Source organism: Actinomadura sp. 6N118 (assembly GCF_044326415.1).
Taxonomy (GTDB): domain Bacteria; phylum Actinomycetota; class Actinomycetes; order Streptosporangiales; family Streptosporangiaceae; genus Spirillospora.
In genome coordinates this window covers 453,417-508,520 of record NZ_JBIRAZ010000002.1, presented here as the reverse complement: position 1 = coordinate 508,520, position 55,104 = coordinate 453,417, and the positions used below count along the sequence as shown (strand labels likewise).

The following is a 55,104-nucleotide window of genomic DNA, read 5'->3' as shown; positions in this document are numbered from 1 at the left end:
GGGCAACCCTGCCCAGTTCCCGGGTGTGAACAAGACCGCGACGTTCTCCGAGGGTGTCTTCGTCGGTTACCGGCACTACGACGCCAAGGGGATCGCGCCGCGCTTCCCGTTCGGGCACGGCCTTTCCTACACCGGCTTCCGCTACAGCAACCTCTCCGTGAGCCCTACCGGCGTACAGGTCACCGTGACCAACACCGGCTCGCGCTCTGGCATCGCCGTACCGCAGCTCTACCTCGGCTTGCCGTCCCCTGGCGTGGACGTCCCACAGCCGCCTCGGCAGCTCAAGGGCTATCACAAGCTCTCCTTGGCGCCTGGCGCGAGCGCACGTGTCACTTTCCCGCTGACCTCGCGTTCCCTGGCCTATTGGAACGACTCGGCGAACGCGTGGAAGGTCGCCCCGGGCTGCTACAAGGCCATGGTCGGCAACTCCTCACGCGACATAGCGCTGACAAGCAGATTCGCCCAGGGGGGAGCTAGCTGCTAGGGAAGATCGGAGATACCCTCACGGCTGTCGGCTGCACGCGGTACAAATGACCCAATCAGGCAATCCATAACTCGTCCCCGCCGAGCCGGAGCCCCCAGTGCCGCAAGATTCCCTTCAAGGGCGGACGCTTCCGCGTCCGTCCCACCCCGACCGGCCGCTGGGGCCGGACGATCCGCGTCGCGTCGGCGACTACGAGCTGCTCGGCCGCCTCGGTGAGGGCGGCCAGGGCGTGGTCTATCTGGGCCGCGCCGAGGACGGCGACCTGGTGACCGTCAAGCTGCTGCGCGGCGGCACGGCCGCCGGCCAGCGGGCGCGCAGCCGGTTCGCCAAGGAGGCCGAGGCCGCCCTGCAGGTGGCCAACCGGCACACGGCCCGGATGCTGGACGCCGACGTGACCGGCGACCGCCCCTACATCGTCAGCGAGTTCGTCGAGGGCCCGTCGCTGCAGCACGTCGTCGAGGAGGACGGCCCCCTGCCGGAGCCGCAGCTCCGGCGGCTGGCGCTGCGCACGGCGGGTGCGCTGGCGGCCATCCACCGGGCGGGCGTCGTGCACCGGCGACTTCAAGCCCGGCAACGTGATGCTCGGGCCCGACGGCGCCAAGGTCATCGACTTCGGCATCGCCCGGATCCCCGACGCGACGCCGATCACCACCGGCCCGGTCGGCACGCCCGCGTACATGGCGCCCGAGCAGATCGAGGACGAGCCCGTCGGGCCGCCGGCGGACGTCTTCTCCTGGGGCGCCACGATGGTGTTCGCCGCCACCGGACGGCCTCCGTTCGGCACGGGGGCGAGCGCGGCGGTCATGCGCCGGGTCACCACGCGCCAGCCCGATCTGGGTGATCTGGATGGCCCGCTCCGTGATCTGGTCGCCCGCTGCCTCGACAAGAACCCTGCCGCCCGGCCTAAGGCCGGGCAGCTCGTCCGGGCGCTGCGCGACAACGAGATGCCCAAGCCCAAGCCGAAGCCCAAGCGCATTCCCGCCTATCGCTGGCGGATGATGGTGGCCCTGGCAGCCGTGATGGCGGCGGGATTCCTCATCGGGATCGTGGGGCTCTAGCCGTTCACCAGTGCGGCGGGCGCTCCTCCAGCAGGCGGTCGTCGTCGCTCCCGCCGCCGCCGCGCCACTCACCCCAGCCGGTGTCGGTGTCGTCAGACGTCTGGTCCGGCAGGATCTCCAGGTCTTCGTCGGCCAGATCGACCGGCCGGTCGTCGTCGGGTCCCAAGGTCATGCACCCATTCTGGTGCATGCCGCGACCTGGTTTCGGCGAACCCCTGCCGTCCGCCGGGTGAACGGATCAGTCCACGGGCGGGAGACGCCGCGCGAACTCGGCCGCCGCGGCGCCGGGGTCGGCGGCCTCGGTCAGCGCGCGGACGACCACGACGCGGCGCGCCCCGGTGGCCAGGACCTGGTCGAGGTTGCCGAGGTCGATCCCGCCGATCGCGAACCAGGGCCGCCCCTCCCGCTGAGCCGCCACGTACTCCAGCAGCTTGGGCCCCGGTGCCTCGCGGCCGGGCTTGGTCGGGGTCGGCCATACCGGCCCGGCACAGAAGTAGTCGACGCCCGGCTCCGTGGCGGCGGCCGTGGCCTGCTCATCGGAGTGGGTGGAACGGCCGATCAGGATGTCCTCGCCCACCATGGCGCGGGCCGCCGGGACGGGCAGGTCGTCCTGGCCTAGGTGCAGCACGTCGGCGTGCACGGTATGCGCGATGTCAGCGCGGTCGTTGACGGCCAGCAGGGCGCCGTGCCGTTCGCAAGCGGCCCGGAACACCCGCAAGTATCCGATCTCCTGCCGCGCCTCCATGCCCTTCTGGCGGAGCTGGACGATGTCCACGCCGTTCGCGAGGACGGCGTCGAGGAACTCCGGCAGATCCCCCTGCCGCTCCCGGGCGTCCATGCAGAGGTAGAGGCGCGCGCGGCTCAGCCGGGCTCGCAATGCGACCGCGCGATCGGAGAGCAGGTGCCTGGACACGGTGCGGGCCGGTTCCTTTCCGGGACGTGGACGCGGGGCCACGCGGACGTCTCCCGCGTGACCCCGCAATCTTGTCACGTCAGACTTCTTCCATGTTTTTAGGACATTTCGGGCGAACGGCGGTCGCGTCCTCGCCAGAGCCCGTCAGAACGCGAGCGCCTGAGCGCGTCTGCGCACCTCGGTGCCCCGGTTCTCGCTGAGCGCCTCGACCGGGGTGCCCGGCAGCGTGTCGTCCGCGGTGAACAACCACCGCAGCGTCGCCACGTCGTCGAAGCCGGCGTCGGAGAGCAACGTCAGCGTGCCGGACAGACCCTTGATGACCTGGCCGTCCTTGATGAACGCCGCGGGGATCGCAGGGCTCCCCTCCCGCCTCACGGCCAGGAGCCTGCGTTCGCTGAGGAGCTGCTTGGTGCGGTTGACCTTGATGCCGAGGCGATCGGTCGCCTCCACGAGGGTGAGCCACTCGCCCACGAGGGCATCGGTCTGGGGATCGAGAGCGTTGTCGACGGTTGCGTGCATCTGCGTCACGCCACCTGCCTACCACGCACGCCGATCCGTCAAACCATCAGACTTTCACCGCCTGGCGAACGGGCACGTCGGGGTCGGCGACGGCCCCGGAGTCGACCGGCGTCCCGGCCGCGATGATCCGCCGGGCCTGTACCAGGTCACGCGGCCTGTCCACGGTCAGGATCGCGTCCAGGCGGTCGCCGGTGAGCCAGCACACGGCCCACTTGTCCGCCGCCGGATCACCTCGGAAGACCATGCGTTCGGCCACCGGGTGGTACCCCGCGTACTGCACCATCTTGCCGAACTGCTCAGACCAGAAGTACGGCGCCGCGTCGTAGCCCGCCTCCTGCCCGAGCAAGCTCGCGGCGGCGACTTCGGGGGCGTTGAGGGCCGTGTCCCAGTGCTCGACGAGCAGTCTCCGGCCGTACCGTCGCGACCACCAGGCGGCACAGTCGCCGACCGCGACGATCTCGGGACGGGCGGTGCGCAGGGACGCGTCCGTGACGACCCCGCCCTCGATCTCCAGCCCGGAACCCGCCAGCCAGCCCACCTCGGGCCGGACGCCGACGCCCACGACGACCTCGTCGGCCGCCACATGATCGCCGTCGGCCAGGAGGAGCCCTCCGTGCTCGATGGCCGCCACCTTGACGCCGGTGCGGAGGTCGATCCCCGCCTCGGCGTACCAGCGCGCGGTCAGGCCGCCCACCTCCGGGCCGACCGCGTTCGCCAGCGGCGTGTCCGCGGCCTCTACCACGGTGACCTCGCAGCCCTTCTTCGCGGCGGTGGTCGCGACCTCGGCGCCGATCCAGCCCGCACCGACGATGACGACGCGGGCGCCCGGGGTCAGTCCGGCGCGCAGGCGGCGGGAGTCGTCGAGGGTGCGCAGCACATGCTGGGGTCCGTCGCCGGGCAAGGTGATCGGGGTCGCGCCGGTGGCGATGACGAGCCCGTCGAACGGCAGGTCGCCCGCGGTGGTCTCCACGGTCCCGCCGCGTCCGGCGTCCAGCCGCAGCGCCGTGGCCCGCTCGCCGAGCAGCAACTCGCAGCGGAGCCCGTCCCAGTCGGCGTCGACGGTGGTGTCGTCGACGTCCCCGGCGAGGACGGCCTTCGACAGTGGAGGCCGGTCGTACGGCTTGTGCCGTTCGGCTGAGATGAGGGTCAGCTCGCCCTCGTACCCCTTGCTCCGCAGGGCCTCCACGGCCCGAACGCCTGCCAGCCCGCCGCCTGCGACGATCACCCTGTCCATGAAGGCAAACCTTAGTCGGCGCACCACGAGGGCAAATGGACGGGTGTCCAGACATATGCGTACATGCAGGAAGACGTACCCTGGAAGGGATCGCGGGAGTCCGGTTCGACCGGGCTGAGAGGGTGGCTGAGGCCGGTGGCGAGACACCGGCCGCATGGGCCGCCGACCGCCAGGACCTGATCCGGATCATGCCGGCGAAGGGAGCGCGAATGGATGTTGTGATCATTGGTGCCGGGGTCATCGGCCTGGCCACCGCGTGGCGTGCCGCCGCCCGCGGCGCCGCCGTCACCCTGGTCGACCCCGACCCGGCGAGCGGATCCTCCTCCGTCGCCGCCGGGATGCTGACACCCGTCAGCGAGCTCACCTACGGCGAGGAACCGCTGCTGCGCCTCGGGCTGGCCTCCAGGGAACGGTACGCGGCGTTCGTCGCCGAACTGGAGGAGCAGACGGGCCACGACACCGGCTATCGCACCGACGGCATCCTCGAGGTGGCCTTCGACTCCGACGATCTCGGCTACCTCGACGATCTGCGGCGTTTCCAGGAGTCGCTCGGCATCCCCATCGAAGCGCTCACCGGCCGCGAGTGCCGCAAGGCCGAGCCGATGCTCGCGCCGGGCGTGCGCGGCGGGCTGCTGGCGCCCGCAGACGGCTCGATCGACCCGCGGCGTCTCACTCCGGCCCTGCGCGCCGCAGGCGAGAAGCTGGGCGTACGGCTCGTACGGCAGCGCGCCACCAGTGTCCTCGTCGAGAACGACACGGCCGTAGGCGTGCGCCTGGAGGACGGCTCGGAGGTCCGGGCCGCCAAGGTGCTGCTGGCCGCCGGGCCGTGGTCGGGCGACATCGAGGGCCTGCCCGCCGGGATCGTTCCAGCCGTACGGCCGGTCAAGGGGCAGGTGATCCGGCTCCGCACCCGCGTGCCGTTCCTGCGGCGTTCCACCCGCGGCCTGGTCAAGGGCTCGTCGATCTACCTCGTGCCGCGCGCGGACGGGGAGATCGTGATCGGCGCCACCCAGGAGGAGATGGGCTTCGACACCCGCGTCACCGCCGGCGGCCTGTGGGAGCTGCTCCGCGACGCCCGCGAGCTGCTGCCCGGCATCACCGAGCTGGAGTTCGCCGAGGTCACCGCCGGCCTGCGGCCCGGCTCGCCGGACAACGCCCCGGTGATGGGCCCGACCGCGCTGCCCGGCTTCTTCGTCGGCACCGGTCACTTCCGCAACGGAATCCTGCTCACCCCGGTCAGCGCCGACATCCTCACCGAAGTGCTGCTGGACGGCACGGTGCCGGACGTCGGCACGCCGTTCACTCCGGATCGTTTCGAGGTGGTCCCATCGTGAAGGTCATCGTCAACGGCGAGGCGCGCGAGCTGCCGGAGGGCGCAAGCGTCGCCGAGGTGGTCGCCACCGTCACCACGGCCGCGTCCGGGGTGGCCGCGGCGCTCAACGACGAGGTCGTCCGCCGGTCCGAGTGGGACGCGACGACGGTACGGGACGCGGATCGGCTTGAGGTGCTGACCGCCGTGCAGGGAGGTTGACATGAGCGGAACCGCAGTGAACGAGAGCGACCGGTTGGTCATCGGGGGCGCGGAGTTCGGCTCCCGCCTGATCATGGGGACCGGCGGGGCGCCGAGCATGCACGTGCTCCGGGAGGCGCTCACGGCGTCCGGCACGGAGCTCACCACGGTCGCGATGCGCCGGGTCGACCCGGCGGCGCGCGGGTCGGTGCTGGACGTGCTGCGCGAGTGCGGCATCACGGTGCTGCCCAACACCGCCGGATGCTTCACGGCGGGCGAGGCCGTGCTCACCGCCAAGCTGGCCCGCGAGGCGCTGGAGACCGATCTGGTCAAGCTGGAGGTCATCGCGGACGAGCACACCCTCCTCCCCGACCCGATCGAGCTGGTCGAGGCCGCCGAGCAGCTGGTCGACGACGGCTTCGTGGTCATGGCCTACACCAACGACGACCCGGTGCTCGCCCGCCGGCTGGAGCAGCTGGGCTGCGCCGCGGTCATGCCGCTGGGCTCGCCGATCGGGTCCGGCCTCGGCATCCGCAACCCGCACAACATCGAGCTGATCGTGGAACGGGCGAACGTGCCGATCATTCTGGACGCCGGGCTCGGCACCGCCAGCGACGCCGCCCTGGCGATGGAGCTCGGCTGCGACGCCGTCCTCCTCGCCACCGCCGTCACCCGGGCCAAGTCTCCCGTCATGATGGCCGCCGCCATGCGGCACGCCGTCGAGGGCGGCCGCCTCGCCCGGCTGGCGGGCCGCATCCCCAAGCGCCGCTACGCCCAGGCGTCGTCGCCCTGGGAGGGGATGAGCCGTCCAGAGTGAAGCAACGCTAATGGCCAATTTGAAGAAATAATCATTAGACCTGAACGGTCGCGCCCCACAAAACTGATCTCACCAGCACCGCAACCACCGGGCACCCTTCGGTGTTCGTGGAAGTGTCCCCAACTTAAGGTGCAGCGCATGGATCAGTTGAAGGCGGCCTCGCCGCGTGCGGAACGCCTGGCCATCGCGGCCGCTACCGTCACTGTGGTTCTGTGGGCCTCGGCCTTCGTCTCCATCCGCAGCGCCGGGCAGGACTACAGCCCAGGGGCTCTCGCCCTCGGGCGCCTCCTGTCCGGCTCGATCGCGCTGGGCGCCATCTGCCTGGTGCGGCGGGAGGGCTGGCCATCGCGCGCCGCCTGGCCCGGGATCCTCGCCTCCGGGCTCCTCTGGTTCGGCCTCTACATGGTCGCGCTGAACTGGGGCGAGCAGCAGGTGGACGCGGGCACCGCGGCCCTCCTGGTCAACGTCGGCCCGATCCTGATCGCGCTCCTGGGCGGCTGGCTGCTCAAGGAGGGCTTCCCGCCGCGGTTGCTGGCCGGCATGGCGGTCTCGTTCGCCGGCGCCGCCGTCGTGGGCGTCTCGATGTCCGACGGCGGGCGCTCCTCGCTCCTCGGCGTCGGGCTGTGCCTCCTCGCCGCCGTGACGTACGCGGCGGGGGTCGTCAGCCAGAAGCCCGCCCTCCGGCATGGCTCGGCGCTGCAGGTCACCGCGTTCGGCTGCGCCGTCGGCACGATCGCCTGCCTGCCGTTCTCCGGCCAGTTGATCTCCGAGGTGCCCGACGCCTCGCTGACCGCCACCCTGAACGTCATCTACCTGGGCGTTTTCCCGACCGCCCTGGCGTTCACCACCTGGGCCTACGCCCTGGCCCGGACCTCCGCAGGGAAAATGGGTGCCACGACCTACGCCGCCCCCGCCCTGGTGGTCCTCATGTCGTGGTTGTTCCTCGGCGAGGTCCCCGGCTGGCTGACCCTCCTGGGCGGCCTGCTCTGCCTGGCGGGCGTCGCCGTCTCACGCGGCGGCAAGAAGCCGACCGCAGCCCCCTCACCCGCCGTCGAGCCCGAGCCCGCAGCGGAGCACGAGCCCGCCATGGAGCCTGAGCCTTCCGCCGGGCCCGCACTGGGGCACGCTCAGGGCTCGATGACGCGCGCGACGAAGTAGACCGCGCCGGTCTGCTGGTGCCGGACGATGACGAGGAACGGACGGTCTACCAGGAACGGCACCGGCGTGCTGAGGTCGAGCGACATCGGCATCATGACGACAGCCGTCGCGGCGGCGCCCTCGAAACCCCGTTCGTCGACCGTCAGGACGGCCTTGTGCACCACCTGGTCGATCCAGATGCGCATCTCCTCGGTGATCGCGGAGAAGTCCGCCTCGCGTGTGAACGCCTCGTTCACGCCAAGGGCTTGGAGCGGCTCGTTGAGGATGGCTGCGCCCTCAATCCGGAACCTGGGCAAAGCCAGGTCGAGCTTGGCTTCCCCGCGATCGGCGTACAAGGAGCCGAGCACGTCCGCGGTCAGGGCGCGTTCCGCAGCGGCCAGATCGCCGTCCGGCAGCAGCACGTCGACCATGGCGTCGCCTTCGGTGGGCAGAGTCGCCATCCGCCAACCATGGCCCTCCGTGTAGCCGAAATGCTCCGACTGCCGCATCATCGGCACCTGACGGGTCCCGGAGGGGGCATGGAACGATGCGGGCTTGGTGATCGTGCGCTCGAACACGTTCAGCCAGGCCACCTTCATATAGAGCGCGTTGACGATGACGGCCGCCACATCCCGGTGGATCGTCCCGTCGGCGAGAAGATCCTTGATCAGCCCCCTCGTCGTCCGTTCCACGTCACGGTTGATCTCCTGCCGCGCCCCGTCGGGATCACCCGCGAAGTCGGCCGTGTGCAGCGCGCCGCCCGGCCATGAGAGCACGGTCTTCTGAAACTCCTCGCTGAAAGCGAGCCCGCCCTGCATCCACAGGTCGTTAGCGACGGCCATCTCCGCCCCGTCCCCGCCAGGCGGCCCGTCGATCCGGGCAGAGCGCGCCAGCACCGCCGCGACCTCGCCCAGGTCACCGTTCGGCGCGATGGCCGATGCCAGCTCGTCGTACGTCCGCCCCCGCGCGCCTGCGGACGCGATGCCGAGCGCCGCCGCCACCGAATATGGCGACCACGCGAAGTTCCGTCCGGCCGGCAACTCACGGAGTAGGGACAGCGTGAATTCAAGGTGAGGGACGTCCATACGGCCGACCCTAGGCGAGGCCGCAGGGGAATCCAGTCCCCTGGCGTGATTCATGCTCATACTCCCGAGTGATGAGAACACCGTGATTCCGCCCTTAAACTCGCTCTGATGGACGCGACGGTTGCAGACCCACTCGTCGGGCAGGTGCTCGACGGGCGCTACCGCATTGAGTCCCGGATCGCCCGTGGCGGCATGGCCACGGTCTATGTGGCCCGAGACATCCGGCTCGACCGTGAGATCGCCCTGAAGGTGATGCACTCCCATCTGGCGGCTGACGACGACTTCGTCAGGCGTTTCATCGGGGAGGCCAAGGCGGCCGCGGCGTTGTCGCACCCCAACGTGGTCGCGGTCTATGACCAGCGGACCGACGGCGAGCACGTGTTCCTGGTGATGGAGTACGTGCCCGGCCGGACCTTGCGCGACCTGCTGGACGAGCGCGGACGGCTCGGACCGCGCGAGGCGCTGGAGATCTTGCAGCCCGTGCTGGCCGCGCTGGGCGCCGCGCACCGCAGCGGGCTGGTGCACCGCGACGTCAAGCCCGAGAACGTGCTGATCACCGACGACGGCCAGATCAAGGTCGCCGACTTCGGGCTGGCGCGGGCCGAGTCCGCCAGCAAGATGACCCAGACCGGCCTCATCATCGGAACGGTCGGCTACTTGTCGCCCGAGCAGGTGCTCAAGGGCAGCGCCGACGTGCGTTCGGACGTGTACGCGGCCGGTGTGCTGCTGTTCGAGCTGATCACCGGCTTCCTGCCGCACCAGGGCGACTCGCCCCTCGCGGTGGCCTACAAGCACGTGAACGAGAGCGTGCCCGCGCCGTCCACGGTCGTGCCTGGGCTGACGCCGGAGATCGACCTGCTGGTCACCCGGTCCACCTCGCACGATCCCGCCCGGCGCCCCCAGGACGCCAACCAGTTCCTGGCCGCCACAGCCGAGGTCCACGGCGGGCTGCGGCGTGACTTCGACGAGCGCGTCGCGGCGGCCTCCCACTCCCAGACGGCCGTGTTCGAGGCGGGGCCGGCGGTCTCCGGGCACACCGCCGTCTACGGCGCCGAGCCGACCGTGCCCCCCGGCTACACGGCGTCCCCCGGCTACGAGGCCTATCCGCCCCAGCGCACCGCCGGCGACCGTGCGATCGGCGCCATCACCGGCAAGTACGTGCTCATCGCGATCGGCGCTGTCGCGGCCGTGATCCTCGGCTGGGCCGTCTGGTACCAGGTCTCCGGCCAGTACGACCACGTCCCCGACAAGATCGTCGGGATGGAGCTGAACGCCGCCAAGCAGCAGCTCCAGGACGACGGGCTGCAGGTGCAGATCGCCTCGGCGGTCTACTCCGACCGGGTCAAGAAGGGCCAGGTCGTCAAGTCCGATCCGCCGGCCGGCGCGCGCGTCTCCAGCGGCTCGCTGGTCACGCTCACCCCGTCCAGGGGCCGCACCCCCAAGGAAGTTCCGGACGTGGAGGGCAAATCCCTCAACGAGGCCCGGGACATCCTTCAGGACAAGGGCTTCACTCCCGGCGACGTCTTGAAGGAGTCGAGCACCTCCGTCGAAAAGGACGACGTCGTCCGCACCGACCCGGCGGCGGGCGAACGGCAGTCCCCCGACCAGCCGGTCAACATCGTGGTGAGCACCGGCATGTCCATGCCGCCGCTGGTCGGGCGCAACGCCGAAGAAGCCGAGAACCAGCTGCGCTCGATGGGCCTGGACGTCAACGTCGACAAGCAGGAGGACGGCGACAAGCCGCCCAACACGGTCCTCAGCCAGAAACCGGATCCCGGCACCGGCGTCTCCAGAGGCGACTCGGTGACGATCGTCGTCAACAAGAAGGACTGCCTCTTCGGCGACTTCTTCTGCCGGGACGGCGACGGGGGCGACGGGGAGAGGATCCCCGTCCCGAACGTGACGGGCCGCACGGTCGACGATGCCCGCCAGGCCCTGGAGAACTCGGGCTTCCGGGTCAACGTCGTCGGGATCACGGGCAACATCGTCAGGATCCAGACGCCCAACGGCGGCGAGGCCCCCCGCAACTCGACCGTCACCCTCGTCCGCGGCCCCTGACCAGCCCTCCCGCCACTAGGCTGGGAGGCCTATGACCTCTACGAAGAGCCCTGTGGGAGGGCATATCCCCGTCGCCGGCGGGATGGCCACCAAGGGACTGAAATACGCCGCCGAGATCGGCGCCGAGGCCGTCCAGGTGTTCGTGTCCAACCCGCGCGGCTGGGCGCAGGCGGCAGGCAAGCCCGATGAGGACGCCAAGATGCTCGAGAGCGGCGTCCCCACCTACGTGCACGCCCCCTACCTGGTCAACTTCGGCTCCCCCAACCCGGAAACGCTCGAAAAGTCGATCGCGTCGGTCCGGCACTCCCTCCAGCGCGGCGCCGCCATCGGCGCACTCGGCGTCGTGGTGCACACGGGCTCGGCCGTCACCCAGCCGTTCGACGACGCGATGCGGCAGGTGCGCGAGCACGTGCTGCCCCTGCTCGACGAGCTGCCGGACGACGGCCCCGATCTCCTCCTGGAACCGATGGCGGGCCAGGGCGCGATGCTCTGCGCGACCGTCGACCAGCTGGGGCCGTTCTTCGAACAGCTGGACGGTCACCCCAAGCTCGGCGTCTGCCTCGACACATGCCACGCCTACTGCGCCGGGCATGACCTGGCCGCCCCCGACGGCGTCCAGAAGACCCTCGGCCTGCTCGTGGAGACGGTCGGCACGGGCCGCCTCAAGCTCGTCCACGCCAACGACTCCAAGGACCCGTGCGGCTCGTTCAAGGACAGGCACGAGAACATCGGCGCCGGCCAGATCGGCGAGCAGGCGTTCGCCGATCTCTTCCGCCACCCGGAGGTCGCGGGCGTCCCCTTCATCATCGAGACCCCGGGCCGCGCCGCCGAGCCCCACCGCAAAGATGTGGAAACCCTGAAACGCCTCCGCGACGACGCGTAACCGTCTCAGCGCAACAACCCCGACCTGCACGCGAGCGCGCTAACGGGTCGTGAAGCGAGCCGAAGGCGAAGCTTCACGAGAGATCGCGAAGCGATGTCGCGCTCGCCGCTTTTGCGGTTCGGGTGCGAGCCGCCAGGCGAGCACCCGAGGCCGTAAAAGCAATAAATGCAGCTCGGGCGCTGCTGAACAACCCCCCGACTGTTCAGCAGCGCCCGAGCCGACCGCCATCGGATCCCACCCCCCCGGTACGGGATCCGACAGCTCCTGATCCGGCGTTCGACGTGCGTTCGCCGGATCTCCAGTGTCGTTCTGGCCGGGGTCTCGCGGGCCGTCTCCGGTCCCGCCCGCTTCCCCGTTGCGGTACTGAGAACACTAGAGGGGTCGTGCTGCCGATCGTGGGCTGGACGGGCGCACCCTCGATGAGCGGTGGGTAGTCATCGTTGTACGTAGAGTAGTCGCGCGATGAGCGGTCGGTTGAGAGCGTCCAACGGTTCCGTTCGCGTGTTGGGAACGATCCACGGGGAGCACCTGCCCGTTCACGGACGCGGAACGGTGCACTTCAGCGGATGAAAATCTCTTCGGGAAGGTGCAGGCGCGCGATCGCGCGGTCGGCGCGGCGCGGGATGTGACGCGGTGTGAGCAGCGACACGGTGATCGTCACCGCGACGCCGATCGGCACGATCGCCATCGCCGGCTGGGCGAGCACCGCGGCCGTCCAGCCGGACCACGGGCCGCCGAGGATCCAGGCGACGCCCGCCGCCACGGCGAGCCCGCCGCCGACCACCAGGCCGGCGCCCGCGCCGACCGGCGTCAGGCGGCGCCACCAGATGCCGAGCACCAGCAACGGGCACAGGGAACACGCGGAGACGGTCAGCGCGAGCGTCACCAGGCTTGCCGCGCCGAGCGGCCCGATCCGGGTCACGAGGGTGAGCGGTACCGCCAGGGCGAGGAGCGCGCCCACCCGGAACGCGGAGACGCCGCCGCGCCACAGGCATTGCGAGAACGTGCCCGCGATCGCCACCACGATCCCGCAGGACGTCGAGATGAACGCGGCGAACGCCCCTGCCGCCACGAGGGCGGTGAGCAAGGCCCCCACGGCGCCCGGTGCGAGCCTTTGCGGCAACATCAGGATCGTCGCGTCGGTGTCCCCGGTCATGAGGAGTTCCGGGGTGTAGAGGCGCCCCAGCGCGCCGTACAGCGCCGGGAAGACATAGAAGAGCGACAGGAGCACGGGGACGACCGCGGCGGTGCGGCGGGCGGCACGGCCGCAGCGGTCGGTGTAGAAGCGCATCAGGATGTGCGGCAGGCCCATCGTGCCCAGCAGCACACCGAGGAGCGCCGAGTAGGTCGCGAACAGCGGATGGCCCTCGCTGCGCCCGAACGGCATCGCCCAGGTGTGCCCGTCCTGCAGGGGCAGGCGTTCGGCATGCGGAACGGGTGCTCCCGCCCGGAAGACAACCGTGCTCCCCTCCCCCAAGATGTGCCGTCCGGCGGGGAGCGGGACTTCGGCCCCGTCGTAGTGCGTCCCGTCCAGCTCACCGCGTACGGTCACGACGGTGTCGCTCGTGACCACGCGAACGGCCACCTCGGCCTGTACCCGCACGGTCGTGGCACGGTCGAACGCGGGCAGCCGATCCGCGGTCGGGTCGTCACCGCCGTCCAGGTGCCAGAGCGACAGGAGCGCCACTGCGGGTACCGCCACCGCGACCAGCTTCACCCAGTACTGAACACCCTGCACGACGGTGATGCTGCGCATCCCGCCTGACAGGACGATGGCCAGGACCACCGCCACCACGACGGCCCAGCCGACCCAGACCGGCGCCCCGGTCAGCACGCGCAGCGTGACGCCCGCTCCCTGGAACTGCGGGAGCAGGTAGAACCAGCCGATGAAGCACACGCACACGCTGACGATGTGCCGTACGGCCCGTGAGCCGAGACGCCACTCGGCGAAGTCGGAGATCGTGTAGGCGCCGGACCGCCGCAGCGGGGCCGTCACGAACGCCTGCAGCAGCACGTAACCCGCAGCCGCCCCGATCGGCAGCCACAGCACGTCGGCGCCGTAGGCCAGCACCATCCCGGCCGTTCCCAGGAAGGCCGCAGCCGAGATGTACTCGCTGCTGATCGCCGACGCGTTCCAGGTCGGCGTGACGCCGCGGGAGGCGACGAGGAAGTCCGAGGTGGTGGGGGTGCGGCGCCGCCCGTACGAGCCGAGGACCGCGACCATGCCCAGGACGGCGACCAGCGCGGTGAGCGCGGCCGCCACGGCCATCACGATCATGACCGGTCCACCAGCCTGGCGAAGTCCCGCTCGATCCGCTCGGCCTGGCGCAGGTGCCGGGCGGCGGCGGCGATCCAGATCGGCTGGATGCACAGCGCGAGACCCAGCCACGAGACCGGGATGCCGTACACCCGCGACCGGCTCAGCGCAGGCAGGAGGACGAGCAGCAGCGGCAACCCGATGATCACCACCGCGACGACCGTGAGGGTGGCCAGCGCGGCGCGCAGCTGGGCTCGGATGAGCGTGCGCACGTACACGGCGCCGAGCTCGGTCTGCTCGTCGAGGTCGTGAGCGAGGCTCCAGCTCCGTTCGCTGACGGTGCCTCCGAGCCGGCGCGCCCGGTGTGTGCGCGGGCTCGCCACCACGACCCGCCGCTGGTCAGACATCCTCGGCCCGTTCCCGAGTCGCCATGCCCTCCGCGCTCCGCTCCTCTGCGCCCCGCTCCTCTGCGCCCCGCTCCTCCGCGCTCCGGCTGTCAAGCACGCCCCGGGCCGCGCGGACGGCGCGGGTGTGGCGGGTGTCGCGGATGTCGCTGTTGTCGTGGGCGTCGCTGTTGTCGTCGGGCTCGGTGTGGCGGAAACGGCGGACGAGGAGGTCGCGCACCTCGCGGGTGTGGCGCCGGCTCACCGGGAGCAGTTCCGCGCCGACCTGCACGGCCGCCCGCCCGCCGTCGAAACGCAGCTCGCTGATGTGGGCGGACGCGACGAGCGTGCTGCGGTGGATGCGGATGAACCCGGCGGCCTCCCACCGCCGGGCCAGCGAGGCCAGCGGCATGCGCACCAGGTAGCTGCCGTCGCCGGTGTGCAGCCGCACGTAGTCGCCCTGCGCCTCGACGTGCGTCACCGAACGGCGGGAGACCAGGCGGGTGCGTCCGCCGAGCTCGACGGGCACCATCTCGTCCGCGGCGGGCTGCTCCGGCGCCCCGTCCTCGCGCGACTGCCGGTGCACGGCCTCGTCGACGCGGCGGACCGCCTCGGCGAGCCGCTCCGGCCGTACCGGTTTGAGGAGATAGTCCAGCGCGCCGAGCTCGTACGCGGTGACCGCGCAATCGTCGTGCGCGGTCACGAAGACCACCTCGGGCGGCGACGCGAACCCCGTCAGCAGCCGGGTGAAATCCAGGCCGTCCAGACCCGGCATGCGGATGTCGAGAAAGACCGCGTCGAGGCGTTCACCGGCGACGAGCATCCGGCTGAGGTCGCGCAGCGCCGCCGCCGCGTCGCCGGCGCCGGTGACCTGCTCGATGCGCGGATCCTCGCGCAGCAGGTAGAGCAGCTCCTCCAGTGCGGGAACCTCGTCGTCAACGGTCAGGACACGCAGCATAAGAGGACCTTGCCGTGATTACTCTGCGTCCGCAATCGATTTCGCTATGCGAGGTCAATGTCTTTCTCAAATTGGCCGAGGCCGTGCCGGGGATCAGTCCGGAAAGACGCCCGGACGGTACTTCGGCACCCGAAGGTTGACCTTGGCCCCGGCGCCGAGCGCCGTCTCCACCGTCATCCCGTACTCGTCGCCGTAGACCTGCCGCATGCGCTCGTCCACGTTCGCCAGGCCGATTCCGGCGCCCGCGCCCGACCGACGTTCCCGTCCCGCCGGGCCGGCGCCCGCGGAGAGGACCTCCCGCAGCCGGTCGGGGTCCATGCCGACGCCGTCGTCCTCGACGCTGATGGCCGCCTCGGCGCCCGCGTCGCGCGCCACGATCCGGATGTGGAACGACTCGCGGCTGCCCTCCATGCCGTGCCGGATGGCGTTCTCCACCAGCGGCTGCAGTGACAGGAACGGCATCGCCACAGGCAGCACCTCGGGCGCGACCTCCACGCTGAACTGCAGCCGGTCGCCGAACCGCGCCCGTTCCAGCAGCAGGTAGCGGTCGATCGAACGCAGCTCGTCAGCGAGCGTGGTGAAGTCGCGCGGATTGCGGAACGAGTAGCGAGCGAAGTCGGCGAAGTCGAGCAGCAGCTCTCTGGCCCGTTCAGGATCGGTCCGGACGAACGAGGCGATCGTGGTGAGGGAGTTGTAAACGAAGTGCGGGGAGATCTGCGCACGGAGCGCCCGCATCTCCGCCTCGGCGAGACGGGCCCTGGACGAGTCGAGCTCCGCCAGCTCCAGCTGACTCGAGACCCAACGCGCCACTTCTCCCACCGCACGGACGCGGGCGGCGGAGGCACTCGGGCCGTACGCGGCGATCGCACCCTCGACGCGCCCCTCGACCGACAGCGGGGCGATCATCGCCACCCGGATCCGGCACAGCGGGTCGTCACAGCCGTTGAGCTCAGGGGCCACCACGCGCGGCCGTCCCGAGGCGAGCACCGGCTGGGCGTGCAGCAATGCCTGGCAGGCGTGCACATCACCGCCGGGACCTTCCCAGACCAGCAGCCGCCCACGCTCGCCGTCTGTGTCTTCATCTGTGTCCGCAGCCGTAGCCGTGTCCGTGGCGTGGCCGTCGCAGTCGTCAATGTCGGCCTCGGCGTCGGCGTCGGCGTCGGGCGGCTGGACGGCGACGAGCGCGACCGCCTCGGCCCCCAGCAGGATGCGCAGGTGCTTGGCGGCCTTGCGCGCAGACTCCCGGTTCAGCCCGGCTCGCAGCGAGGGTGAGGCACGGGAGATGGTGTGAAGGGTCGCGAACGTCGCCTCGTCAGCGAGGGTGCCGAATCCACGCCGCCGGGCCCGCAGCCAGCGGCGGACGGCGCTCACGAACAGCGCCGTCCCGGTGACGACGATGCACGCCGCCACGTCCAGCACAGAGGGTGAGATCACGACGACCCAAGGTAACGCTCTGCAGGCCCCCGCGTGGCGAGTCCCGTACATCGGCGGTCAGGGCCGGCCGACGGTCAGAGCGGCGGGGTCTCGCCCTCGTCCTCCTGGTAGGAGTAGCGCTGCTCGCTCCAGGGGTCGGCCACGTTGTGGTAGCCGCGTTCCTCCCAGAACCCGCGCCGGTCCTTGACCAGGTACTCGACCCCTCGGACCCACTTGACGCTCTTCCACGCGTACAGGTGCGGCACGACGATCCGGATGGGGAACCCGTGGTCGGGGCTGATCCGCTCACCGTTCCGGTGGGTGGCGAAGAGCGTGCCGTCGGCCAGGAAGTCACTCATCCTGATGTTGGCGCTGTAGCCGTACTCGGCCCACACCATCACATGCGTGACGTCCGGGGCGGGCGGCGCGAGCTCGACGATCGCCGAGCCGGAGATGCCCTCCCACTCGTTGTCCGGGATCGTGAACTTGGTGACGCAATGGAAGTCGGAGACCGCCTTGGTCCGCGGCAGCGCGTCGAACTCGTCCCATGTCCAGCGGTGCTGCTCGCCGGACTCGGTCGCGCCGAAGACCCGGAAGTCCCAGTCTTCGGGACGGAACTTGGGCACCGGACCGTAGTGCAGGACCGGCCAGCCCCGGGGGATGTACTGCCCGGGCGGCAGTGGCTTTTCGGGTGGCGACATGACGCGGCCATACTGCCATCCGGGGTGAGGTGAGCCATATTCGCCCCCTCCTCGCCGGTTCACCCACCCCCATGGGCTACGCTGTCGGGCATGCGCAACGTGATCTATTTCTTTTGGTACGACCAGCCCGGGAGGCTGGTCTGCCAGACGCTGCGCTGACAGACCACAAGGTGAGAGCCCCGGGCCGTGATGGCCCGGGGCTTTCGTCGTTTCAGGGATGAGGGAGAGGCAGCAACCATGGTCGTCGTCATGGCCCCGGAGGCCAGCGAAGCAGATATCAAGGCCGTCGTCTCACTAGTCGAGACGGCGGGCGGTGACGCGTTCGTGAGCCGCGGGGTTCAACGCACCATCGTGGGGCTGGTCGGCGACGTCCAGCAGTTCGGGTCGCTCAACATGCGCGGCATGCGCGGCGTGACCGACGTGATACGGATTTCGGCCCCGTACAAGCTGGTCAGCCGCGAGAACCACGCCGAGCGCACGGTCGTCCGCGTCGGTGGCGTCCCGATCGGGCCGGGCACCATGACGCTCATCGCCGGGCCGTGCGCCGTGGAGACCCCGGAGCAGACCCTGGCGGCGGCGCAGATGGCCCAGGCGGCCGGCGCCACGCTGCTGCGCGGCGGCGCGTTCAAGCCGCGCACCTCGCCGTACGCCTTCCAGGGCTTGGGCGAGGCCGGGCTCCGCATCCTCGCCGACGTCCGCGAGGAGACCGGCATGCCGGTCGTCACCGAGGTCGTGGACGCCCACGACGTCGAGCTCGTCGCCTCGTACGCCGACATGCTGCAGATCGGCACCCGCAACGCGCAGAACTTCGCGCTCCTGCAGGCGGCCGGCGAGTGCGGCAAGCCGGTCATGCTCAAGCGCGGCATGAGCGGCACCATCGAGGAGTGGCTGATGGCCGCCGAGTACGTCGCGCAGCGCGGCAACCTCGACATCGTGCTGTGCGAGCGCGGCATCCGCACGTTCGAGAGGGCCACCCGCAACACCCTGGACATCTCCGCGGTCCCGGTCGCGCAGCGCCTCTCCCACCTGCCGGTGATCGTGGACCCGTCGCACTCCGGCGGCAGCCGCGACCTCGTCCTGCCGCTCACCCGGGCCGCGATCGCGATCGGCGCGGACGGCGTGATCATCGACGTGCACCCGCATCCGGAGACCGCCCTGTGCGACGGCCCCCAGGCCCTGGTGGACGGTGACCTGAGGGAGCTCGCCAAGGTCGTGCGCGATCTGCCCCCCATGGTCGACCGCGAACTGACCCAGGCCGCCGACGGCGTACCCGCCTGAGCACCCTCTCCTCATCCCCGTCACGCCGTGATCATGCAGCCGGAGATCCCGCACCAGTCATGATCACGGCGGATGGTAGGGTCTCGCCCATGGCGTACTGGACCCCCAATCTCGGACCGCCCCGCTCCTGACCGGGGCGTGGCGACTCTTCTCACCCTGAGAATGCTGCGAGACCGGCGCTGACGCGCGTCCGGTCTTGATCTTCTGCGCCCCGGATTCGAACCACGCTCTCCCGGTTTCGAGTTCAGGAGCAATTCTTCGTGTCCGTACGCACTTTCTCCCAACGCGCCTTCTCCCAACGCGCTCTTTCCCGGCGCACTCCTTCCCGTCCTGCGCCCGTGCGCATGGGAGGCACCGCCGACATCCTCGTGGCCGCCTGCCTGTGGGGCACCACCGGGACGGTCCGCACGTTCGTCGACGGGGCCTCCAACGTCTCGATCGCGGCGTCCCGCATCGTCCTCGGCGGCAGCTTGCTGCTGGCGCTCGCCCTGGTGACCGCCCGCGGCGGCATGGTCCGGCTGCTGAGCACACGCCGCGACCGGGCGCTGGTCGGCCTCGGCGCGGTCGCGATCGCCGTCTACCAGGCGGCCTTCTTCGTCGCCGCGGCCCGTACCGGCGTGGCGGTCGGCACCGTCGTCACGATCGGCAGCGCACCCGCGTTCGCGGGCCTGCTCGGCGCGATCACCCGGCAGGCCACGCTGACACCCCGGTGGCTCGCGGCGACCGCCGGGGCGGTGTTCGGCTGCGCTGCCCTCGTCGGCGGCGGTGAGTCGGCCGGGGTCGAGCCGGTCGGCGTGGGGCTTGCCCTGCTGTCGGGACTGGCGTACGCGGTGTACGCCAGCGTCGCGTCCGCGTTCATCTCCCGGGGCGAGGACGACCGGGCCGTGGTGGGCACGCTGTTCGGGGTTGCGGCGATCGTGCTGCTGCCCGTACTGGCGATGTCCGGACCCGGCTGGATGACCACCTCCTCGGGGGCACTGATCATCCTCTATCTGGGCGGGATCACGACGGCCGGCGGGTACATGTTGTTCGCCCGCGGGCTGCGCACCACCCCGGCGACCACGGCGACGACGCTGACGCTCGCCGAACCGGCCGTCGCCGCCGTGCTGGGGGTCGTGGTGCTGGACGAGCAACTCGGCGGCCTCGCCCTGGCGGGGCTGGCCCTGCTGGCAGTGAGCCTCTTGCTGCTGATCCTGCCGTCCCGCAAGTAATCCGCAACTGATCTTGCCTGCCCGCAGCTGAACGGGTGGTCCCGCCCGCTGGGGCCACCCGTTCAAATCGGAACGAAAATGTGCCGTGAACCTCTCGCCAGCAAGGGCTTTGGCGAGGATGATGCTGCGCATGACAACGGGCGATGGGGACGCCGGTGGGCGGTTGTTCCCCGAAGACCTGGACGGGGTGGACCCTGTCGCCGCCGTGAAGCTGGCGGATGCCTGCCGCTCCATCGCCGCCTATCCGGAGCTGGTGGTGGCCGGCGCGCTGTTCACCGCCGCCGAACGGGTGTCCGGGGGTTGGCAGATGGTCTGTCCCTGCGACCCGATCCCCCAAGGGGCCCGGGAGCTGCTCGCCGAGCATCTCATCGACCGGGCGGCCCTGGCCGACTGGATCGCCGGCCGCGACATGCGGGCGGCCGCCCGGAGCCTGGAGAGCGAACCCCGTGACGAGGTGCGCGTGGCCGGCTCGCACTTCCGGATCGTGCGGATCGAGCAGGTGGTGCGCACGGGCCCGGACGGCCCTGAGCCGCCCCGGCCGACGGACTTCGACCCCGCGCCGGGCGACCTGCGCCTGCCGCCGTCCCGCCCGTACGACCTGATGCCCAACGGGCAGACGACCCCGGACATCGCCACCGCCGAGCTGCTGTGCCAGCTGCTGGACGCGACGAGTTCGGGGAGCGCGAGCGAGCCCGGTGCGTTCCTGACTCCGGTGCTGCTCTCGCCCGCGTTCACGGTCGCGGAACGTGCCAGTGGACGTTGGCGCCCCGGTGGGAGGATGCACGAGACGCCGCAACAGGCCCGCGACTCGCTCGCCACCTACTTCCGCCACGTGGTGCCGGCGGTCGAGCATCCCGGCACCGAAGAGCTCGACGAGTACGCCGAGGCCGCGGCACTGCTGACGGACCGTTCCCGCCCCAACGGGCTGGAGGTGGCCGGGCGCCGCTTCAGGATCGTCCGGATCGAACGCATCGCGCTGATGGGCGCCGAAGGCCCAGAACCCCCACGCCCGAGGGACTAGGCGTACGGCCCGGGATCAGGAGTCGCCGTAGACCGGGCGGTGCTCCTGCACCGACTCGGCCAGCTGGTCGGCGAGCTCGGCGACGTCCAGGCGCTTCTCGATCTGGCGCAGGTCTTCGATCTTGGCCCGCGTCTCGGCCCGCCGCGGCGCCAGCAGCGTGCAGCAGTCCTCGTCGGGCAGCTCCGAGATCGACAACGTCCGGATCCGGCGCGCCTGGTCCATGATCTCGATCTTGTCCATGCCGATCAGCGGGCGCAGGATGGGCAGCTCCACCGCGTCGTCCAGCGCCGTGATGTTGGTCAGCGTCTGGCTGCTGACCTGGCCCAGCGCGTCCCCGGTGATCAGGGTGCCGCCGCCCAGCCGGTGCGCCACCACCTCGCCGGTCTTGAGCATCAGCCGACGCTGCGCGATCACCGCGAGCTTGTCCGCGCCGGACGACTTGATCTGCTGCTGCGCCTTGCCGAACGGCACGACGAACAGCCGCGAGCCGCCCTGGAACTTGTCCAGCTCGCGCACCAACGCGTACGCCTTGTAGATCGACTCCGGCCCGGTGAACGGCATGCCGGAGAAGTGCAGATAGTCCACCCGCAGCCCGCGCCGCATCATCCGGTACGCGGCGACCGGCGAGTCGATGCCTCCGGACATCAGGACCAGGCCCCGCCCGCTCATGCCGACCGGCAGCCCGCCCTGCCCGGGCAGCCCGCCGGAGAAGACGAACGCCTCGTCCCGGTCGATCTCGATCGAGAGCGTGTGGTCGGGCCCCTTCAGCTTGACCGGCAGCCCGTACACATCGTTGATCTTGCCGCCGACCTGGCGGTCCAGCTCGGTCGAGGTCAGCGGGAAACGCTTGTCCCGGCGCTTGGTCCGCACCGCGAACGTCCCGGTGCGGCCCGCCATGAGCTCCAGCGCGGCCCGCTCGACGCTCTCGACGTCCTTGCCGACCCGCCACGCCCGGTGCGCCCACACGATGCCCATGACATCGGAGATCCGCTCGGCCAGCGCGTCGATCTTCTCGACGGTGGCGTCCTTGGTCCGGACGATGAACACCCCATGCCGCCGGATCACGTCCACCCGGGCGATCCCCCGGGTGGCGGACCGCACGTTGTCGGCCAGCCGCCGCTCGAACAGCTCACGGTTCTTGCCCTTGAGCACGACCTCGCCAAGTTTGATCAACACGCACGGCTCCCCGTCGACCGTTGTCTGCGCCTGGACGGCTTCGGTCGCGGTGTCGAGCGTGGGCATGCGGGATCCTCCTGGAGAGCGGAAAAGGGGCCGTACTCCAAGTGTGGCCCAGCCAACCCAACACCGCGACTTACTAACCTGTTCCCGCCCTTCACCAAGATCGCCGCACTTGCGTCAGCTGGCCGTGGCGTACTCCGGCAGTCTCCCGGGCTTGGCCTGTACGAGGCGTTCCACGGTTCCGAGCACCCGCATCAGCGGCGAGCGGGCGACGGCGTCGCGCAGTTTCCTCCCGGCGGTGGTCTTGGGGATCATGAGGCGGACGTTGGGGCCGATCTTCTGCTTGTTGCCCACCAGGTCGCGGTGGGCGGCGTGGTAGCGGGGGAAGGCGACCTGATGGTCTCCGCGGGCGGCGGCCAGTTCGCCGGCGAGCCGGTAGGCGCCGACCAGTGCCAGCTCGGCACCCGCCCCGGAGGCAGGGGACGCGCACCAGGCGGCGTCGCCGGCCAGCGCCACTCGGCCGGTGGACCAGGAGTCCATCCGCACCTGGCCGAGCGCGTCGAAGTAGAAATCAGGATCGGCGAGCGCTGAGCTGAGCAGCTCCTTGATCCGCCAGATCGAGTCGTCCGCGAACACCTCACTGATCAGGCGCTTGTGCTGGGCTATGTCGCGGTGGTCGTAGTGCAGCGGCGCGGACCGGAACATGAAGTACGCCTTGGCCTGAGCGTGGTTGCCCGAGCGGTAGATCCCGGTCATCTTGCCCGGGGTGTTGTGCATCGTCACCCAGCGGTCCTCGCCTAGCGAGGCGTCGGTGTTGGCGAAGGCGAAGTAGTGCCCCTTGAACTTGACGAACTGCTCTTCGGTGCCGAAGGCCAGCCTGCGGACGTTGGAGTGCATGCCGTCGGCGCCGATGACCAGGTCGAAGCGGCGGGCGGGCGCGTGCTCGAAGGTGACCGTGACGCCGGTGCCGTCCTGGTCGAGGCGGCGGATGGAGTCGCCGAACAGATACTCGGTGTCGGCCGTTTCGCGCAGCAGCGCCACCAGGTCGCCACGCATGATCTCAACCGCGCCGGGATCCCAGAAGCCGATGCGTGCGACGGCGCGGTCGGCGGCGTCGACGAACTTCATGCCCTGGACATCGGTGGCCGCTGCGCGGACGCTCGCCATGATTCCCATGCGCTCGGCCACCTCAATGGCCTGATCTCGCACGTCGACGCCGTTGCCCCCGGCACGCAGCGCGGAGGCGCGCTCGACCACGGTGGGCTGGAAGCCGTAGCGGGCCAGCCAGTGCGCCAGGGTCAGCCCGGCGATGCTCGCGCCCGAGATCAGTATCCGCTCGTTCACAGGTGTCTCCTCGCGCTACGATAACTGAAATGCACATTCCAGTTGAGTATGTGGAAGGAGCATTCCAGTTGTCAATGTCCGGAAGCCCCCGCAGGGCCGACGCCGTGCGCAACCGTGGGCTCGCCCTGGAAGCGGCCACCGCCCTGCTGGCCGAACCGGGCGCTGCCCTCACCGTCGAGGCCATCGCCAAAGAAGCCGGTCTGGGGGCGGCGACCGTCGTGCGCGCGTTCGGCAGCAAAGACGCCCTCCTGGACGCCGCGGTCGCCGGCCTGATGCGACCGGTGGTTCAGCGCGCCAGGGACCTGCTGGCCGAGACCTCGCCGGAGCAGGCCCTGCGTACCTTCTTGGCCGAGCTGATCGCCTTCCAGTCGGCGCACCACGCCATCAACGACCAGTTGGACGGCCTGGCCCTGCCCGCCGTCACGGCCCTGCGCGCCGATCTCGTCCACGCCGTGGAAGAGATGCTCGACCGAGCGCGGCAGGACGGCGCGATCCGTACCGACCTCGACCCCGCCCTCACCACCGTCCTGGTAGGCCAGGCCACCTACGGGATCGCACGTTCGGAAGCAGCGTCCCCTCAGCTCGCCGACGCCTTCATCACCGTCCTCATGGACGGCCTCCGCCCGCCCTCGCCCACCGAGCGTTTTCCGGGACGGGCTTAATCTGGAAGTCTGTGCGATATGCGTCCTTCGCGGGTCCATGCCCGCGGGCTGCCCCTGCCCGTTCTGCTTCTCGAATTGCTGGCCGCGAGAGATTGGCCGCCCTCTGATGACGCTGCGCTGAGCGGCGTCATGCCATGGCTCGAAGACCCGGTGGACCTCCTGGCGAACATCGACCAGATCCGCCGTGAGTCACGGGCATTGGACTCGCTGAGCGAGGATCCGGCCACCGCCGATCTCTTCCGGCTGGCAAGCGGCGGCCGGTCCACCGAGCTGGTCGAGCTCCCTTGGCTCGACACCGATCTGGCTGTGCTCATCGCGGTCAACCGCAATCTCGGGGACGACGTCGCCATCGCCCTTGACTACCGCAGTGGGAGCGACGACCCCGCCGTCGTGGCCTCCGATTGGTGGACCGACGCGCAGCGATGCGCCTGGCGGGTGGTCGCGCCGACCTTCTCGGCCTTCGCCGCGGCCTTGGGCGTCCACGGGCAGCGCCGCTACCGGTACGTCGGCCCCGACGAGATCCGCGCGCAAGTGCGGTCGGAAGGGATGGGGCATCCGATCACCTCACGCGATGACCTGGCCACCTGGATCGCCCGGCAGGACGGTCAAGAGCAGGAGGAGCCGTTCACCTTTGTCATCGACGAGACCGCGGCCCTCCGCCTCGCCGCGCAGCGCAGCGAGCACGTCGTCTGCGCGGGTGGCGAGCCCGTGCTGAGCGCCGGCGAGATCACCTTCGCGCGGACCGGTGACGGCTGGCGGGTGAGCGAGATCAGCAACCAGTCGACCGGCTACTGTCCGGATGTCTCCTCGTGGAACGCCGTCCAGGCCGCCCTCGACAACGCCGGCCTCGATCATCCTGGGGCCTTCACTGTGCCGATTGTCTTCCGTCGCTGCCTCCACTGTGGGCAGCTCAACATCGTGAAAGACGACCACTTCTACTGCGCGGTGTGCGACGAGCCTCTGCCCGCAGCCTGGAACGCGGACTTGCCCGGCGAACCTGAGTCGCCCTCGGTGGTCGTCTCGGGGACGGTCGTGGAGCACGAACGGCCGTTCGGGCCGCGGATACGGCTCGACGGCGACCTCAGCGCGACGCCCGCGTACATCAGGGACTATCCCTGGCGTGGGAGGCGCGCAGATACGGTCGCCGTGGGGCAGCGCGTCAGGGCTGAAGTGGTCTCCGTCGATACGGCCGCCGGGCGGATCTGGCTGTCCCTGGCGGCGACCGAACACCCAGAGCTCTGGACGTTCTTGAAGGGGCTGAGTGCCGGAGACGTGCTCACCGGCCGGGTCGCCGACATCCAGAACTTCGGTGTGTTCGTCGCGCTGGACGAAGGCCCACCGCACCCCACCTACGCCGGCGTCGGGTTCGTGACGATCCCCGAGTTGTCCTGGACGCACTTCGAGAGGGCGACCGACATCGTCCGCATCGGGCAACGAGTCCGCGGTGAAGTTCTCACCTTCGACACCACCAACGGCGAAGCCAGGCTCTCCCTACGCGCCCTGCGCCCGGACCCGTTCCAGTCCTTCGCCGACAATGCCGCCGTGGGACAGCGGCTCTCGGGCACCGTCACCAAAATCATTCCGTTCGGGGTGTTCGTCGAAGTCGCGGACAGTGTCGAAGGCCTTATCCACAAGGACGAGCTCGCCGAGCAGATCGTCCAGCCAGGCGAGAGCGTCCAGGTCTCCATCATCGATCTGGACCGTGACCGGCGCCGCCTGCTCCTGTCACACGACACGAGCGGCAGCGCTTTATCGACATGTATACGGGCACGTCCTCAGGTATGGCTGGACTTCCCGAAATCACCTGGACGGCCTTGACCCGGCGCACGTGGGCCGACTTCGAGCAGGTCATGGGGGCGAATGGAGGCGCGCGGGGCTGCTGGTGCATGCACTGGCGAGCATCCTTCGCGGAGTGGGAGAAGGGCCGAGGGGACGGCAACCGATCCCAGATGCACCAGCGTGCCCTCGCTGATCCGCCGCCGGGACTGGTGTGCTACCTCAATGAGGAACCCGTCGGCTGGGTCGCCGTCGGCGACCGCTCGGAGTATCCGCGAATGCAGCGATCTGCGGTGATGCGCCCCGGTCGACGACACCGCCGCCTGGGTGATCAGCTGCCTGTACGTGTCCGCACCCCACCGCAGGAGCCGGCTGCACATCCCCATGATCCACGCGGCCTGCGACTTCGCGGCCGGCTACGATCTCCGCGCTGTCGACGCCTATCCCGTCGACCCTCCAGAGGGCAAGCATGTCGGCGCCGACAACGCCATGACCGGCATCGCTTCCGCCTTTCGCGCCGCGGGTTTCACCGAACTCGCTCGCCCGAAACCTGACCGGCCCATGATGCGCCGCGAGTTCGGCTCCACCGCCAACAAAACTCTCAAGTAAAAAGGCGCCGCCAGGTTTCGGCGGCGCCTTTCAAAGCTCGGTGAGAACGGTCGGTTCAGGCGCGTCGGATGCGCTGGAGAGCCATGAGGATGAGGATTCCGCTGACCGCCAGATAGAGCCCGGTCTCGGTCAGCTGGAACTGCCAATAGCGGCTGCCCGGGTGGTACTTGATGTCGACGTGCAGGTTGAGTTTGGACAGGCACGCCGCGGTGTCGCCGAACGTGCCGCCGGTGCCGGTCTTCGGTGGGGTGTCGAGGCACTCGTTGAACTGGCTCTCGCCGAGAGTCCGCCCGTCCGCGGTGCGCAGGGGGCTGGTCTCACTGATCCAAGCGTCAGGTGCGCCGGGCACCCGCAGGCCGCCGATGACGGGTGCGCCAGTGATGCTGCCCAGGCTCCTGGCCTCGTTGATGTTCTGCGCGGTCATCGGCAGGGCCGTCTTCTCAGGCGGCATCAGATGCGGCCGCACCAGGTTCGGCACCGAGAACTGGAGTACGAGGAAGACGACGCCCGTGATGGCCATCGCCGGGAGCGTCCGGCGCACGAGCAGGCCGACGATGGTGCCGAGGGTGAAGGCGAGGAAGGCGTAGCCGATCGGGGCAATGTTGCGGGCGCCGAACTCCACCGCGCCGAACCTGTCCGCAGCGACCTGGTCGTACGGGGAGGCCGCCCAGGTGAGCAGCAAGCCGGCCAGGCCTGTGAGGATCATCGCGGCCAGACCCACGAACGCCATCCTGCTGATCAGCCAGCGGCGGCGTGTCACGCTCTGGTTCCACACCAGCCGGTGGGTGCTGATCTCCAATTCCCGGGCGATCAGCGGCGCCCCCCAGAACGCGCCGATGATGACGGGGATCAGCCCGAGTCCGGCGGCCAGGAAGAGCAGCGTGTTCTGGTAGGCGCTCTGGAAGTGGCTCTTGGCCTGCGCGCAGTCGCCGGGGTCGGCACACCGGGACTGGTAGGCGTCGTAGGCATCCCGGATCTCCGTACCCAGGTACAGCAGGTAAAGGGCGATCAGAGCGAGCCCGACGGCGGCGGCGAGCGCCTGGAGGCGGAACTGCCGCCAGTTCAACCAGATCATCGTGCTCCCTCCCCGACGGCGGACGCGCGGGACATGTAGCCGAGCACCAGTTCCTCGAGCGTGACGGGTTCGACCCGGTACGGGATCGACGGCGGTGGCACGTCGGTGCGCACCAGGGCCCGGCTGTACTGGCCGTTGTGCTCCATCCGGACGACTTCGACGCTGGCGGGCAGCCGGTCGAGTTCGCCTCTGGGCGCGACAAGCCGATGGTGGCCAGTCAGCAGATCCTGGACCTTGCCGGCGACCTGGACCTGTGCCTCACATAGCACGATGAGGTGGTCACAGACCCGTTCGATGTCGCTGAGCAGGTGGGACGACAGCACGGCGCTGGCTCCGAGTTCCGCGACGAACTCCACCAGGTTCTCCAGGAACCCCCGGCGGGCCAGCGGGTCGAGCGCGGCCGCGGGCTCGTCGAAGATCAGTAGTTCGGGGCGTTTGGCGGCGGCGATCATCATCGCCAGCTGCGCGCGCTGGCCGCCGGACAGCCGTCCCGCCTTCTGTCCCGGATTCAGGCCGACCTGCCCGACGCGCCGCTCGGCCAGTTCCTGATCCCAGGACGGGTTCAGCCGCGCGCCCAGGCGCAGATGGTCGGCCACGCTGAACGACGGGTACACCGGGGTGTCCTGTGCCACGAACCCCACCCGGGCCAAGTGCGCGGCGCTCTCGGCCGGCCGGGACCCTAGAACGCGCAGCGAGCCCGACGTCGGTTCGAGCAGACCGCAGGCGAGGTTCAGCAACGTCGACTTGCCAGCCCCGTTCGGACCGACAAGGCCGACGACGCGACCGGCCGGAATGGTCAGGTTGACATCATTCAAAGCCACCCTGCGGCCATATCTTTTCGTCAATCCCTCGGCCCGCAGAACGGGGACGGAATCCTCATTTGGCATACGCCCATCCTGGAATCAGCGCCACTTTCGGGCATCAGTCCAAAGCACAGTCCGGGCCGTCAGCGATCGTACTTTTGACCGGTTCGGCTCCGGCCTGTGCAATGGGTTGACTACCTGGTGTCGATGAGGCGGTTCTCCCAGGCCCATGCGGCGATGCCCACTCGGTTGCGGACTCCCAGTTTGGTCTGGATGCCTGACAGGTGGCTCTTGACGGTGCTCAGCGAGATGAAGAGCTCTGAGGCGATCTCCTGGTTGGTGCGGCCGCGCGCGAGGGCACGGACGACCTCGAGCTCGCGGTCCGACAGCGGCGGGGACTGCGCCGGGGCAGAGGCCTCAGTCAGGTGCCGGAGCAGGCGGACGGTCACTGACGGCGAGACCAGCGCCTCGCCGTTGTGGGCGGCGCGGACCGCCTCGACGAGCAGGGCGGGCCCGGCGTCCTTCAGAACGAACCCCACCGCACCGCCGCGCAGCGCCCCGTACACGTACTCGTCGAGGTCGAACGTGGTGACCACGATGACCCTCATCGGGTCGGGCACCCCCGGGCCCGCCAGCACGCGGGTCACCTCGATGCCGTCGAGGCGGGGCATCCTGATGTCCACGAGGCACACGTCGGGGCGCAACCGCCGGGCCATGGCGACCGCCTCGGCCCCGTCGGGCGCCTCCCCGACGACGCTGATGTCGGGCTGGTCCTCCAGGATCAGCCGTAGCCCACGGCGGATCATCGCCTGGTCGTCGGCGAGCAAGACCGAGATGGTCATCGGGGCTCCCTGGTGGGGACGGGCAGGGTCGCCCGCACGGACCAGCCGCCATCGGGACGTGGTCCGGCACGCAGCGAGCCGCCGAGCGTCTCGACACGTTCGCGCATGCCGATCAGACCGTATCCGCCGCGGTGGTGTGGCCGGCCCGGGGCCGCTGGGGCGTCGTCGGTGACCTCGACGGTGACATCCTGCGGACCCTGCTCGACGGTGACCACGACGGAGCCGGCCTTGGGCGCGTGCCGCAGCACGTTCGTCAACGCTTCCTGGACGACGCGGTACACCGTGCTGGTCACCTCCGGCGGCCAATCCCCGTCCCGCATGTTCAACCGCACCGCCGGGCCCTGCCGGCGGAAGCGCTCCACCAGCTCGCCGAGCCCCTCCGGCCCTGGGGACGCCGGTGCCACGTCCGCCTCGTCGCGCAGCAGCCCGACGACCCGCCGCATCGCTGCCAGAGCGTCGGTGCCGGCCGCCTCCATCTCGCTGAGGTACTCGGTCACCTGCTCCGGATTTCGCCTCGCGACCACTTGGGCGCCCTGTGCCTGGATGACCATCCCCGTGATGTGGTGGGCCACGACGTCGTGCAGTTCCCGTGCCAGCTCCAACCGTTCAGCCTGGCGCGCCCGTTCGGCGGTGGCGCTCGCCCGGGCGTCCAGCAACCGCAGCGACAGCCCGGCGCCGACGGCGGCCAGCCAGATCATGCCCGTCAGGGCCGTTATGCCGGACGAGGGTTTGGTGGCGAGGTGACCGGCGGCGACCACCACCGGGCCTGCACCCGCGATGGCACCGGCCTGCACAGGCGGCAGCACCCGGAGCGCGGAGCCGACCAGCATCGCCAGGCCCAGGGCCATGGCCGGGCTGGGCTCGGCCGGAAGTTCACGAGGATCAGCCAGACGGGTCACCAGGATCGCCAGCGCTGCGACGCCGAGCCCCGAGATGGCGGGCCAGGGCGACCGGCCTCGCCCCAGCAGCGTCAACAGTGCCAGCAGGCACACCGCCACGGCCGAGAGGCTGCCCGGCACCCAGTACCAGGCGCCCCAGCTCTGCGCGATGGCGAGGGCCTGCATTGCGATCGCCGTGAGGAACGCGGCGCCGACCGCGGTCACGCAGGCGCCCCTGGCCCATCGCTCTGGAACGATCACGCCGGCCACGCTACTGACTCGTACGCCATGCCTGCCGCCCTCGTGATCCGACGGCGACGGCCGTCACCACCAAACCCGCGACCGCCGTCCACAGCCTCTGCCGCTCGCGCAACAGTGCGAGCGTGGACACCGCCACGGAATACCACGCCCAGACCGGCATTGACCAGAATTCCGCCCGGCCCGGCAGGCCGTTCCACGCTATTCATGGGGTTGAGGCTAGGAAGCGGCAGCGCCCGCGTAACCAGCCGAAAGTACGGTAATGGGCGCCTTTCCCCGAACGGTCTCCGCGACGAAATCGGCACACAGAGTAACTTGTCGTTTTGCTGTCGCTGCTCTCTCTCTGCGCTGTCCTGGCGTTAAAGCGCTCCCGGTGATGCTCAAAGTGCCCACTCCACCACGGATGGCACAGAAGACGGGATACCAGAATGAAGCAGCCGATATCGGATCGCGCGGCCCTGACCAGCGGCGCCGTCATGCTCGTTGTCGGCGTCGTGGCGGGCGCCGGGATGACGCACGCCGTCGCCGAGCCCGCCAAGACCGAGCGGGCCGCCACGGTCGCCATGCCCGGCAAGCCGGGCACCAAGGAGATCGCCGGTCTGTTCGACGGCTGGCTGGCCGCCGTGCGCACCGGCGACCCGCAGAAGGTGGCCGCGCGGTACGCGTCCGACGCGGTGCTGCTGCCCACGGCGTCGCCGGAGATCCGCACCACCCGCGCAGGGATCGTCGACTACTTCGAGCACTTCCTCAAGCGCGACCCCGACGCGAAGAAGATCCGGACGGTCGTGAACGTCCTGGACCGCGACTCGGCGATCGACGCGGGCCTCTACAGGTTCACGCTCGACGGAGGGAAGACCACCGTCGAGGCCCGTTACACCTACGAGTACGAGAAGCGCGGCGGGAAGTGGCTGATCGTCAACCACCACTCCTCGGTGGTGCCGCCCGCAAGCTGACGCGTACGACCAGTCCGCCCCCGGGAGCGTCGCCCAGCGCGACGCTCCCGCCGTCACCGGTCACCAGCCGCTTGACGATGGCCAGCCCCAGCCCCGATCCGGACCGTCCGGTGAGCCCTTGGCCGCGCCAGAAGCGGTCGAACGCCCGGGATTTCTCGGCGTCCGTCATCCCGGGTCCCTCGTCCAGGACCTCCAGGACGACCTCGCCCCCAGCCTCCGAGACCGTCACCCGGACGGTCGCGCCGTCCGGGGAGACCGCCAGGGCGTTGGACAGGACGTTGTCCAGCACCTGTTCGAGGTGACCCGGGCCGGCCAGCACGCGGAGGCGGCCGTCCACCGGTCCGGAGCTGAACCGGACACCGCGCTCGTCGCCCGCCGTGCGCCACAGTTCGAGCCGGTCAGCGATCACCTCGGCGAGCGGGACCGGCTCGGCGGCGGTGACCTTGGCGTCCTCGTCGGCCAGCACCAGCAGCCCGTTGACCAGGCGGCTCATGCGCACCACCTCCGCGGTCGCCTGCTCGATGTCCTCACGGGCGAACTCGTCGTCCACGCCGTCAGCGATGTTGTCCAGGGACAGCCGGAGCGCGGTGAGCGGGGTGCGCAGCTGGTGGGAGGCGTCGGCGACGAAGATCCGCTGCGCGTCGAGCACAGTCTGCAGCCGTTCGGCGCCGAGGTTGAGCGTGCGGGCCAGCGTTCGCGTCTCCAGCGGTCCCGTCACCGGCGACCGGGCTGTCAGATCCCCGTCGCTGAACTTGCTGGCCATCTCGTTCAGCTGCCGCAACGGCCGGGTCAGCCGCCGGGCCGCCAGCCGTCCCAGCAGGGCGGCCACCATGATCACCCCGGCGGCCAGCGCCGCGCGGAACCACCAGATGCGCCAGAGCCGGCTGTTCAGCTCGGTGGTCGGATACGTGATGCGTATGGCGCCGGTGATCCGGCCATCTGAGGCGCGGGCGGGGGCCGTGACCACGAGGGCCCCCGACCCCCAACGTGCTGAGTCACCCCCCTGCGCGGCCTCCCCAGGGATCACCGCGATCCGGCCGGGGGTCTCGCGCTGGTACGCGGCGACCATGCGGTCGAGGGCCTGCCGGGACTGCACGTCGCCGCCCGCGAGCAGCAACGCCATCGTGGTGGCCTCCCGGCGCACCGACTCCTCGGTGTCGCCGCGCACCTGCGCCGTCAGCGTGAACGCGACCGGCACGGTGAACGCGGCGAGCGCCACGGTGACCAGCAGCACGTAGCTGGTGACGAGCTGCCGGATCATGATTCGGCGGACGGCTCGTCAACGACCAGCCGGAACCCCACGCCCCGCACCGTCTCGATCCTGATCGCCCCGGCGAGCTTGCGGCGCAGCGCCGCCACATGAACGTCGAGCGTCTTGGTCGGCCCGAACCAGTGCGCGTCCCAGACCGCCTCCATGATCTGCTCGCGCGTCATCAGCGCGCCCGGCTCCTCGGTGAGGAACGCCAGCAGGTCGTACTCCTTCGGCGTGAACTGCAGCTCTTTGCCATCGAGGTGGGCGCGCGCGGCCTTGCGGTCGATGGTGAGCCGCCCGTACCGGTCGGGCCCGGCGGCGTCCCCCTGCGGTGGCCGCGCCCGCCGCATCACCGCCCGGATGCGCGCGATCACTTCCCGCACCCCGAACGGCTTGGAGACGTAGTCGTCGGCCCCGATCTCCAGCCCGACCACCCGATCGGTCTCGTCGCTGCGAGCGCTGATCACGATGATCGGCACGTCCGTGCGTTTGCGCAGCTCCCGGCACACGTCCAGCCCGTCCCCATCGGGCAGCCCGAGATCGAGCAACACCAGATCGACGGGCGATGCCTCCAACGCCTCGCGGCCGGTCATCACCCAGTCCACCTCGAAGCCATACCGGACCAGCCCCCGCCGCAGCGACTGGGCCACCGGCTCGTCATCCTCTACCAGAAGTACGCGCACGAGAGCACTCTAAGCCGCCTGACCTGCACACCCGCCCCGAACGCACCGAGGGCCGGGACCCGAGCGCGCGCCCGGCCCTCAGGATGCTCAGCCGAAGAAGACCTCGGCCTCGGCGTAGCGCTCGGTGGGGACGGTCTTGAGCTCGGACGTGGCCTCGGCCAGGTCGACGCGGGCGATGTCGGTGCCGCGGAGGGCGACCATCTTGCCGTAGTCGCCGTCGCGGACGGCGTCGATGGCCTGGAGACCGAAGCGGGTGGCCAGGACGCGGTCGAACGCGCTGGGCGTGCCGCCGCGCTGGATGTGGCCGAGGACGGTCGCGCGGGCCTCCTTGCCCGTGCGCTTTTCGATCTCGTTGGCGAGGCGCTGCCCGATGCCGCCGAGCCGGACGTGGCCGAACGCGTCGAGCTCGCCGGTCTGGATCTGCATCTGGCCGTCGATCGGATGGGCGCCCTCGGACACCACGATGATCGGCGCGTAGCGGGTCTTGAACCGGCTCTCGACGTACTCGACGACCTTGTCCATGTCGAACGGCCGCTCGGGGATCAGGATGACGTTGGCGCCCGCGGCCATGCCGGCGTGCAGCGCGATCCAGCCCGCGTGCCGGCCCATGACCTCGCAGATCAGCGCGCGGTGGTGGCTCTCGGCCGTGGTGTGCAGCCGGTCGATGGCCTCCATCGCGATGTTGACCGCGGTGTCGAAACCGAACGTGTAGTCGGTCGCGTTGAGGTCGTTGTCGATGGTCTTGGGAACCCCGACGACGTTGACGCCGTTCTCGTACAGTTCGCGGGCGACGCCGAGGGTGTCCTCGCCGCCGATGGCGATGAGCGCGTCGACGCCCAGCCCGGCCAGATTGTCCTTGATCTTCTCGATACCGCCCTCGACCTTGATCGGGTTGGTCCGCGAGGAGCCGAGGATCGTCCCGCCGCGCGGCAGGATGCCGCGCACCGCCTGGACGTCGAGCGCGATCGTGTCGCCCTCCAGCGGCCCGCGCCAGCCGGCCCGGAAGCCCACGAACTCGTAGCCGAAGACCTGGACGCCCTTGCGCACCACCGCGCGGATCACGGCGTTCAGGCCGGGACAGTCACCTCCGCCGGTCAGCACTCCGACGCGCATGCCCTCTTGCTCGGTCAACAGGCCCTCCCTGGTCGTTCGGCGTTTCAGCCTAGTCTTGCGTACATGACGGCACACGGTATTCGCCGACTGTGTCGGCATGATTCGCCGACTTTGTCGGCATGCCCATATTGGTCTAGACCATACCGGGTGGCAGCATGGAGATCATGAACTTCCGGGAACGGCCGGTGCTGGTGTACGACGGTGACTGCGGATTCTGCACGACGTCCGTCCGGTTCGTCGAACGGCGCATCCCGACATCGGCGGAGATCGTGGCGTTCCAGTTCGCCGACCTCGCCGCCCTGGGCACCGATGTGAAACAGGCCTCGCACGAAGTGGTGTGGGTCTCCCGGGACGGCCGGACGTACGGCGGCGCCCAGGGGGTCGCGCGGCTCCTGGTCGACGCCGGTGGCGTCTGGCGACCGCTCGGGATGATCGCCATGATCCCCCCGTTCCGCTGGCTGGCCCATGGCGTCTACCGGCTGGTGGCCGCCAACCGCGATCGGCTCCCTGGTGGCACACCCGCCTGCGCCCTCCCACCAGACCGCCGCCCCGGCTCCACCTCCTGACCCCACAACACCCCCACAGGCCAGGGCAGCCCGACCCACCCAGACCGTCCGGGGTGTGCCCTCAGCGGCGGCTGATCAGGCGGGCGCGGCCGTTCAGCTGGAAGGCGACTCCGCCGGGAACGCGGCGGACGGCTAGCCGGCGGGGGCGTGGGGGCGATTCGCCGTCGTAGTGGAAGCGGGTTTCGGTGAGGGCCAACTCCAGCGCGGCGGCTGCGTCGAGCGAGTCCTTGTGGGCGCGGGCGAAGTCCCAGGCGTCCCGTATAGAGCCGTTGGTCGGGCGTTCGGCTGCCCAACGGGCGAACGTCTCGGGCCAGTCCTGGCCGTACGAGGCGGCCAGCGCCGGCCAGGCCCGCGCCACCTCCCCGGCGCGCTTGCGCAGGATGGCTCGCGCCGCGACCCGTACGCCGGCCTCGTCGAAGCCGGGCGGCAGCTGCCCGCCCGCCGTCATCGCCCGGACGAGCGCTTCCTGCGCCGCCGCCAACTCCGCGTTCATGTGATGGGTGTTCAGGTGATGGGTGTTCAAGTGATGCGTTCCATCTCGGCAGCGCCCGCGATGGCGTCCAGTTCGGCGCGCAACTCGGCTGCGGGCGGGTAGCGGCCGTCACGTTCCAGGAGGAGGCCTGGTGGGCGTTGGCGTGCGCAGAGCTCCTTGACCAGCGCTAGAACGTCGTCGGGCACCGGTGCCGTGTGGGTGTCGTGGTAACGCCCTGCGTGCTCGTCGCCCCCGGCTATATGGCAGTACGCGACGCGTTCCAGCGGCAGCCGGTCCAGCAGCGCTGTGGGGTCCTCGCCGCGGTTGCGGGCGTTGGCATAGACGTTGGCGATATCGAGCAGCAACAGCACGCCGGTGCGTTCCACCAGCTCGGTGAGGAAGTCACCCTCCTCGTAGTCGTTGTCAGGCCAGTCGAAGAGCGCGGCGATCGGCTCCACTGCCAGCGGCACCGGGAGCTCCGCCTGCGTCCGGCGGATGTTGGCGGTGAGCGCGTCGAGCGAGGCGCGGGTGCGCGGCACCGGAAGCAGGTGCCCGGCCTCGATTCCGCCGGCCCGGACGAACGCCACGTGCTCGCTGACCAAGGGCGCGTTCAGGAACTCCGCGCACCACGCCAGGTGTGCGATCCGTTCCGCAGAGACCGGTTCTGCGCCGCCCAGCGACAACTTCACGCCGTGCGGTACGACCCGGACGCCGCGGTCGCACAGTGCCAGCAGGTCGGCAGGCGGGTGGCCCTCGTGCACCGACTCCGCGACCACCTCGGTGAAGCGAAGACCAGGCAGTTCCTTCACGAATCCGGCGATCTCGGGCCGCCAGCCGATCCCCACACCCAGATCGTCGCTCATCCGCCGCACCCGCCTCCGCAACCACCGCCACCGCAGCTGCTGCCACCTCCGCAGCCGCCACCGCCGCCACCGCCGCTGTCACCAGAGGTGCCGCCGGACGTGGTCATGTAGTGCCTGAGCTGGGCCTCTTCGGCGAACGCCGGGTCGAAGCTCATGAGGGCCGCGGTGCCGAAGAGAGCGACGCCGAAGGCCGCGCCGCTGGGACCGTACGTCGCCCACGCCGGGTTCGCCGACGGGTTGAGGTGGCCGAGACGATCGCGCGTCGCCTCCAGCGCGGTCCGTCCCGCGCGGGTCTTGTTGCCGACGACCATGAAGCCCAGGCACACGAGGGTGAAGAGGATCACCGCGACGATCAGGAAGCCCACCGGCCTGCCGTTGGAGATCCCCGACGCGAGCCGCGCGACTCCGACGGCCAGCAGGCCCCAGAGCAACAGCGAGGCCATCCGGATGGCGGTCTTGTCGCCGCCGCCCAGCGCCAGGCCCTCGCGTTCGAGGGACGCCTTCAGGGCCTCCATCTCGTTGCGCACCCGCAGGTCGTCCGGCACGTCCCGGATCTTGATCTCGCGCGCTTCGCGGATCACCTCGTGGACGGCGACCTCGACGGGCGCGGCGTCCGGGATCGGGGTCTCGGTGACGCGGACCTGGCCGCCACCGGCGGATTCGATCGCGCCCTGCGCGCGCAACGCGGCGAGGACCGTCCCGAGGACGCGGGTGCGTCCGCCGGTGAGATAGGCGGCCTCGTACGGGTGGAGCTCACGCTTGGTCTCCTGACCCGCGGCGATCGACCTGCGGATCAGCACGACGATGACGATCAGCACGAGGGCGGCCGGGACGAAGATCCCCCAAAGGAAGACCGGCCCTGCGATTCCCCACGTGTCCCCTGCTGCGGCAAGAGGCATCTGGCTCTCCCTGTCGCCTCGGTACCGGTACTCCCGGTTCCTCCTACCTCATAGATGCGGGAAGAGCCGCTTCGGTTTCGCGTCGTATGACGCAGCCAGGGCAGAAACGTTCACTCCTGGTCGAGGCCCTTTTCGATGGCGTAGCGGACCAGTTCGACACGGTTGTGCAGCTGGAGCTTGTTGAGGGTGTTCTGGACGTGGTTCTGCACGGTGCGGTGGGAGAGCACCAGACGCTGTGCGATCTGCTTGTACGTGAGTCCCTTGGCGACCAGGCGCAGCACCTCGGTCTCGCGCTCGGTGAGCCGGGGGGCGTCATCCTCCTCGCGGCGCGGCGCCGCTGCGAGCCTGCGGTATTCGCCCAGTACCAGCCCGGCCAAGCCCGGCGTGAACACGGCGTCCCCGGCCCCGGTGCGCTGGACCGCGTCGAGGAACTCCTCCCGCGCGGCCGACTTGAGCAGATAGCCGGTGGCGCCCGCCTTGACCGCGTCGAGCACGTCCTGCTGCTCGCCGCTGGCCGACAACACCAGGACCCGTACCGGCGGATCTGCGGCGGCCAGGTGGCGGGTCACCTCGACGCCGCTGATGTCGGGCAGCTGGAGATCGACGACCGCGACCTGGGGGCGGGCGGCGGGCGCGATGCGCACCGCGGTCCGTCCCTCCCCGGCGGTCGCCACCACCTCGTGCCCGGCCTCGGCCAGGTCGCGCGCGACCGACTCGCGCCACATCGGGTGGTCGTCGACGACCATCACCTTGAGGGGAACGTTGCTCACTCTGCCTCCCGTTCAGGACGACCCCGGTGGGAGCCCCAAGCCCCTGCCACCTTAGGCCAGCCGCCGCCACCGATATATTCACGTGATCGAAACGGGATATGGGTGTAATACGCGATTCGGGGCATAGATAGTTGGAGATACCTTTCCGTTTCTCCCCGCGGAGGCCCCATGGCGCGAGGAGTGGCGCACGCGTACCCGCAGGGACTGCTGGCCGCCGCATCAGTGATCGCCCTGGTCATGTCCCTGGCAGCGTGCGGATCATCCGATTACACCTATGTTAAGAATTCCTCGGAGAAGACCTACTTCAAGGTGCCCGCGGAATGGATCAAGATCGAACAAAAGACGCTCGAGGCCGCCATCCACTCCGACGACCCCGACTCCGCCGCCGCCCAGCTGCGTCCCAAGCTGTCGTGGTCGGTGGCCTACGACGCGAAGAGCCCGCCCGATCCCGATCACCTCTACGGGCTCGGCACGGACCAGCCGTTCGTTTACGCCATCGTCCGCCCGCTCACCCAGGAGGAGCGGGGCTCGATCTCGCTCGACCGCCTCCGGGACGCCTTCCTGCCGGTGACCGAGCAGAGCCGGCAGACCCTCGCCCAGCAGAACTCCCCGCTCAGCGGCTTCGAGTTGCTGCGCGACGAGGAGCTCAAGCCCAAGGGCGGCGTCCGCGGCGTGCGCACCACCTACAACTACCGGCTCCCGCCAATGCCGCTACTGCAGACCTTCGACGTGACGTCCTACGCCAGTGACGAGGGCCGCCTCTACGTGATGGTCATCCGCTGTTCGGCGCGCTGCTTCCTGGATCGCAAGGGCGAGCTGGACGCCATCGCGCGATCCTTCACGGTGAGGACGTGAAATGATCTTTCGGCGCGGGCGCGGTGGCGCCTCCCAGCCCAAGGTGTCACTGCTCAAGGAACGTTCCGAGGCCGAATCCGAGCCTGGGGGCGAGGGCGAGGGCGAGGGACTCCGGCCACCCGATGACACCCCGCACGGGGACATGGCGGCGACCCGCAAAAAGCAGTCGCTGTGGGATCGGGTGCGCTACCTCCTCCTGCTGACGCTGCTGTGGTTCGTTCTCGTGTGGGCGGCCATGGCGGACAACCCGCTGCTGCCGTTCGTCGACGCGATGCGGGAGCAGGCCACCGCGGCGTCCTGGGTGTTCGTGCTCCTTGGCCTTGAGCTGGTCCGCCAGGTGCACTTCTTCGTCAGCGAACGGTGGGCGCGCTACCACCGCTTCTGGACGCACCGGGTCTTCGGCGGGTTCGAACGCTTCACACACCGCAGGTTCAAGCCGTGGACCCGTTTCCGCGTGTGGCGGGCCATGATCTGGCTGTTCTGGATCGCGGTCTTCGCGCTGGTGGCCGGCAAGATCCTGGACACCTCGCCGGTGCTGGCGCTGTTCGAGGCCCCAGCGCTGCTCTGGAAGGCGCTGCCGTTCCTGCTCCAGATCATCTTCCTGTTCTTCGTGATCATCATCCAGTTCGTCGGGCTCTTCTGGTTCCTGTCCCGCGGCGGCATCGACACCTACATGCCCGACGACATCAAGACGCGCTTCCGGGACGTGTGGGGCCAGGACCACGTCGTCGAACGCGTCAAGGAGAACATCGTCTTCCTGGAGAAGCCGCAGGAGATCGAGGCCATGGGCGGCTACGTACCGGGAGGCATCCTGCTCTGGGGACCGCCCGGCACCGGCAAGACCCTGATGGCCGAGGCCGTCGCAGGCGAGACCGGCCATCCGTACGTCTTCGTCGACCCGGGCGCGTTCATCCAGATGTTCATGGGCATCGGCGTGCTCAAGGTGAAGTCGCTGTTCCGCAAGCTGCGCAAACTCGCGCTGCGGTACGGCGGCGTGATCGTCTTCTTTGACGAGGCCGACTCACTGGGCCGCCGCGGCGCGCTCGCCCAGGTCGGCCCGGGCGGAGGCCGCCCGGCCGGAGCCTTCCAGTCGGGCTGCCACGGCATGTCCTACCTGTCCCCCGACACCCGATGGCAACTGGCCCGCGACACGCTGGCCGATGCCGCACGGACCGACGGCGCATCGGCGGTCAGCGTGAACGGGCCAAGGCCGGGCCGCAACGGTTTCTTCATGGGCGGCGGCATGAACGGCGGCGGTGGTGGTGACACGGGCACCCTGCAGGCCCTGCTCACCGAGCTGTCGGGGTTGAAGAAGCCGCGCGGGTTCGTCAACCGGTACGTCCGGCGGCTGCTCGGCATGAAGCCCAAGCCCCCGCCGAAGTACCGGATCCTGGTCATGATGGCGACCAACATGCCCGAGGCCCTCGACGAGGCGCTCCTGCGGCCGGGCCGCATCGACCGCATCTACAAGGTCGGGTATCCGTCCAAGGCCGGCCGGGTCCGCACGTACGAGGGGTACTTCTCCAAGGTCCGCCACGACCTGACCGGCGAGGACGTCGACAAGCTCGCCACCATCACCCCGTACGCGACGGGCGCGAGCATCAAGGATCTGGTCAACGAGGCGCTCATCACCGCCATCCGGGACGGCCGCGAGGTCATCACCTGGGCCGACGTCATGAAGGCCAAGCAGCTCAAGAGCCTCGGGCCGCCGGAGGGCGTGGAGTACCACGACCGCGAACGGCACGCGACGGCCGTGCACGAGGCCTGCCACGCGGTCGTGGCCATCCGCGCCCGCCGCCATCTGGAGATCGACATCGCGACGATCGAGAAGGGCGCCGAGTATCTCGGCATGGTCGCGAGCATCCCGGTGGAGGACCAGTTCACCCAGTGGCGCAGCGAATACCAGTCCGACATCCTCGTCTCGCTGGCCTCCCTCGCCGGTGAACGGATGTTCTTCGGCGGGGACAGCTCGTCGGGCGTCTCCGGCGACCTGGAGTCCGCGACCCGGGTGGCGTCCCTGATGGAGGGCTATTGGGGCATGGGCTCCACGATCTCCTCGCACGCGATCTCCAACCAGCTCGGCATGGGGACGCCCGGCGCCGGCGGCAAGGGCGCCAAGGAGGCGGAGAAGGAGATGCGCCGAGCCCTCGCCGACCGCATCGAGGACCAGCTCACCGCCCTCCTCAAGCAGGTGGAACGGATGCTGGAAGAGGACCGCGCCGCAGTCCTCGCGGTGGCGCACGCCCTGGAGACCCACAAGACCCTGCAAGGCGAGGACGTCCTGGCGGTCATCGAGGGCCAGGAAGGACCGCTCGTCGACGGGCGGATCTACACCGATCCCGCGTTCCGCAGGGCTCTGGAGGCCTACCATCAGGCGGCGCTGGCAGCGCACCGAGGCCGCACCCCAGTCCAGCTGACGCTCCCCGCCAGCCCAGAACCCCCCGTACGCGACAGCGCCCGTACCCCCTCCTCTTCCCGGACCCCCTCCCCCTAAAGGGCGGGGATGGTCATCTCTATCTCGGTGCCTTCGCCGGGGGCGGAGATGATCGAGACGGTGCCGCCCAGGTCGCGGACTCGGCCCTGGATGGATTGGGCGACGCCCAGGCGGCCGTCGGCGGCGGCTTGGCCCAGGCGGCCGGGCTCCATGCCGGGGCCATCGTCGCGGACGCTCACGGTGACCTCGCCCGGGCCCGGTCCGTCCTCCAGGAAGACCCAGGCGCGGGTCGCCTCGCCGCCGTGCTGCCGCACGTTGTCCAGGGCTGCGGCCACCGCCGAGCTGAGCTCGCCGGCGGTGTGTTCGGGGAGGAGGACGGGGGTCGCCGGGGTCGACACGGTCACGGTGGTGGACGAGTGGCCGGTGAGCACCGGCCGCAGATCGACGGGCTCGCCCGCCGGGGTCCCCGGCCGGGATCCCGCCCAGGAGCCCGGCCGGGCGAGAACGGGCGGCGGCGCGCCCAGCCCGGTGCCGATCAGGGCCCGGAGCTCAACCTCCTGCTGCCCCGCCAGGCGGCCCAGCTCGGCGGCCTCGCCGCCGATCTCGTTGCCGCGTTTCTGCACCATGGCCAGCACCTGGAGCACCGAGTCGTGGATCCGGCGGGCCAGCCGTTCCCGTTCGCGGGTCGCCGACTCCAGCTCGACCGCCCGGGCCAGCCGGGCCTCGGCGTCCCGGGCGAGCGTGACCACGTGCCCGACGACCAGACCGGCCATGAACAGCAGCACGATGCCGTTCAGCGTGCTGCCCGGGAGCTTGCTCGTCGATTCGACGAGGACGTGCACCACGACGCCCATCGAGCCGAGCATCAAGGCGGCGGCCATCCCGAGGCGCTTACCGCCGACGACGGCCCAGGCGAGGACCACCGCGGCCACCCAGGAGACCGGGATGGTGGGCTCGCCGGCCCACAGCCTCCTCTCCTCCTCCACCAAGGCGGTGGCGAGCACGCAGCCCGCCGCGACCATCAGATCGGCGGCCAGGAGCGGCCATCTGCGCCGGTGCTCATCGGAGTAGGCGTAGGTGGCGTAGCCGGTCCAGACGGCCATCACGACCAGGACGACCCAGCCGCCCGCCGGATGCCGGTACTCGTCGTGGTTCTTGAAGATCATCGCCCCGGCATAGAGCAACGAGATGAACCGGTAGACCGCGACTGCGCGCCAGAGCGCGGTTTCAAGCCCCATGCCGACGGCCCTGGTCACTTGGTCAGTCGGGTCAGTCGTCGTCTTCGGACGGGCGGGGCTCCTTGCCCGCCAGCTCGGCCTTGACGTCCGCGGCGTACCGGTCGACGTACTCCTGGCCGGACAGCTCCTGGATCGCCTGCATGATCTCGTCGGTGATCTTGCGCAGCACCTCGTGGTCCTCCTCGCTGCCGTAGTAGCGCGAGAAGTCCAGCGGCTCGCCGAACCGCACCCCGGGACGGACGCCGAGCCTGGGGTAGGTCTGGCCGGGCGGCATCAGCTCGAACGTGTTGATCATCGCCATCGGGATCACCGGCACGCGCGACTTCAGGGCCAGCCGGGCCGCGCCGGTCTTGCCCCGGTAGAGCCGGTTGTCGGGGGCGCGGGTGCCCTCCGGGTAGATCCCCAGCAGCTTGCCCTCGTTCAGGATCCGCAGGCCGGTCTGCAGGGCCGCCTCGGCCGCGCTGCCGCCGGTGCGGTCGACGGGCACGACCCCCACCCCGGTCATGAAGGCCTTGCTGATCAGGCCCTTGATCCCCTTGCCGGTGAAGTAGTCGGCCTTGCCGATGAAGAAGATCGGGCGCATCAGCGGCAGCGGGCCGAAGAAGTGGTCGGCGAACGAGAGGTGATTGCCCACCAGCAGCGCCGGGCCCTTTTTCGGGACGTGCTTCATGCCCGAGTTCTGCGGCCGCCACACGATGTACATGATCGGCGAGAGAATGATCCTCAGCAGGATCCAGAACCAGAGCATGCCGACACCCTTCCTCTGCCCGCGTGTGCCATGCGACGCGCGAGCCCTCACTTCCGGACAGCAAGTCTCCGACGAACCGGGGATGGCACATCTTCCCATCTCGTCGCCGTACTGCCCACACCCGGATGCCCTGCGTTCTCGCCCCCGTGGCCTCCGGCGAGTTCCCCCGTGGCGCCCGGCGGTGTCCCCCTTTCGCGGCTGGCGGTCTTTCCCCGCAGCGCCCGGCAGGCGCGGCCCCATGGTGTCCGGCACGGCTCGGGGAACGTAGGCTCTGCGGAGGAAATCGCAATCGAGTGCGTCCGAGGGCTTGTTACGGGCGGCGCAGCGAATACCGTGGGACACACGTTTCGGGGTGTCCGGGAGTGGTCGGCGCGCGTCGCGGGCGGGCCAACCCGGGCACAGAGGTCGTAGGGGGGCGGAGGCCGACATGCCGGTGCTGCCGGTCACGCCGGAGTCGACGAAGGAGCCGGCCCCGTGAATCGCCGTGGCAATGGACTCTCAGCGGACACCTACGCCCCGCTGGTCGACCTCGCCCCGCATCTGGCCGACGCCATGCTCACGGCGTTGCGCGAGGCGGGAGTCGCCGCGTACGCGGCGGCGCCGGACGGGCTGGCCGAGCTCGCTCCGCCGGTGGAGGATCCCGCGGCCGACGACGTGCTCGACCGGCTGTACGTCGACGTCGACATGAAGCCGACCGCCGAGGGCATCCTGCGCGCCCACCTGACCAGGCTGCGCGACGCCCGGGGCGCCGACTCGGATCTGCTGGACGATCGTCCCGACGACCATCTGGACGTCGAGCCGCGCGGCTCCGGTGACCCGCAGGCCCAGCACGGCGCGGCCGACACGGAGGGCGCCGACAAGGCCGATCGGGCCGACAGGCCCACCGCCGGTCACCCGGCCGACGCCTCGGCGGACACGCCCCCGTCCACCCCGGCCGAACGCGACGAGGACGCCATCTGGGCCGAGATCGTCGCCGGGTTCGACACCACCCACGAGGGCGACCGGGTGCCCTGGCCCGACCAGGAGAACCTGCAGGACGAGCCGGAGCCGGCGGACGAGGGCGACGACCGCACCGGCCGCCTCCCCCGCGCCCGCGTGATCAAATCGGCGGACGAGGAGGAGGAGTTCCCCGAGGCCGACGACGACGGCCACTACGTACCGCCGCCTCCCCCGCCGCTGCCCAGCGCCGACCCGCTCACCAAGGGCGCCTGGATCGCGCTCATCGGCGGCCCGGTCTATCTGCTGATCACCGTGGTCCTCAACTGGGAGGTGCCCGGCTGGGCGGCGTTCCTCGCGGTCGCCGCGTTCATCGGCGGGTTCGTGACGCTGGTGCTGCGGATGGGCGACGAGCCCCGCGATCCCGACGACGGCGCGGTCGTCTGACCTCCCGCCACGCCCCTCTCGCCACGCCCCTCCCGCCATGCCGCTCACGCCATGCGCGGGCAGCCGCAGGCGCCGATCCTCCCGCTATGCCGCGGGCAGTCGCAGTTCGGCCAGGAGCGGCCGGTGGTCGGTGGCCAGCGGGTAGTCGGCGGCGATCGCCGGATCGGCCGGGACGCCGCAGCCGACGACCTCGATGCCTTGCTCGGCGAACACCCCGTCGATGCGCCGCTGCGGGTCGCGGGCGGAGAACGTCAACTCCTCCCCCATCGGCGCGACCGCCCAGCCGTCCTGCAAGCCCGTGCACAACATCGTCCAGCAGTCGCCCCCGGGCTGCTCGTTGATGTCGCCGGTCACCACCACGGGCGCCCCGTACCGCCGCCGTGCCCGGTCGAGGTGCGCGATCAGCTCGCCGGTATGGGCCCGGCGCGGCTCGTCGTAGAGATCCAGATGCGTGCTCGCCGCGATCAGCCGCCGCGCCTCGTTCCCCTGGCCGATCTCCAGTACCGCGACGGCCAGCGCGCGCCGGTGGATGCCGGGGACGCGCGTCAGCAGATGGAACTCCCGGCCCACCCGCCGGACGCCCGGTGCGGTGAACACGGCGAGGCCGCAGGCGCGCCTGCCCGCGGCGATCCGGAGTCCGCACGCCCGCGCCAGGCGCCGTCGCTGCCACCGCCAGAACCAGAACCGCGGCACCTCCTGCAGGCACAGCACGTCCGGCTTCAGCGCGCGCACGACCCGCGCCACCGCGGCGGGGTCGTCGCGCAACGACCGGATGTTGTAGCTGACGACCCGAAGGGTGGTGGTCACCTACCCCACCTCCCCACCGGGAGCCGGCTCACCGCTCCCGACCAGGTGATCACTCCGGAAGGGATCAGGTCCGGGCGAGGTCGGCGGCGCCGACGATGCCCGCCGCCGAGCCGAGCTCGGCGATCCTGATGTCGGCCACCGGGCGGTGCCCGCGGCCGGTGAGCGCGTCCCCGAACGCGGCCCGCACCGGGTCGAGCAGCAGATCGCCCGCGTCCGAGAGGCCACCGCCGATGATGAACGCGCCGGGGTCGAGGATGGCGGCCAGGTCGGCGAGCCCTTGACCGGTCCATTGAGCGACCGTGCGAAAGCACTCCAGGGCGGCCTTGTCGCCCTCCCTGGCGGCCTCGGTGATCTCCGGGCCGCTGATGCCCTCCGGCCGGCCGTCGCCGAGCTCCAGGAGCCGTCCCGCCATCGCCGGGGACACCCTGGCCAGCTCGCGGGCCTCGTGCACGAGGGCGTTGCCGCTGGCGTACTGCTCCCAGCAGCCGCGGTTGCCGCAGCCGCAGCGGCGGCCGTCCGGGACGACCCGGAAGTGCCCGGCCTCCGCGCCGATGCCGAACCGGCCGCGGTACAGCTCGCCGTTGATGATGATGCCGCAGCCGATGCCGGTGCCCAGGGTGATCAGGACGATGAAGTCCTCGCCCCGCCCCGCGCCGAACCGGGCCTCGCCCCAGGCCGTGGCGTTGGCGTCGTTCTCCACGACGACCGGCAGCCCGACCTGCTCCTCGACCTTCTGCTTGATCGGTTCGTCGCGCCAGGCGAGGTTGGGCGCGAACAACACGGTGGAACGGGTCTCGTCGACGAACCCGGCCGTGCCGAGACCGACCGCGGAAACATCCTCGAACTTGCCCTTGAGCAGGTCGACGACCTCGGCGATGACCTCGGCGGTCTCCTTGGGGTTGGTGGAGGGGGTGGGACGCCGTACCTTCTCCAGGATCGTGCCGCGGTCGTCCACCACCCCCGCGGCGACCTTCGTCCCCCCGACGTCAACGCCGATGGTCAGGGCCACTACGCTTCCTCCTCTTCACGCGCCCCGGGGTCGGGGCCCGTCATGCACTACCCGATGTCGATGGGTTCGTCACGCGCCGCTGCGGCCCACGGGTCCTCCGCCGACCCGCCCGAACGCTGCGATCGGTCCGACGTCCGCGATCCGCCGGACGGCTGCGATCCGCCGGACGGCCCGGACCCGCTCGAAGGCCTCGATCGGCTTGAGGGCCTGGGGTCGCGGGTGCGTTCGAAGGCTGCCATGACGTCGAACGCCGCCGCCATCAGTGACTGCCCGGCCTGCCGGACGTGCGTCGTGACGTCCGGGCCGGACTCGCGTGCCATCGCGATGGCACGGCAGATGGGGCAGTTGCGGCACTCGGGGGCCCCGGTCGCGATGTGCGGATCCTCGGCCGTGGCCCGGCTCCACACGTCGTCGTCGCCTCCGGCACTGGCATCGCGCGCGCCTCCGGCGCCGCGGTCGCCCGCGTCGTCTCCGCCGATCCGGCGCCACAGAGAGTCGAAGAGCTTGACGGCCTCACTGAGGACATCGCCTGGCTGCTCGGTCATGAGAATATTTTCCATCTGTTGTCGGCGAGAAACCGTACCGCCCCGGACTCGGGAACGAAGATATTGCTCACCGCTCGACGTGTCGCTTCAGGCCCTTGAGGGCCGAGTCGATGATGCGCTTCTCGGCCTTGCGCTTGACCATGCCGATCATCGGGACCCGCACGTCCACCGCCAGCTCGTAGGTGACCTCGGTCTCCGCGTCGCCCTCGGCGAGGGAGTACCTGCCGTGCAGGGCGGTCACGACGTTTCCCTTCTCCACCAGTTCCCAGCGGACGGAGTCGTCATCCTCCCAGTGGTAGGAGAGGCCGACCGTATCGCTGAACGGGCCGCCGTCGAAGGTCAGCTTGGCCCGCGTCGCCCGGCCGTCGGGGCCGGTCTCCTGGACGCTGAACTCGCGGATGCCGCTGGCCCAGTCCGGGTAGGCCTCAAGATCGGCGATCACCGCCATGATCTCGGCCTTGCCCGCCTTGATCGTGGTCGAAGAACTCGTCCGGTCCGCCATGTGCGTTCCCTTCCTCTGGCTCGGCATGCACGCGCCCGCTAAGAGGCTCGGCGTTTCAGCAAGTATTTTTCACACGGACAACACGTAAGGCACCCCGCTGGCCCGGAAATGCCCCACATTCACGCATTCGGTCCGTCCGATGCGCATGCGCCGGGCGAGGGGTTGGTGTACGTGCCCGAAGAGCACGTATTTCGGCTGCGTCCGGTGGATGGCCTCCAAGACGGCCTCGCTGCCCCGCTCGAACCGCCGGGCGACCGTGTCGTACAGCAGCTCGGGCACGGCCGGCGGGATGTGGCAGCACAGCACGTCGACCTCCCCCACTGCGGCGACCTTGGCGGCGTAAACGTCGTCGTCCAGCTCGTACGGCGTGCGGTACTCGGTGCGCAGGCCCCCGCCGACGAACCCGAAGCGGAGGCCGCCCAGTTCGACGACCTCACCGTCCAGGACGGTATGCCCATCCTTCACGTGCGCGGGCCACATGTGAGGGACGTCGACATTGCCGTAGGTGAGGTAGGCCGGAACGGGCATCGCTTCGAACAACTCTTCGTACTGCCTGTGCACAGCACGTTCTATATGCGGCCAGGCGTCCCCGTCGAGCGACTCCCACATGCGCCGGGAGAAGTCCCGGGCCTCGTCGAAGCGCTTCTGGGTCCGTAGTTCGATGAATCGGTCGGCGTTCTCCTGCCCGAACAGGTCGGCGAAGATGCCCTGCCCGTGGTCGGAGTAGTCGATGAACAGGATCAGGTCGCCCAGGCAGATGAACGCGTCCGCCCCGTCGCCCGCGCGCTTGAGGGCCTCCGCGCGGCCGTGGACGTCGCTCACCACATGGATCCGCATGAACCGACTCTAATAGGACAGGAACCGAATGAATGACCCCTGCCTTGCCGGGTGTCAGCGGCACGAGTCCGCAAGGCTGGTCGCCGGTGGCGGCGCGAGTCCGCGGGGCTAGTCGCCGGTGGCGGCGGAGACCAGGGCCCGCCACTCGCGCACCAGGGACGCGTCGACCGGGGCCTCCCAGGCTCCGTCGGGACGCACGGCCGTGCCGACGTGGAACTTGGCGACGCCGGCCGCCCCCAGGATCGCCACGTGCTTGCGGCGCAGCCCGCCCCCGGCCATGATCATGCCGGCGGACGCGGGGCCCTCGGCGGCACGGCGGACCAGCAGGTCCACGCCGCTGTCGACGCCCCGGGACGAACCCGCGGTGAGAACGGTGTCGAGCGTGCCGCCCAGCTCCTTGACCGTCGTCCACGCGGGCACCGGGTCGAGAGCGTGGTCCAGCGCACGGTGGAAGGTCCAGGGCAGCGGAGTGACGACGGCCGCCAGCTTGTTGGTCGCACCGATGTCGATCTGGCTGAACGAGTCGAGGAAGCCCAGCACGAAGCCGTCCACACCCGCCTTCTTGAGGGTCTCGGCGGCGGCGCGGAGCCGGTCGAGCTCATGCGCGGACGTGCGGAACCCGGCGTTGGCCCGCAGCATCACCCGCAGCGGCAGCGACGTGACGTCCCTCATCCTCGCCACCACGTCCGGATCGGGCGTGAGACCGTCGGCGGCCATGTCCGCGACGACCTCGATCCGATCCGCGCCGCCCTCCTGGGCCGCCCTCGCGTCGGCGGCGTCCAGCGCGATCACCTCGAGCAGCGACATGGCCCTCCCCGAATCACATCCGTGAGACTCCCCGCATCGTTCCTGCTCAAGGGTAGGCGAAGGGGCGGCCATGTCCGGGTGGCCAGTGCCGGACTTTGCCTCACCGTTAACCGGGAACCAAATCACGCAGGGGTGAACAGATGCTTTCCTACCGGTGGGTATCCTCTGCATTAAGGAAGCCTGTACCGTCTTGCCCGCCGTTTGCAGCGCCCAAGCAAGGAGTAGGCCGTGCGCGAGTTCAGTGTCCCCGCCATGGTGGAGGTCCCCGAATCCACCAATCTGACCGACGCGCCGTTCGACCGAGCCGCCCAGCAGCCAGGCCAGATCGTCCTTCGCCGCAAGGACGGGAATGCCTGGCGGGCCGTGACCGCGGGCGAGTTCGCCAACGAGGTCACCGCCATCGCCAAGGGCCTGGTCGCCACCGGCATCGAACCCGGCGACCGTGTCGCCATCATGTCCAAGACGCGGTACGAATGGACCGTTCTCGACTACGCCGTGTGGACCGCCGGCGCGGTGGCCGTGCCGATCTACGAGACGTCCTCCGCCGAGCAGGTCCAGTGGATCATCGGAGACTCCGCGACCAAGGCCGTCTTCGCCGAGACCGACAAGCACGAGGCCGTGATCGCCGAGGTCCGGGACGAGCTCCCGGACCTCGATCATGTCTGGGGCATCGACACGGGCGGGCTCGACGCCGTGGTGGCCCAGGGCAAGGACGTCACCGACGAGGTGATCGAGGAGCGGCGCCGCAGCCGCACCGGCCAGGACCTGGCCACGCTCGTCTACACCTCCGGCACCACCGGTCGCCCCAAGGGCTGCGAGCTCACGCACGCGAACTTCGTCCTGACCTCCCGCAACGCCATCCAGGGCGCGATCGCCGAGGTCGCGGTCGACGGCAGTTCGACGCTGCTGTTCCTTCCGCTGGCGCACGTGTTCGCCCGGCTGATCGAGGTCGCCTGCATCGAGGGCGGGATCGTGTTGGGGCACAGCGACATCGCCAGCCTGCTGCCCGACCTCGGCTCGTTCCAGCCGACCTTCCTGCTCGCGGTGCCGAGGGTCTTCGAGAAGGTCTACAACGGCGCCGAGCAGAAGGCCGCGGGCGACGGCAAGGGCAAGATCTTCGCCGCCGCGGCGGACACCGCGATCGCCTACAGCAAGGCCCTCCAGAACGGCGGGCCCGGCCTCGGCCTCAAGCTCAAGCACAAGGTCTTCGACGTGCTGGTGTACGGCAAGCTGCGCGCCGCGGTCGGCGGCCGGGTCCAGTACGCCGTGTCCGGCGGTGCGGCGCTCGGTGAGCGGCTCGGCCACTTCTTCCGCGGCGTCGGGATCACGATCCTGGAGGGCTACGGCCTGACCGAGACCACCGCCCCCGCGACCGTCAACCGGCCCACCGCCATCAAGATCGGCACCGTCGGGCGGCCGATCCCTGGGGTGACGATCCACATCGCCGAGGACGGCGAGGTCCTCGTCCAGGGCGTCAACATCCTGACCGGCTACTGGAACAACGAGACCGCCTCCAAGGAGGCCCTGGAGGACGGCTGGTTCCACACCGGCGACCTCGGCTCCCTGGACGCCGAGGGCTACCTCAAGATCACCGGGCGGAAGAAGGAGATCCTCGTCACCGCGGCGGGCAAGAACGTGGCGCCCGCGCCGCTGGAGGACCGGCTGCGCGCCCATCCGCTGATCAGCCAGTGCCTGGTCGTCGGCGACGGGCGCAAGTTCATCAGCGCCCTGATCACGCTGGACGAGGAGGCGCTCACGCCCTGGAAGGACCAGCACGGCAAGCCCGCCGCCATGACCGTCGAGGACCTGCGCCGCGACCCGGACGTCATCGCCGAGATCGAATCCGCCGTCGCCGGCGCGAACAAGTCGGTCTCGCAGGCCGAGGCGATCAAGAAGTACGAGATCCTCGCCGTCGACTTCACCGAGGACGCCGGTCACATGACGCCCAGCCTCAAGGTGAAGCGCAACGTGGTCATGAAGGACTTCGCCGCCGAGATCGAGGAGATGTACTCCGCCTGACAGACCGGCCGGAGGCGGGACTCAGAGGCTTGGCGGCCGTAGGCAGGCTCAGAGGCTTGCGACCGCGGCCTCGATCGGCGTGTCGCCGTTCACGAGTTCCAGGGTGCGGCGCTCGACTCCGGACGCGTGCAGCAGTGCCACGATGACCGCGGCCACGTCGTCGCGGGTCACCTCGGCCCGGCCCACGTCCGGCTCGGCGAGCGTCACCTTGCCGGTGCCCTCATCGTTGGTGAGGACGCCGGGGCGCAGCACGATCCAGTCGAGGTCACGAGCCCGCAGGTCGTCCTCTGCCTCACCCTTGGCCTTGACATAGGCGGCCCAGACGTCGTCGGTCCTCCCGCGCGGCGGCTTCCCCGCCCCCATCGAGGAGACCTGGACGAACGTGCGCACGCCCGCCCGTTCCGCCGCGTCGGCCAGCAGCACCGAGGCCGCCCGGTCCACGGTGTCCTTGCGGGCGGTGCCGCTCCCGGGTCCCGCTCCTGCCGCGAACACCACGGCGTCCGCGCCGGTCAGCTGGTCGGCGACCTCGTCCACGGTCGCCCGCTCCAGGTCGCACACGACCGGCTCCGCGCCCGTCGCCCGTACGTCGTCGGCGTGGTCCGGATTCCGGATCAGGCTCAGCGCGTCGTCCCCACGGGCGGTCAAGAGCCGGGCCAGCCGCAGCGCGATCTGGCCGTGCCCTCCCGCGATCACTACGTTCATGGGGCCGATCATACGGACGCCCGCCCCCGCCGCCTCGTGGTGAGGCGGCGGGGGCGGGCACCAGCGGGGGGCGGTCAGCAGGTGCGACCGCTGTTGATGCAGTTGACGGCCTGCTGCATGAGCCCTTCGGGCATCACGTTCTCGAAGTCGGCATGGTCGGTGACCGGTGCGTGCCCCTGCTCGGGGAACGAGTCGACGGCGAACGCGACCGGCTGGGCGGGCAGGTTGTAGGAGAGCGTCATCTCCAGTTTCGGAATCGCCTGGGTGCCCTGCTGGCAGTTGCCCTGCTCATCAGGGAACGAGACGTGCGTCCGGTGGTTGGCGCTGTCGGTGTTCTGTCCGTCCCAGCAGCTGGGGAACTCCAGAACGCGTTGCACCTGGCTCCCGCCCGGGCAGAGCGGGTACTTGTCGGTGAGCACGCGGTCCTCGCCACTGCAGGTCCACTGGGCGCGGGCGTTGGCCGTCCCGTTCGTGCCCGCCTTGGCGTCTCCGGTGATCATCCGCAGGAACCGCGGCATCGCGGTCACGTCGCCCTGCGCGTTGCCCTTGAAGGTCATGCTCGCCTGGACGGGCGCGACGATGCGGCCGACGTTGCCGTCCGCGGTGCTCTGCTGTGCCTGGTTGGAGTTGTCCTGCTGGTTGCGCACGCGCATGACGGGCCAGAAGTACGTGGACTGGTCATTTTGGGCGCACGTGGTGCCGGCCGCAGCGAGGCTCTCGTCTGTCGAGAAGCCATCGGTGGACAGGTTGCCCACGTAGTCGTGAATGTGGTGTGCGCCGTTCTGGACGCCGGGAGCCACGATGAAGTTGTCGGGGTTGTGGTGCTCATTCTCGTTCGTGCCGCAGCGCGAGGTGAACGAGCCTGTGGAGGCGTTCTGGCCCTCCTGGGCCTCGGCCTTGGCCTGCCCCTGCTGAATGGGGACGAAGTCGGCCGCGACGGGCCCTTCCTTTACCTCCTGCTGCTGTTCGTCGCCTTGGTTGCCGTTGTTCTGGTCGCCGTTCTGGTCGCCGTTCTGGCCGTTGTTCTGGTCTCCGTTCTGGCCGTTCTGGTCACCGTTCTGGCCGTTCTGGCCGTTCTGGCCTCCGTTCTGACCGCCGTTCTGGTCGCCGCCGTTCTGGCCACCGTTGTTCGGATCGTTGGGATCGACCTGGCCGCCGTTCTGGCCGCCGTTGTTCGGATCGTTGGGATCGACTTGGCCGCCGTTCTGGCCGCCGGTGTTCTGGCCACCGTTCTGGCCGGCGCCGCCGTTCTGGCCTCCGTTCTGGTCACCGCCGCCCTGATCGGGTGGATCGGTCGGATCTGCCGCGACCACGGCGCTCAGCCGTGCCTCGGGGGCCGCACCCGCCTGCGCCTCGGTCGCCGAGGCGAGGAGCAGCAGCGCCGGGATGACGACCGCGATGCCTTTCTTTCTACCCATTTCGATCTCCTTGGAAGCTGGCTTTCAATCCCGTCAGGTATTGAGAGCCTCTCTGGTGGCCAGACCCGTGCTCTCCAGCAACGTCATATGTGTGTTGACGTATTTGAGAGAACGCTCGGAGAACGCCCGTATCTCGGAGTTCTCGGTCTCCGCCCGCACCTTGGCGATGGTGCCGAAGACCTTGCCGTGCGCCGCACGCAGGCGGAGCACGAAGGTCTGGTCGTAGTCCGCGCCGAACTTGCTCGACAGCTCGGCCAGCCAGCGCTTCTGGTCGGCGTTCGGCTCACTGGGCAAGATCACCCCGAGCCGCGCCGAGGTGGCCCGGACGTCCTCGTCGAGCTGCCCGTGCTGCTCCATGATCATGTCCCCCACCTCCTTCACTCTGGCGCTGGAAGCCCGCTGCTGGGCCTGTTGCCCCGCGGGCATCTCCCAGAGACCGGCTCGCCGGACGGCGGCCAGCAACTCGCGGTCCCCCTCGGAGAGCCGTCCCCAGCGGGTCTCTGTCACTCCGCCTCTGGTCTCGCCGTCAGCCGGCGCGCTGGGCGGACTCAGGACGACGACGAGCGCCGCGATGACGGCGGCGGCCGCAGCCGCCACCAAGAGGAACTGACCGCGTCCCAGCCGCCGCATGGTGCGCGAGTCCGCGAGGCCGTACGACTTCCTCAAGGTGACCATGCTCCTTTCCGGGAATGCACCTGATCGACCCCAACAGGGGTTGTCATGGGATACGCAACTCCCGTGGCAGGGGGTTCAGGAGTCAAAGACTTTTTCGCAACATTTTCTGAGGCATTTTCAGGCATGCCAAAAGAAGCCCCGCCACCTGTTTTCACAATGTGTTCAGGAACGGCGCGCCGAGTCCCCCGGGATGCTGCTCGTGATGCGCAGGGCGAGGGCCGGGCACATGGCCACCGCCCGCTGTACGTCGCGTTCCATCCAGCTCGGGACGTCGGAGCCGAGCACGACCGGGAAGCCGTGCCGGTCCAGCTGGATGAGTTCGGGCACGAGATAGGCGCAGAGACCGTGCCCGTCGCACCGGCTCCAGTCGATCGCCACGCGGCCCTCGGCGCCGGTCGGCACCGGCAGCGGCAGCACGCCGAACACCGGCATCCCGCACGAGCCCCCGTACCGGTGCATCTCGATGTCGGGGCCGAAGGCCTCGACGGCCGACAACACGAATTTCGCCGTCCCGTCCGGGTGGCTGCAGGCGCCGCGGCCACGGCCGATCCCCGCCGCGCGGCGCACGTCGTCGATGCTGCCCGACCCGTCGGCCAGCGCGGTCAGCGTGCGCACCACGTCCGGCAGGCCGAGACGGCAGGGCCCGCACTGCCCGGCGGACTGGGCCGCGAGGTACGAGGCGATCCGGGTGACCTCGCCGAGCGGGCAGGTGCCCTGGCCCAGCGGCAGGATGATCCCCGCGCCGACCGTGCCGTTCACCGCCCTCATGCCCTTCCGCGACAACACGGCGCGGGCGACGCCCAGCGGGTCGAGCCACATGCCGTGGTAGCCGCCGACCAGGACACCCTGGCCCGGCGGCACGTCGCAGTGGTCGAGGACCGCCTGCAGCGGCGTGCCGTACGGTGCTTCGACGACCCTGGTGCCGCCGATGGTCAGCAGCGTGGTGCCGGGCTCGTCCTCGGTGCCGGCCGACGCGTACAGGTCGGGGCCGAGCGAGGTCAGCACGGCGAGCTGGGCGAACGTCTCGGTGTTGGACAGCAGCGTGGGGAAGCCGTCGACACCGGACTCGGACGCCCGGACCTTGACGCCGGGCGGGATCGGGGTCTCCCCGTTGATCGCCCGGATGACCGAGCCGCTCTCGCCGGAGATGAAACGTTCGGTCAGCCGGACCACGCGGGCGGGCATGGCCCGTTCGGCGATGGCGGCAC

The 55,104-nt window shown here is 70.2% G+C and carries 55 protein-coding genes, 1 pseudogene and 1 riboswitch (2 of these 57 running past the window's edge); of the genes and pseudogenes, 21 read left to right on the top strand and 35 right to left on the bottom strand.

The features are described 5' to 3' along the window. The 3 genes and pseudogenes from ACH34W_RS06205 to ACH34W_RS06195 form a co-directional block, all read left to right on the top strand. Positions 1–484: the end of a beta-glucosidase gene (locus ACH34W_RS06205; RefSeq protein ID WP_395959725.1), read on the top strand. The gene continues 1,664 nt to the left of window position 1, outside the view; the window shows 484 of its 2,148 coding nt (coding positions 1,665–2,148); the start codon falls outside the window, past its left edge; it ends in the stop codon at positions 482–484. 97 nt (positions 485–581) lie between these two features. Next, positions 582–995 (top strand): annotated as a pseudogene (locus tag ACH34W_RS06200) (protein kinase); the annotation flags it as partial. A gap of 67 nt (positions 996–1,062) precedes the next feature. Then, positions 1,063–1,542, top strand: a complete 480-nt coding sequence (locus ACH34W_RS06195; RefSeq protein ID WP_395960056.1) for a protein kinase — start codon at positions 1,063–1,065, stop codon at positions 1,540–1,542. Positions 1,543–1,546: 4 nt separating this feature from the next. Here ACH34W_RS06195 and ACH34W_RS06190 read toward each other — a convergent pair whose 3' ends face one another. The 4 genes from ACH34W_RS06190 to ACH34W_RS06175 all read right to left on the bottom strand — a co-directional run bounded on the left by ACH34W_RS06190 (position 1,547) and on the right by ACH34W_RS06175 (position 4,208). Further along, positions 1,547–1,714, bottom strand: coding sequence for a hypothetical protein (locus ACH34W_RS06190; RefSeq protein WP_395959724.1), 168 nt, complete (start codon positions 1,712–1,714; stop codon positions 1,547–1,549). A 66-nt stretch (positions 1,715–1,780) separates the two neighbouring features. Further along, positions 1,781–2,455, bottom strand: coding sequence for a thiamine phosphate synthase (gene thiE / locus ACH34W_RS06185; RefSeq protein WP_395959723.1), 675 nt, complete (start codon positions 2,453–2,455; stop codon positions 1,781–1,783). Between the two features lie 144 nt (positions 2,456–2,599). Beyond that, the gene (locus ACH34W_RS06180) at positions 2,600–2,974 is read right to left on the bottom strand and encodes an Rv2175c family DNA-binding protein (RefSeq protein ID WP_395960055.1); all 375 of its coding nucleotides are present in this window, start codon (positions 2,972–2,974) and stop codon (positions 2,600–2,602) included. 46 nt (positions 2,975–3,020) lie between these two features. Beyond that, positions 3,021–4,208, bottom strand: coding sequence for an NAD(P)/FAD-dependent oxidoreductase (locus ACH34W_RS06175; protein ID WP_395959722.1), 1,188 nt, complete (start codon positions 4,206–4,208; stop codon positions 3,021–3,023). Between the two features lie 82 nt (positions 4,209–4,290). Next, a riboswitch (TPP riboswitch) is annotated at positions 4,291–4,428 on the top strand. Between ACH34W_RS06175 and thiO the strand changes: the two genes are divergently transcribed. The 4 genes from thiO to ACH34W_RS06155 all read left to right on the top strand — a co-directional run bounded on the left by thiO (position 4,418) and on the right by ACH34W_RS06155 (position 7,693). Next, the gene (gene thiO / locus ACH34W_RS06170) at positions 4,418–5,542 is read left to right on the top strand and encodes a glycine oxidase ThiO (protein ID WP_395959721.1); all 1,125 of its coding nucleotides are present in this window, start codon (positions 4,418–4,420) and stop codon (positions 5,540–5,542) included. (Overlaps the previous riboswitch by 11 nt.) After that, positions 5,539–5,739, top strand: coding sequence for a sulfur carrier protein ThiS (gene thiS / locus ACH34W_RS06165; RefSeq protein ID WP_151566366.1), 201 nt, complete (start codon positions 5,539–5,541; stop codon positions 5,737–5,739). Before thiO ends, thiS begins: the two co-directional genes overlap by 4 nt. A 1-nt stretch (position 5,740) precedes the next feature. Continuing rightward, positions 5,741–6,535 (top strand): thiazole synthase, encoded by a 795-nt coding sequence (locus ACH34W_RS06160; RefSeq protein ID WP_395959720.1) that lies wholly within the window; start codon positions 5,741–5,743, stop codon positions 6,533–6,535. Positions 6,536–6,673: 138 nt separating this feature from the next. Next, positions 6,674–7,693 (top strand): EamA family transporter, encoded by a 1,020-nt coding sequence (locus ACH34W_RS06155; protein ID WP_395959719.1) that lies wholly within the window; start codon positions 6,674–6,676, stop codon positions 7,691–7,693. On the opposite strand, the gene ACH34W_RS06150 is transcribed toward ACH34W_RS06155, so the two are convergent. After that, complete coding sequence (locus ACH34W_RS06150) at positions 7,663–8,757, bottom strand: serpin family protein (protein WP_395959718.1); 1,095 nt, start codon at positions 8,755–8,757, stop codon at positions 7,663–7,665. The genes ACH34W_RS06155 and ACH34W_RS06150 overlap by 31 nt on opposite strands. A 108-nt stretch (positions 8,758–8,865) precedes the next feature. Here ACH34W_RS06150 and pknB point away from each other — a divergent pair, with 108 nt between their 5' ends. Further along, positions 8,866–10,815 carry a Stk1 family PASTA domain-containing Ser/Thr kinase gene (gene pknB / locus ACH34W_RS06145; protein ID WP_395959717.1) on the top strand — a complete coding sequence of 650 codons (1,950 nt, stop codon included), beginning with the start codon at positions 8,866–8,868 and terminating at the stop codon, positions 10,813–10,815. Between the two features lie 31 nt (positions 10,816–10,846). Then, a complete protein-coding gene (locus tag ACH34W_RS06140) occupies positions 10,847–11,698 on the top strand; it encodes a deoxyribonuclease IV (RefSeq protein WP_395959716.1) in 852 nt (283 codons plus the stop codon). Positions 11,699–12,257: 559 nt separating this feature from the next. Here the strand turns inward: ACH34W_RS06140 and ACH34W_RS06135 are convergent. The 5 genes from ACH34W_RS06135 to ACH34W_RS06115 all read right to left on the bottom strand — a co-directional run bounded on the left by ACH34W_RS06135 (position 12,258) and on the right by ACH34W_RS06115 (position 17,410). After that, positions 12,258–13,976, bottom strand: coding sequence for a cation acetate symporter (locus ACH34W_RS06135; protein ID WP_395959715.1), 1,719 nt, complete (start codon positions 13,974–13,976; stop codon positions 12,258–12,260). Beyond that, positions 13,973–14,362: a hypothetical protein gene (locus tag ACH34W_RS06130; protein ID WP_395959714.1), complete on the bottom strand. Its 390-nt coding sequence runs from the start codon at positions 14,360–14,362 to the stop codon at positions 13,973–13,975. Before ACH34W_RS06130 ends, ACH34W_RS06135 begins: the two co-directional genes overlap by 4 nt. After that, positions 14,355–15,296 carry a LytR/AlgR family response regulator transcription factor gene (locus ACH34W_RS06125; protein ID WP_395959713.1) on the bottom strand — a complete coding sequence of 314 codons (942 nt, stop codon included), beginning with the start codon at positions 15,294–15,296 and terminating at the stop codon, positions 14,355–14,357. The genes ACH34W_RS06130 and ACH34W_RS06125 overlap by 8 nt, the downstream gene beginning before the upstream one ends. Before the next feature lie 93 nt (positions 15,297–15,389). Further along, positions 15,390–16,730: a sensor histidine kinase gene (locus ACH34W_RS06120; RefSeq protein ID WP_395959712.1), complete on the bottom strand. Its 1,341-nt coding sequence runs from the start codon at positions 16,728–16,730 to the stop codon at positions 15,390–15,392. Positions 16,731–16,804: 74 nt separating this feature from the next. Next, entirely contained in the window at positions 16,805–17,410 is a 606-nt protein-coding gene (locus ACH34W_RS06115; RefSeq protein WP_395959711.1) for a sulfite oxidase-like oxidoreductase, read from the bottom strand. Between the two features lie 237 nt (positions 17,411–17,647). On the opposite strand from ACH34W_RS06115, the gene aroF reads away from it, so the two are divergent. The 3 genes from aroF (at position 17,648) to ACH34W_RS06100 (ending at position 20,920) form a co-directional block, all read left to right on the top strand. After that, positions 17,648–18,688 carry a 3-deoxy-7-phosphoheptulonate synthase gene (gene aroF / locus ACH34W_RS06110; protein WP_395959710.1) on the top strand — a complete coding sequence of 347 codons (1,041 nt, stop codon included), beginning with the start codon at positions 17,648–17,650 and terminating at the stop codon, positions 18,686–18,688. Between the two features lie 260 nt (positions 18,689–18,948). Beyond that, positions 18,949–19,899 (top strand): EamA family transporter, encoded by a 951-nt coding sequence (locus tag ACH34W_RS06105; RefSeq protein ID WP_395959709.1) that lies wholly within the window; start codon positions 18,949–18,951, stop codon positions 19,897–19,899. 130 nt (positions 19,900–20,029) lie between these two features. Continuing rightward, positions 20,030–20,920 (top strand): DUF5954 family protein, encoded by an 891-nt coding sequence (locus tag ACH34W_RS06100; protein ID WP_395959708.1) that lies wholly within the window; start codon positions 20,030–20,032, stop codon positions 20,918–20,920. A gap of 15 nt (positions 20,921–20,935) precedes the next feature. Here ACH34W_RS06100 and thiI read toward each other — a convergent pair whose 3' ends face one another. Together thiI and ACH34W_RS06090 are read right to left on the bottom strand one after the other, a co-directional pair. After that, a complete protein-coding gene (gene thiI / locus ACH34W_RS06095) occupies positions 20,936–22,162 on the bottom strand; it encodes a tRNA uracil 4-sulfurtransferase ThiI (protein ID WP_395959707.1) in 1,227 nt (408 codons plus the stop codon). Positions 22,163–22,276: 114 nt separating this feature from the next. Continuing rightward, entirely contained in the window at positions 22,277–23,443 is a 1,167-nt protein-coding gene (locus ACH34W_RS06090) for an FAD-dependent monooxygenase (RefSeq protein WP_395959706.1), read from the bottom strand. A 74-nt stretch (positions 23,444–23,517) separates the two neighbouring features. Between ACH34W_RS06090 and ACH34W_RS06085 the strand changes: the two genes are divergently transcribed. The 3 genes from ACH34W_RS06085 (at position 23,518) to ACH34W_RS06075 (ending at position 26,490) form a co-directional block, all read left to right on the top strand. Beyond that, positions 23,518–24,105 carry a TetR/AcrR family transcriptional regulator gene (locus ACH34W_RS06085; protein WP_395959705.1) on the top strand — a complete coding sequence of 196 codons (588 nt, stop codon included), beginning with the start codon at positions 23,518–23,520 and terminating at the stop codon, positions 24,103–24,105. A gap of 18 nt (positions 24,106–24,123) precedes the next feature. Beyond that, positions 24,124–25,923 (top strand): S1 RNA-binding domain-containing protein, encoded by a 1,800-nt coding sequence (locus tag ACH34W_RS06080; protein WP_395959704.1) that lies wholly within the window; start codon positions 24,124–24,126, stop codon positions 25,921–25,923. A 285-nt stretch (positions 25,924–26,208) separates the two neighbouring features. Next, positions 26,209–26,490, top strand: a complete 282-nt coding sequence (locus ACH34W_RS06075; RefSeq protein WP_395959703.1) for a hypothetical protein — start codon at positions 26,209–26,211, stop codon at positions 26,488–26,490. A 55-nt stretch (positions 26,491–26,545) separates the two neighbouring features. On the opposite strand, the gene ACH34W_RS06070 is transcribed toward ACH34W_RS06075, so the two are convergent. The 4 genes from ACH34W_RS06070 to ACH34W_RS06055 form a co-directional block, all read right to left on the bottom strand. Further along, positions 26,546–27,565, bottom strand: a complete 1,020-nt coding sequence (locus ACH34W_RS06070; RefSeq protein ID WP_395959702.1) for an ABC transporter permease subunit — start codon at positions 27,563–27,565, stop codon at positions 26,546–26,548. Continuing rightward, positions 27,562–28,386: an ABC transporter ATP-binding protein gene (locus ACH34W_RS06065; RefSeq protein ID WP_395959701.1), complete on the bottom strand. Its 825-nt coding sequence runs from the start codon at positions 28,384–28,386 to the stop codon at positions 27,562–27,564. Before ACH34W_RS06065 ends, ACH34W_RS06070 begins: the two co-directional genes overlap by 4 nt. A gap of 176 nt (positions 28,387–28,562) precedes the next feature. Continuing rightward, on the bottom strand, positions 28,563–29,210 hold the full coding sequence (locus ACH34W_RS06060) for a response regulator (RefSeq protein WP_395959700.1): 648 nt from the start codon (positions 29,208–29,210) through the stop codon (positions 28,563–28,565). After that, positions 29,207–30,349: a sensor histidine kinase gene (locus tag ACH34W_RS06055; RefSeq protein WP_395959699.1), complete on the bottom strand. Its 1,143-nt coding sequence runs from the start codon at positions 30,347–30,349 to the stop codon at positions 29,207–29,209. The genes ACH34W_RS06060 and ACH34W_RS06055 overlap by 4 nt, the downstream gene beginning before the upstream one ends. 425 nt (positions 30,350–30,774) lie before the next feature. Between ACH34W_RS06055 and ACH34W_RS06050 the strand changes: the two genes are divergently transcribed. Next, entirely contained in the window at positions 30,775–31,299 is a 525-nt protein-coding gene (locus tag ACH34W_RS06050) for an SgcJ/EcaC family oxidoreductase (RefSeq protein WP_395959698.1), read from the top strand. Here the strand turns inward: ACH34W_RS06050 and ACH34W_RS06045 are convergent. The 3 genes from ACH34W_RS06045 to ACH34W_RS06035 all read right to left on the bottom strand — a co-directional run bounded on the left by ACH34W_RS06045 (position 31,262) and on the right by ACH34W_RS06035 (position 34,347). Further along, positions 31,262–32,560 (bottom strand): ATP-binding protein, encoded by a 1,299-nt coding sequence (locus ACH34W_RS06045; protein WP_395959697.1) that lies wholly within the window; start codon positions 32,558–32,560, stop codon positions 31,262–31,264. The genes ACH34W_RS06050 and ACH34W_RS06045 overlap by 38 nt on opposite strands. Continuing rightward, on the bottom strand, positions 32,557–33,234 hold the full coding sequence (locus tag ACH34W_RS06040; RefSeq protein WP_395959696.1) for a response regulator transcription factor: 678 nt from the start codon (positions 33,232–33,234) through the stop codon (positions 32,557–32,559). The genes ACH34W_RS06045 and ACH34W_RS06040 overlap by 4 nt, the downstream gene beginning before the upstream one ends. Before the next feature lie 87 nt (positions 33,235–33,321). Beyond that, the gene (locus ACH34W_RS06035; RefSeq protein ID WP_395960054.1) at positions 33,322–34,347 is read right to left on the bottom strand and encodes a 6-phosphofructokinase; all 1,026 of its coding nucleotides are present in this window, start codon (positions 34,345–34,347) and stop codon (positions 33,322–33,324) included. A gap of 155 nt (positions 34,348–34,502) precedes the next feature. Here ACH34W_RS06035 and ACH34W_RS06030 point away from each other — a divergent pair, with 155 nt between their 5' ends. Next, positions 34,503–34,913, top strand: a complete 411-nt coding sequence (locus ACH34W_RS06030; protein WP_395959695.1) for a thiol-disulfide oxidoreductase DCC family protein — start codon at positions 34,503–34,505, stop codon at positions 34,911–34,913. Positions 34,914–34,974: 61 nt separating this feature from the next. Here ACH34W_RS06030 and ACH34W_RS06025 read toward each other — a convergent pair whose 3' ends face one another. The 4 genes from ACH34W_RS06025 to ACH34W_RS06010 all read right to left on the bottom strand — a co-directional run bounded on the left by ACH34W_RS06025 (position 34,975) and on the right by ACH34W_RS06010 (position 37,893). Then, positions 34,975–35,406 carry a hypothetical protein gene (locus ACH34W_RS06025; RefSeq protein ID WP_395959694.1) on the bottom strand — a complete coding sequence of 144 codons (432 nt, stop codon included), beginning with the start codon at positions 35,404–35,406 and terminating at the stop codon, positions 34,975–34,977. Positions 35,407–35,432: 26 nt separating this feature from the next. After that, positions 35,433–36,248, bottom strand: a complete 816-nt coding sequence (locus tag ACH34W_RS06020) for a DUF692 domain-containing protein (protein ID WP_395959693.1) — start codon at positions 36,246–36,248, stop codon at positions 35,433–35,435. After that, a complete protein-coding gene (locus tag ACH34W_RS06015) occupies positions 36,245–37,147 on the bottom strand; it encodes a TIGR04222 domain-containing membrane protein (protein ID WP_395959692.1) in 903 nt (300 codons plus the stop codon). Before ACH34W_RS06015 ends, ACH34W_RS06020 begins: the two co-directional genes overlap by 4 nt. Positions 37,148–37,257: 110 nt before the next feature. Continuing rightward, positions 37,258–37,893: a response regulator gene (locus ACH34W_RS06010; protein ID WP_395960053.1), complete on the bottom strand. Its 636-nt coding sequence runs from the start codon at positions 37,891–37,893 to the stop codon at positions 37,258–37,260. Positions 37,894–38,085: 192 nt separating this feature from the next. On the opposite strand from ACH34W_RS06010, the gene ACH34W_RS06005 reads away from it, so the two are divergent. Continuing rightward, positions 38,086–38,772: a hypothetical protein gene (locus ACH34W_RS06005; protein WP_395959691.1), complete on the top strand. Its 687-nt coding sequence runs from the start codon at positions 38,086–38,088 to the stop codon at positions 38,770–38,772. Position 38,773: 1 nt separating this feature from the next. Beyond that, on the top strand, positions 38,774–41,266 hold the full coding sequence (locus tag ACH34W_RS06000) for an AAA family ATPase (RefSeq protein ID WP_395959690.1): 2,493 nt from the start codon (positions 38,774–38,776) through the stop codon (positions 41,264–41,266). Here the strand turns inward: ACH34W_RS06000 and macS are convergent. Continuing rightward, the gene (gene macS / locus ACH34W_RS05995) at positions 41,263–42,444 is read right to left on the bottom strand and encodes a MacS family sensor histidine kinase (protein WP_395959689.1); all 1,182 of its coding nucleotides are present in this window, start codon (positions 42,442–42,444) and stop codon (positions 41,263–41,265) included. The genes ACH34W_RS06000 and macS overlap by 4 nt on opposite strands. Positions 42,445–42,475: 31 nt before the next feature. Beyond that, complete coding sequence (locus tag ACH34W_RS05990) at positions 42,476–43,192, bottom strand: lysophospholipid acyltransferase family protein (RefSeq protein ID WP_395959688.1); 717 nt, start codon at positions 43,190–43,192, stop codon at positions 42,476–42,478. Between the two features lie 474 nt (positions 43,193–43,666). Here ACH34W_RS05990 and ACH34W_RS05985 point away from each other — a divergent pair, with 474 nt between their 5' ends. Beyond that, complete coding sequence (locus ACH34W_RS05985) at positions 43,667–44,575, top strand: hypothetical protein (protein WP_395959687.1); 909 nt, start codon at positions 43,667–43,669, stop codon at positions 44,573–44,575. An 84-nt stretch (positions 44,576–44,659) separates the two neighbouring features. Here the strand turns inward: ACH34W_RS05985 and ACH34W_RS05980 are convergent, their stop codons facing one another. The 6 genes from ACH34W_RS05980 to ACH34W_RS05955 form a co-directional block, all read right to left on the bottom strand. After that, positions 44,660–45,382, bottom strand: coding sequence for an endonuclease/exonuclease/phosphatase family protein (locus ACH34W_RS05980; RefSeq protein ID WP_395959686.1), 723 nt, complete (start codon positions 45,380–45,382; stop codon positions 44,660–44,662). Positions 45,383–45,446: 64 nt separating this feature from the next. Further along, positions 45,447–46,391: an ROK family glucokinase gene (locus tag ACH34W_RS05975; RefSeq protein WP_395959685.1), complete on the bottom strand. Its 945-nt coding sequence runs from the start codon at positions 46,389–46,391 to the stop codon at positions 45,447–45,449. 47 nt (positions 46,392–46,438) lie between these two features. Then, positions 46,439–46,936: a hypothetical protein gene (locus tag ACH34W_RS05970; RefSeq protein ID WP_395959684.1), complete on the bottom strand. Its 498-nt coding sequence runs from the start codon at positions 46,934–46,936 to the stop codon at positions 46,439–46,441. A 67-nt stretch (positions 46,937–47,003) separates the two neighbouring features. Continuing rightward, positions 47,004–47,438, bottom strand: coding sequence for an SRPBCC family protein (locus tag ACH34W_RS05965; protein WP_395959683.1), 435 nt, complete (start codon positions 47,436–47,438; stop codon positions 47,004–47,006). A gap of 69 nt (positions 47,439–47,507) precedes the next feature. Next, complete coding sequence (locus ACH34W_RS05960; RefSeq protein WP_395959682.1) at positions 47,508–48,275, bottom strand: metallophosphoesterase; 768 nt, start codon at positions 48,273–48,275, stop codon at positions 47,508–47,510. A gap of 108 nt (positions 48,276–48,383) precedes the next feature. Next, the gene (locus ACH34W_RS05955; protein ID WP_395959681.1) at positions 48,384–49,082 is read right to left on the bottom strand and encodes a copper homeostasis protein CutC; all 699 of its coding nucleotides are present in this window, start codon (positions 49,080–49,082) and stop codon (positions 48,384–48,386) included. Positions 49,083–49,310: 228 nt separating this feature from the next. On the opposite strand from ACH34W_RS05955, the gene ACH34W_RS05950 reads away from it, so the two are divergent. After that, the gene (locus ACH34W_RS05950) at positions 49,311–51,101 is read left to right on the top strand and encodes an AMP-dependent synthetase/ligase (protein ID WP_395959680.1); all 1,791 of its coding nucleotides are present in this window, start codon (positions 49,311–49,313) and stop codon (positions 51,099–51,101) included. Positions 51,102–51,149: 48 nt separating this feature from the next. Here ACH34W_RS05950 and ACH34W_RS05945 read toward each other — a convergent pair whose 3' ends face one another. The 4 genes from ACH34W_RS05945 to ACH34W_RS05930 all read right to left on the bottom strand — a co-directional run. Then, on the bottom strand, positions 51,150–51,803 hold the full coding sequence (locus ACH34W_RS05945) for an SDR family oxidoreductase (protein WP_395959679.1): 654 nt from the start codon (positions 51,801–51,803) through the stop codon (positions 51,150–51,152). Positions 51,804–51,877: 74 nt separating this feature from the next. Then, positions 51,878–53,221, bottom strand: a complete 1,344-nt coding sequence (locus ACH34W_RS05940) for a DUF1996 domain-containing protein (RefSeq protein WP_395959678.1) — start codon at positions 53,219–53,221, stop codon at positions 51,878–51,880. A 33-nt stretch (positions 53,222–53,254) separates the two neighbouring features. After that, complete coding sequence (locus tag ACH34W_RS05935) at positions 53,255–53,896, bottom strand: DUF4142 domain-containing protein (RefSeq protein WP_395959677.1); 642 nt, start codon at positions 53,894–53,896, stop codon at positions 53,255–53,257. A gap of 162 nt (positions 53,897–54,058) precedes the next feature. After that, positions 54,059–55,104 carry the 3' portion of a ferredoxin gene (locus tag ACH34W_RS05930; RefSeq protein WP_395959676.1) on the bottom strand. It continues 466 nt past the right edge of the window, so the window shows 1,046 of its 1,512 coding nt (coding positions 467–1,512); its start codon lies off the right edge, out of view; it ends in the stop codon at positions 54,059–54,061.

Bases quoted from the DNA above. Each gene is read 5' to 3' on its own strand.
- macS (WP_395959689.1), bottom strand. From the start codon at position 42,444: ATGGGGCTTGAAACCGCGCTCTGGCGCGCAGTCGCGGTCTACCGGTTC.
- ACH34W_RS06050 (WP_395959698.1), top strand. From the start codon at position 30,775: ATGAAGCAGCCGATATCGGATCGCGCGGCCCTGACCAGCGGCGCCGTC.
- ACH34W_RS06005 (WP_395959691.1), top strand. From the start codon at position 38,086: ATGGCGCGAGGAGTGGCGCACGCGTACCCGCAGGGACTGCTGGCCGCC.
- aroF (WP_395959710.1), top strand. From the start codon at position 17,648: ATGGTCGTCGTCATGGCCCCGGAGGCCAGCGAAGCAGATATCAAGGCC.
- ACH34W_RS06180 (WP_395960055.1), bottom strand. From the start codon at position 2,974: ATGCACGCAACCGTCGACAACGCTCTCGATCCCCAGACCGATGCCCTC.
- pknB (WP_395959717.1), top strand. From the start codon at position 8,866: ATGGACGCGACGGTTGCAGACCCACTCGTCGGGCAGGTGCTCGACGGG.
- ACH34W_RS05935 (WP_395959677.1), bottom strand. From the start codon at position 53,896: ATGGTCACCTTGAGGAAGTCGTACGGCCTCGCGGACTCGCGCACCATG.
- ACH34W_RS06100 (WP_395959708.1), top strand. From the start codon at position 20,030: ATGACAACGGGCGATGGGGACGCCGGTGGGCGGTTGTTCCCCGAAGAC.
- ACH34W_RS06060 (WP_395959700.1), bottom strand. From the start codon at position 29,210: ATGACCATCTCGGTCTTGCTCGCCGACGACCAGGCGATGATCCGCCGT.
- ACH34W_RS06160 (WP_395959720.1), top strand. From the start codon at position 5,741: ATGAGCGGAACCGCAGTGAACGAGAGCGACCGGTTGGTCATCGGGGGC.
- ACH34W_RS05970 (WP_395959684.1), bottom strand. From the start codon at position 46,936: ATGACCGAGCAGCCAGGCGATGTCCTCAGTGAGGCCGTCAAGCTCTTC.
- ACH34W_RS06195 (WP_395960056.1), top strand. From the start codon at position 1,063: ATGCTCGGGCCCGACGGCGCCAAGGTCATCGACTTCGGCATCGCCCGG.
- ACH34W_RS06000 (WP_395959690.1), top strand. From the start codon at position 38,774: ATGATCTTTCGGCGCGGGCGCGGTGGCGCCTCCCAGCCCAAGGTGTCA.
- thiO (WP_395959721.1), top strand. From the start codon at position 4,418: ATGGATGTTGTGATCATTGGTGCCGGGGTCATCGGCCTGGCCACCGCG.
- ACH34W_RS06045 (WP_395959697.1), bottom strand. From the start codon at position 32,560: ATGATCCGGCAGCTCGTCACCAGCTACGTGCTGCTGGTCACCGTGGCG.
- ACH34W_RS05955 (WP_395959681.1), bottom strand. From the start codon at position 49,082: ATGTCGCTGCTCGAGGTGATCGCGCTGGACGCCGCCGACGCGAGGGCG.
- ACH34W_RS06070 (WP_395959702.1), bottom strand. From the start codon at position 27,565: ATGATCTGGTTGAACTGGCGGCAGTTCCGCCTCCAGGCGCTCGCCGCC.
- ACH34W_RS06155 (WP_395959719.1), top strand. From the start codon at position 6,674: ATGGATCAGTTGAAGGCGGCCTCGCCGCGTGCGGAACGCCTGGCCATC.
- ACH34W_RS06015 (WP_395959692.1), bottom strand. From the start codon at position 37,147: ATGCCTCTTGCCGCAGCAGGGGACACGTGGGGAATCGCAGGGCCGGTC.
- ACH34W_RS06115 (WP_395959711.1), bottom strand. From the start codon at position 17,410: ATGTCGCCACCCGAAAAGCCACTGCCGCCCGGGCAGTACATCCCCCGG.
- ACH34W_RS05940 (WP_395959678.1), bottom strand. From the start codon at position 53,221: ATGGGTAGAAAGAAAGGCATCGCGGTCGTCATCCCGGCGCTGCTGCTC.
- ACH34W_RS06025 (WP_395959694.1), bottom strand. From the start codon at position 35,406: ATGAACGCGGAGTTGGCGGCGGCGCAGGAAGCGCTCGTCCGGGCGATG.
- ACH34W_RS05945 (WP_395959679.1), bottom strand. From the start codon at position 51,803: ATGAACGTAGTGATCGCGGGAGGGCACGGCCAGATCGCGCTGCGGCTG.
- ACH34W_RS06135 (WP_395959715.1), bottom strand. From the start codon at position 13,976: ATGATCGTGATGGCCGTGGCGGCCGCGCTCACCGCGCTGGTCGCCGTC.
- ACH34W_RS06175 (WP_395959722.1), bottom strand. From the start codon at position 4,208: ATGGACAGGGTGATCGTCGCAGGCGGCGGGCTGGCAGGCGTTCGGGCC.
- ACH34W_RS05990 (WP_395959688.1), bottom strand. From the start codon at position 43,192: ATGCTCTGGTTCTGGATCCTGCTGAGGATCATTCTCTCGCCGATCATG.
- ACH34W_RS06030 (WP_395959695.1), top strand. From the start codon at position 34,503: ATGGAGATCATGAACTTCCGGGAACGGCCGGTGCTGGTGTACGACGGT.
- ACH34W_RS06020 (WP_395959693.1), bottom strand. From the start codon at position 36,248: ATGAGCGACGATCTGGGTGTGGGGATCGGCTGGCGGCCCGAGATCGCC.
- ACH34W_RS06010 (WP_395960053.1), bottom strand. From the start codon at position 37,893: ATGGTCGTCGACGACCACCCGATGTGGCGCGAGTCGGTCGCGCGCGAC.
- ACH34W_RS06130 (WP_395959714.1), bottom strand. From the start codon at position 14,362: ATGTCTGACCAGCGGCGGGTCGTGGTGGCGAGCCCGCGCACACACCGG.
- ACH34W_RS06150 (WP_395959718.1), bottom strand. From the start codon at position 8,757: ATGGACGTCCCTCACCTTGAATTCACGCTGTCCCTACTCCGTGAGTTG.
- ACH34W_RS06085 (WP_395959705.1), top strand. From the start codon at position 23,518: ATGTCCGGAAGCCCCCGCAGGGCCGACGCCGTGCGCAACCGTGGGCTC.
- thiI (WP_395959707.1), bottom strand. From the start codon at position 22,162: ATGCCCACGCTCGACACCGCGACCGAAGCCGTCCAGGCGCAGACAACG.
- ACH34W_RS06125 (WP_395959713.1), bottom strand. From the start codon at position 15,296: ATGCTGCGTGTCCTGACCGTTGACGACGAGGTTCCCGCACTGGAGGAG.
- ACH34W_RS05960 (WP_395959682.1), bottom strand. From the start codon at position 48,275: ATGCGGATCCATGTGGTGAGCGACGTCCACGGCCGCGCGGAGGCCCTC.
- ACH34W_RS06140 (WP_395959716.1), top strand. From the start codon at position 10,847: ATGACCTCTACGAAGAGCCCTGTGGGAGGGCATATCCCCGTCGCCGGC.
- ACH34W_RS06035 (WP_395960054.1), bottom strand. From the start codon at position 34,347: ATGCGCGTCGGAGTGCTGACCGGCGGAGGTGACTGTCCCGGCCTGAAC.
- ACH34W_RS05965 (WP_395959683.1), bottom strand. From the start codon at position 47,438: ATGGCGGACCGGACGAGTTCTTCGACCACGATCAAGGCGGGCAAGGCC.
- ACH34W_RS06080 (WP_395959704.1), top strand. From the start codon at position 24,124: ATGCGTCCTTCGCGGGTCCATGCCCGCGGGCTGCCCCTGCCCGTTCTG.
- ACH34W_RS06190 (WP_395959724.1), bottom strand. From the start codon at position 1,714: ATGACCTTGGGACCCGACGACGACCGGCCGGTCGATCTGGCCGACGAA.